A 41,199-nucleotide genomic window follows, 5' to 3' on the forward strand; every position below is an offset into this window, starting at 1 on the left:
AGAAAGTTGGCCGTCATCATGCACCGCATGTGGGCTGACAACACCGAGTTCCGTCATGGGAAAATGGAGGGAATTGCATGACCTGATACCCCTTCCTGAAGCCAAAGACGGGATCGTCCCTCACCGGACGAGGTCAGTGGATGACGCCGAAAAAGCTCACTGCGCAACTTGAAGCGCGAGACTAAGCGGGGCGCTCCACGTCCAATCCGACACATGCATGCAGCGGTCCAACTGAACCGGGCCATCAATGACTGCGTAGAGAAGTGTGACCCGGATGAGAGACAATGATCCCGAAGAGCGGGAATAAAACGATGAAATGAACTTGACCTAAACGCCCGATTAGAGAAGTGAGTTCACATAGGGAGCAACCACCGCCTGTGGAACACCACAATACTGAATATAGCGATCCTGATGCATATCAGGATCATAGACGTCAGCAAAAATCTGCGGAAACTGCGTGCATTCTGGCTGAACCGGGGGATTTTCGCGATAGGAGTGCGACAACGGATCGTCGAAAATGATGCCAAGATATAAGCTGTTCAGGATGTAATAGCGTGCTTTGGTTCTATGTATCGGTCCGTCATAGTCATTGCGCGGGGTTCTTGGCGCATCCTTAGCAAAGCGTTCCCGTTCCGCTTTTAATGTTTCAACGGTCTGCGGTACGCTGGCCAATGCTTCCAATCTTGCATCGACAAACCGCTCTGCCCTGATCAACGCACAGCGTTTTTCGATATCTTTTACCGGATTTATGCTGAAATTCCAGACCACTGCAAAGATGGGAAGTGCTAAAAAGATAACAATCGCCAGCCATGTTTTACGATGGCGCAGCCACGCAAGCCATGTCATCAGAGCCCAAAAGACGAACAACAGACCAAATGATAACAACATGATTGGGCCGTAGATAATCGCTCCGACCTCGCCCTGCCCTTGCCCGCCATACAAAGTAAATGCCCAAACATACCCAAAGAAAAGCGCCAGCGCCAAGCAGATAAAAATTGCTATGCGCAGTATCATGAATGAAATCCAATTCGATCAAACAATATTATATCTGTGTATTTTCGGGATAGTTTATATGCAGATGATACGCCAAAGTATACCACATTGATCTAAAAGTCTGCGGCAGGCGTGGCCCGCCGCAGATTGATTATTTCAGAACAAATGCAGCGATCTTTTCGATGGATTGTTGGTGCACTTCGCTGCGAATGGATCCTTGGGGATCATTGCAAACAGGGTCGTCCTTTTCTTCGATCAGAATTGCCGCGCCCTCAGGTTTACACAGCCCTAGAAAGCTGAAGTGATTGGCCTGCGTTACAGTCTGACGGGTGCCATTAGGCAGGTTTGCCATCAGATTGCTGCCTGTTGGACCAACATCGGTGGCCTTCCACAACAGACCCGGACCACCAAGGCTTAGCACCATGATCGGCAGTGTCATAGTGGCGGCGGTCTGTGGTGCGATGGCGTATGTCATGCCTGGATCGACCGCTATGGCTGCTGTCAGGCGCGGGTCGGACATATCATTGGTCCAGCTTTCCGGCAGATTGTCGAAATCGACACCGCCTTTTTTGAAAAACACACAGTCTTCGGCATCAGGTAAGCGGGCGCAGTAATCGCGATAAAGGTCCCGTTCAAGGCGGGCGCCAGCAAGGGTCAGAACGGTCGTTCCGCCCAGTGAAAACCCGACACTGACGATCCGGCTTTGATCAATCTTTGGGCCAAACGTCGGGTCGGCCAGAATGTGATCAAGAGCTTCGCTGATATCAGCGGCGCGATCATCCAAAAGAATGGACCGACGAGGAGAGGAGTCGCCCGATGTACTGCCCGGATGATTGACGGCCAGCACCATGATCCCGCGATTGGCCAGTTCCGAGGAAAGCCAGCCAAGACCATCCATGTTGCCGCCTGACCCGTGCGAGAGCAGGACTAAGGGGTAAGACCCCTCTTTGACCGCTGCGCCGACATAAGCCGAGGTGCCTTGGAAAACAGCATTGTCGCCAATCAGACCGCGATAGGTCGGCGTTCCAACAGGATACCAGATTGATCCAGCAATGGGTCGCGTGCGGTGTTCTGCATCTATGGTCAGTTGATCATAGCCTGCAAAATCCTGTGCCTGCGCGGCAGTTCCAGCCAAAGTGACAGCCACGGTTAAAAGCAGTTTCCTCATAACGCGTTCCTTTTTTCTGCGTTGAAATCTGCTTTCCATTTGCGAGGTTTGGCGAATATCTGCGTCCTGAAACCGGTTTTAGGTCGATCAAAACCGGTTTTGGGTCCATTGAACGGGCCAAATACGAGGTTTTTGCAAATGATTGCCTTACCGATACCCTTGATCATGTCGCTGTTGCTGGCGTTCTTATTCCTAAGGGCCCTGATGGCACGCCGCAAATCCTGGCTGTTTCTAAGCCTGCTGGCGGCAAGTGCCTGGCAGGGTTTGGTGATTTCTATGGTCCAGCATTACGGGGTTGAGACGTTCCGCTGGATCGCGCCTGTGACCGCTGTGATCATACCACCGCTGGCCTGGGTAACCTTTCGGGCGACGGCAGTGCGGGCTTTTGATCCGGCCCGCGATGCGCTGCATCTTTTGCCTGTGGGTTTCACCGTTTTTTGCGTTGTATTTGAACCGGTTGCGCTGGATATTGTTGTGCCGGGGGTTTTCCTGATCTACGGGCTGGCGATCCTGATGGCCTTGCGCGCAGGGTCGGATGGGCTGCCGATGATGCGGCTTGAAACAGGCGATCTGCCCCGGCGGATCTGGGCTGGCATTGCGCTGGCATTGATCCTGTCAGCCTTCAGCGATGGATTGATCGCCATGACACAGATGATGGACGCAGGATGGTTGCGCCCGTGGATCATCAGTGTGTTTTCATCATTGTCTTTGGGGATTATTGGCATGCTTAGCCTGTCGCAAAGCCTGACCACTGATGCACCCGAGTCGGCGCCCGACATAAGCCCGCAAGATGTGCAACGCGACAGCGATGTGATGGCGCGACTAAAGCACCTGATGACATCCGAACAGCTTTTTCTGGACCCCGACCTGACGTTGGTGCGGCTGTCCAAACGGTTGCGGGTGCCTGCGAAACAAGTATCTGCCGCGATCAATCGGGCCACGGGGCAGAATGTGTCGCGCTATGTGAATGAATTTCGAATCCGATATGCCTGCGACCGTTTGAAAGCGGATGAGCCTGTTACGCTTGCAATGCTGAACAGTGGCTTCAATACCAAGTCCAACTTCAATCGCGAATTTTTGCGCGTGATGGGCTGCGCACCCAGTGTCTGGATTTCTGAAAACAGACCCCCATGATCAGATACCACATACATTTTTTATATCTGATGTGATCTGCCCAGACGTCCCCCATTTCATGACCGGTATAGCCCGCATAGTAGTCTGAATGTCTTTGGGTACATCATTCGTCCAACGTATACCCTGCCCGCTGATCAGGTCCAACTGACAACTGCCATTGTTGTCAAGATCAAGCGTGTCACGATACGTATATACGTACCGCGTGACCACATACCTTCCGTCGTCATACCCAAGTTCCAGTGAGATACTCCAACGAATGCGGTGGATTGCTTCGTTCAGGGACACGACCAAAATCGATCCGTCTTCAAGTCGTTCCAGAAATGGCTTTTGTTCCATGAACTGGCCGACCCAGGCAATATTCCGCGCTATTATATCAGGCTGGCCAGCCGATTGGATTTTCAGATCGGCACTATCCGAGTTTTCATCATAAAGAAGTGTAATGTCTTCAACTATGCCGTCCTCGTTCAAATCCGATTGAACCATAAGCAGCATATCTTGCGCCTGTGCTTGCCATACGCTCAATCCAATAATCATAGGAATCAGAATGCGGTATGACACCTTAATCTTTCCTTGTGCTGATGAATGGTTTCGACTTGTATCAGTATATGACAACAGCCCTTATCACACACCCCGATTGTCTTGGTCACATCACGCCCCTTGGTCATGTCGAACAGGTGGCGCGGCTTGAATATGTTTTGCGCGCGCTGGACGATCTGGATCTGCAGCGCGAAAAGGCGCCTTTGGTGGCCGATGATGATATAATTCGTGTGCATCCCGCCGGACATCTGCATGCGCTGCGCGAAGCGGCCCCTGATAAGGGATCAGTGGCGCTGGATCCTGACACCTATATGTCGCCGGGAACGCTTGATGCGGTCTTTCGGGCGGCGGGGGCCTGTGTAAAGGCCGTTGATATGGTGATGAACGGCGATGTGGCGAATGCGTTTTGCGCTGTGCGTCCGCCCGGTCATCATGCGGAAAAGCAGACGCCGATGGGGTTTTGTCTGTTGGGCAACATTGCGATTGCCGCCAAATATGCGCTGGATCATCACCGGTTGGCGCGGGTGGCGATTGTGGATTTTGACGTACACCACGGCAACGGCACACAAGATTTGCTGGAAGCCGATAAGCGTGTTTTCTTTGCATCGACCCATCAGATGCCGCTGTATCCCGGTACAGGTCACACCCATGAAACCGGCGCGCATAACAACGTGCTAAACATCCCGCTAAGGGCAGGCGAAGGATCATCGGCGTTTCGAAAAGTGATACAGCAACAGGTTTTCCGCGCGATTGATCGCTTTTCTCCGCAACTTCTGCTGATTTCGGCTGGATTTGATGCACATGCAGATGATCCATTGGCGGGGCTGAACCTGGTCGAGGATGACTTTGACTGGGTTACACGGGGTTTGTGTGATCTGGCCGATAAACATTGTGGGGGTCGTGTGGTCTCGACTTTAGAAGGCGGCTATGATTTGGACGCTTTGGCGGCCAGTGCGGCTGCACACGTGAAAGTTTTGATGGAGCGAGGCGCATGAGTGAAAAACAAGTCAGCGAGATGAGCTTTGAAGAAGCCATGGCCGAGCTGGAACGTGTCGTCGGTCAACTGGAAGGCGGCGACGTGCCGCTGGAACAGTCGATCACGCTTTACGAACGCGGGGCCGAGCTGAAAAAGCATTGCGAGGCCAAGCTGAAGGCGGCTGAGGAAAAGGTGGCCAAAATCACTCTGGATGAAACGGGTAAACCCACCGGGACGGCGCCGCTTGATGGGGTATAGACTCGACGGTCAGCCCTTTGACCCGATTGGGTTTGATCCCCACCCCTTTGATGAGGCGCTGGAGATAACATCGCTGTTTGTCCCCGGCTGGATTGCAGAGCAGTTCAAGAATCAAGATGGCCCTGTTGCAGATGCGATGCGCTATGCGCTTGACGGCGGTAAATGCCTGCGTGCCTATCTGGTGTACGAAGGCGGGCGGCTGCATGGTATTCCTCATGGCAAATCGTTGCCTGCCGCCAAGGCCATTGAATGCATCCATGCCTACAGTCTGATCCACGATGATCTGCCCTGCATGGATGACGATGGCATACGGCGTGGCAAACCGACGGTTCACAAGAAATGGGACGAGGCCACGGCCGTTCTGGCCGGAGATGCCCTTCAATCGCTGGCTTTTGAGTGTCTCGGTCAGCTGAAATATCCCGCCGATCACGTGATGGACTTGGTTGTCAGTCTTGCGAAAGCCGCAGGAATTGCGGGGATGGTCGGGGGGCAAGCCGCCGATATCGCGGCTGAAACGGCCAAAGCCGCCCTGACACTGGAACAGATCACCGACCTGCAAGCTCGGAAAACCGGTGCGCTGATTTCATGGGCGGCGCAGGCCGGACCGATCCTTGCGGGTGATGACCCCACCGCACTGCGGCAGTATGCGCAGGCGCTTGGCCTTGCCTTTCAAATCGCCGACGACATCTTGGATGTTGAGGGCGATGCGGCAACCGCCGGAAAACGCTTGCAAAAAGACGCAGACGCCGGAAAGGCCACATTCGTTTCGCTTTTAGGGCTGCAGGGTGCAAAGGCCCGCGCGCTGGAACTGGTGGAACAGGCCGAAGCGGCGCTTGACCCTTACGGCGACAACGCCGCTCCGTTGAAAGAGGCCGCTCGCTTTGTTATCTCGCGCGACAAATAACGCGCCATTGGAAGGCAATATTATGGGACACAAACCGAATACTCCGCTGTTGGACAAAGTACACAGCCCTGCCGATATGAAGGGCTTCAGCGATTCTGAGTTGCGGCAACTGGCAAATGAGGTTCGGTCTGAAACGATCAGCGCGGTGTCGGTCACAGGCGGGCATCTGGGCGCAGGTCTGGGTGTGGTCGAACTGACGGTGGCCCTGCACGCTGTCTTCGATGCCCCCAAGGACCGGATCATCTGGGACGTCAGCCATCAGTGCTATCCCCATAAAATCTTGACCGGACGGCGTGATCGCATCCGCACCCTGCGCCAAAAGGATGGGCTGAGCGGGTTTACCAAACGGTCGGAAAGCCCCTATGACCCGTTCGGCGCCGCGCATAGCTCGACCTCGATCTCGGCCGCGCTTGGCTTTGCCGTGGCCCGCGATCTGGGCGGTGCGCCCGAACATGGGATTGGCGATTGCATCGCAGTGATCGGTGACGGCGCGATGAGCGCGGGTATGGCGTACGAGGCGATGAACAACGCAGGCCACCTGAAAAAGCGGCTGATCGTGATCCTGAACGATAATGAAATGAGCATCGCGCCCCCCGTCGGCGCCATGTCCAGCTATCTTAGCCGGCTTTACGCCGGCGCCCCGTTTCAGGAACTGAAGGCCGCCGCCAAGGGTGCTGTCAGCCTGCTGCCCGAACCCCTGCAGGAAGGGGCGCGGCGGGCCAAGGATATGCTGAAACATATGACCGTGGGCGGGACCTTGTTTGAAGAACTGGGCTTTTCCTATCTTGGCCCCATCGACGGGCACGACATGGAACAGCTTCTGGCCGTCTTGCGCACGGTCAAGGATCGCGCCACCGGGCCGATCCTGATCCACGCCATCACGAAAAAGGGCAAAGGTTATGCCCCGGCCGAGGCCGCGCGTGATAAGGGGCACGGTGTCAGCAAATTCGACGTGGTGACGGGCGAACAGAAAAAGGCGGCCTCAAACGCGCCCAGCTATACAAAGGTGTTCGCCGAGGCGCTCATCAAACAGGCCGAAAAAGACGACAAGGTCTGCGCCGTGACCGCGGCCATGCCAGACGGCACAGGCCTGAAACTGTTCGCCGAACGCTATCCGAGCCGTTGCTTTGATGTAGGCATTGCCGAACAGCACGGTGTGACATTCTCGGCCGGTCTGGCGGCGGGCGGCATGAAGCCATTTGCGGCGATCTATTCGACCTTCCTGCAGCGCGGGTATGATCAGGTGGTGCATGATGTGGCGATCCAACGATTGCCTGTGCGCTTTGCGATTGACCGCGCTGGGCTAGTGGGCGCTGATGGCGCAACGCACGCGGGCGCTTTTGATGTGGCCTATCTGGCCAATCTGCCGGGTTTTGTGGTCATGGCCGCCGCGGATGAGGCCGAATTGACCCGTATGGTCGCCACCGCCGTGGCCCATGACGACGGCCCGATCGCATTCCGCTTTCCGCGCGGTGAAGGCACCGGCGTCGAGATGCCAGAGGACCCGCAACCACTGGAAATAGGCAAAGGCCGCATCATTCAGGACGGCAGCCGCGTGGCCCTTCTGTCTTTTGGTGCCCGTTTGCAAGAGGTCCAGAAAGCCGCCGAAAATCTGGCCGCCAAGGGGATCAACCCCACCATTGCCGACGCCCGTTTCGCCAAGCCTCTGGACCGCGAGTTGATGCTGCAACTGGCCGCGAATCATGAGGCGCTGATCACGATCGAGGAAGGCGCCATCGGCGGCTTCGGCAGCCACGTTGCGCAGCTGCTGGCCGAAGAACAGGTGTTCGATACCGGCCTGAAATACCGGTCCATGGTTCTGCCTGATACCTTTATCGATCAGGCAGGCCCGCGGGATATGTATGCGGTCGCCAAGCTGAATGCCGAAGATATCGAAGCCAAAGTGCTGGACACCCTGGGTGTCGCGCAGTTGGACAGTAAAAGGGCTTAACTGGCGTAGCGTCACTCAGATTTGGTTTTGCGCCAGGGCGCATATCGCTTATTCAAAACCGATGAACGATATCAGACGCTCAAAACCCATCCTATACTACCGCTGGCTCGTCTTTCTGCTGGCGGCTGGATACTCACTTTATATGATGTTTTTCAGCAGCTATGCGCAGCTTGGCGGGCCGTTTCGGTTTTTGACGATCTGGGCATTACTGGCGTCATTTTTCTGTGCATCCCGCATGATCGCCGTTATGGAAGACAGGTCAGATATGCGCTGGGATGCAATGGTGACGATCACCGCTGTGCTGAACGGAATGGTGGTGTTTTTGTACTGGCGGCTTTATTTTATTGATCCGGCACTGGTGAACAGCGATGAACCCGTCTGGTGGCGGGAATACTATCTGCATCTGCTTGGCCCGATGCTGCAATGGATCGACGCCCTGTTCATCCACCGGGGCAATCGCCGCCCCCTTTGGGCCGCTGTCGGGATTGCGGTTGTTATCAGCCTGTATGTTGCATGGATCGAAGGTATCGTTCAGCGCCTTAGCAATTTTCCGGCAGGCAGCGTGACCAGTGGCCTGCCGTATCCGTTTTTGAACGATATGACATTCACAGAACGGCTGACCTTTTATGTCAGCAATTTCATGATAGCGCTGATCCTACTGACGATTGTGGTGATTTTGGCCGCGTTACTGAACCACCTTTTACCTCGCCGGCCTCAAGCAACGCCTTAAGACCGCTGCGATAGTCGGGGTATTTCAGCTTTACGCCCAATTCATCCTTAATTCTTTCGTTCAGCACCCGTTTATTTTCGGCATAAAAACTGCGCGCCATAGGCGACAGATCCGCTTCGTCAAACGCAACAACGGGCGGGATGGGCAAGCCCAAAATCTCGGCGGCATAGGCGATGACGTCCTGGGGTGGGGCGGCTTCGTCATCGCAAACGTTATAGATCGCACCTGGATTTGGCGCATTGATCGAAGCCTGCAGAACCTGCGCGATGTCATCCACATGGATGCGGCTGAACACCTGCTTGCCCTTTATGATCCGCCGTGCGTTGCCAGACATCACCTTTTGGAACGGTCCGCGGCCGGGACCATAGATGCCTGCCAGACGAAAGATATGCAGCGGCAGATCGGGAATGGATTGCCAGTCGGCCTCGGCCTGCATGCGCTGTTTGCCGCGTTCGGTTGTCGGGGCAAGGTCTGTTGTTTCATCGACCCATTCGCCATCGTGGTCGCCATAAACACCGGTCGTCGACAGATAGCCAACCCAGGTCAGTTGTGGTGCGATTGCGATGATTTCATTTTTCAGCTTGCGCAAGGTCGGATCACCATCCGCATCTGGGCCTGCCGAAATCAGGATATGGGATGCCTGCGCAAGCGCGGGCTGCAGATCACCGTCGGGCCACAGAACCGGGTTCAGTTCATCAAGCTCAAACTGTTCAGCTTTTTGTTTGGACCGAGTCGTGGCAAAGATGCTCCAACCCTGTTTTTTCAATCCCTTGCCCAAAGCCTGGGCTGAATAACCATGGCCGAACGACAATAGCGTCTTTTCGCGTACCGTATTTTCGATGGGCAAAACCGATCCATCGGGCACGCTTGGCACCCAGACATAGCCATTTTTGCTCATAATGTGGCATTCGCGCAGACCGTGGGGTCTATCGGACGGGTCCTGTAAAACAGTCGCGCCCATTTCAGCCGCCATTTTCGCAGCCACGTCAGGATCAATACCGAAAAGGCGAATCTCTGCGCCTGCACCACGCGGTGCAGATTCAGGCAGAATGCCCAGCAATGGATGTGCGCCATATGCGCCATCTGAATGGACTTGCAAGATATCACCATCGTGGATCAGAATTGCAAAATCAGTACTGATCCTATGGGCTTTCAACCCGAATAGTTTTGTCAGAAAATCGACTTCTTCGTTGACGTCCCTGACCAGTATATTCAGCCCAACGCCCCGCAGGGAGCGCCCAAAAACCGAAGGGCTGACCGTTTCATAATCCATAACTATATTACCTATTTCCGTATCAATGACCGGTAAAGCCAGATCAGCTTGAACACCGTCTTATTGCGTGTCAACTTGAGCCATGACAGTTGAATTTCAAACTTGGCCACAATCCGCCGCCCGCCTGATCGCTGTGGCGGGCGGTCGTGCACCTGCTGACTTAGTTATTAAGGGCGGTACGTGGGTCAATGTCCATACGCGCGAGCTGTTGCCAAATAGCGACATTGCGATCGCCGATGGCCGCTTTGCGTACTGCGGGCCGGACGCGTCACATTGCATTGGCGATGCCACACAGGTGATTCACGCCGATGGCCGCTATATGATTCCCGGTTTGTGTGACGCGCATATGCATATCGAATCGGGTATGTTGACCCCGGCCGAGTTCGCCCGCGCGGTCATTCCCCACGGCACGACGACCATGTTCACCGACCCGCATGAGATCGCGAATGTGTTGGGTCTGCGCGGCGTACGGCTGATGCATGACGAAGCACTTTTACAACCCATCAACATTTTCACCCAGATGCCGTCCTGCGCGCCCTCGGCCCCGGGGCTGGAAACGACGGGCCATGAAATCACCCCCGATGATGTGGCCGAAGCCATGGTCTGGCCCGGCATCGTCGGTCTGGGCGAGATGATGAATTTCCCTGGCGTGATCCACGGTGATGCCAAGATGCTGGCCGAGATCGCCGCAACTCAGGAGGCCGGAAAAACCGTGGGTGGTCACTATGCCAGCCCCGATCTTGGCCCCGATTTTCACGCCTACGCCGCCGGCGGTCCGGCGGATGATCACGAAGGCACGTCTGAGGCCGACGCGATGGCCCGCGTCCGTCAGGGGATGCGCGCCATGATGCGCCTTGGCAGCGCCTGGTATGACGTCGAAAGTCAGATCACCGCTGTAACTGAAAAGGGTCTGGATTCCCGCAGTTTCATCCTGTGCACCGATGACTGCCATTCGGGCACATTGGTCAATGACGGGCATATGAACCGTGTGGTCCGGCACGCAATTGACTGTGGTTGTAACCCCGTCGTCGCGCTGCAGATGGCCACGATCAACACCGCGACCCACTTCGGCCTGGAACGAGATCTGGGGTCCATCGCCCCCGGCAGGCGGGCCGATCTGATCCTGACCTCTGATCTGAAAACGCTGCCAATTGAACAGGTCATTGCGCGCGGCGTAACTGTGGCCGAACATGGCCAGATCTCTGTCGATTGTCCGCATCTGGCGTGGCCCGATGATGCGCGCAGCACTGTTCATCTGGGCAAAGATCTGCAGGCGGATGATTTCAACATCCCTGCCCCCGACGGCGCAAACACCGTCACCGCGAAAGTGATCGGCGTCGTTGAAAATCAGGCCCCCACCAAAGCATTGACTGCTGAACTCAGCGTGGAAGACGGGCTGGTCGAACTGGATGAGGCCGCCGATATCTGCCAGATCGCCCTGGTTGAGCGCCACCGCGGCACGGGTCAGGTCATCAACGGCTTTGTATCGGGTTTTGGCTATCGGGGGCCTATGGCCATCGCTTCAACCGTGGCGCATGACAGTCACCATATGATCGTCGTTGGCACCAGCCGCGATGACATGGCCCGCGCGGCGAACCGCCTGGGCGAGGTTGGCGGCGGCATCACCGTTTGGCAGAATGGTCAGGAACTGGCGCTTGTGGAATTGCCCATCGCCGGTCTGATGTCAGACGCCCCCGCCACCGAGGTTGCCGCCAAGGCCGATCAGATGGTGGCGGCCATGCGTGCTTGCGGGTGCACGCTGAATAACGCCTATATGCAGCATTCCCTGCTTGCACTTGTTGTCATCCCAGAGTTACGCATCTCTGATCTTGGATTGGTCGATGTCACCAAATTCGAAATCACAGATCTGTTTGAAAAGGCCCCCGCATGAACGTCAGCGACCCGAACCTGCCCGTTGTCACCCCTGACTGTCCGGGGCCGGAAATCTTTCACGATGCTAACAAAGCCGCCGACCGCCTGATCGAGCTTTATCAGATATCGACCCGCTTCCTGTGTGATCGCTTCACCGAAAGCGTGGGCGGCAGCAAACCGGCGTCGCGCTATCGGGCGTTTTATCCCGAAATCCGCATCACAACGACCAGCTTCGCCCAGGTCGACAGCCGTCTTAGCTTTGGCCATGTCGCAGCCCCCGGCGTCTATTCCACGACCGTGACACGCCCCGATCTGTTCCGCCATTACCTGACCCAGCAAATCGGACTGATCCTGGACAATCATAAAGTGGGCGTTGAAATCGGCGCCTCGCTCACACCGATCCCCGTGCATTTCGCCGTGGCCAATGACGCCAACGTGCAGGTCCCACAGGAAGGCGCAATGGCCTTTACCCTGCGCGATGTCTTCGACGTGCCTGATCTGTCGACCACCAACGACGATATTGTAAACGGCTATGGCTTCACACACGAAGACGGCTCAGGCCCCTTGGCGCCTTTTACCGCGCAGCGGGTGGATTATTCACTGGCCCGTCTGGCGCATTATACCGCCACCGCCGCCGAACATTTCCAGAACCACGTGCTGTTCACCAACTATCAGTTCTATGTCGAAGAATTCGAAGCATACGCCCGCCAGATGCTGTCCGATCCGAACAGCGGCTACACCAGCTTCGTGGGCCCCGGTAACGATGAGATTACCGATGGCGTCACCGCCATGTCACCGCCCGCCAAGATGCCGCAGATGCCGACCTATCACCTCAAGCGCGCTGGTCAGGCGGGGATTACTCTGGTCAATATCGGCGTCGGGCCATCGAACGCGAAAACCGCAACCGACCACATCGCCGTTCTGCGCCCCCATGCCTGGCTGATGGTCGGCCACTGCGCGGGGCTGCGCAACAGCCAGTCCCTGGGGGATTTCGTTCTGGCCCACGCTTACCTGCGCGAAGATCACGTGCTGGATGACGATCTGCCCGTCTGGGTGCCGATTCCGGCGCTGGCCGAAATCCAGATCGCGCTGGAAACGGCGGTCGAACAGGTGACCGAGCTTGAGGGCTTTGACCTGAAACGTCTGATGCGCACCGGCACAGTCGCCACGATCGACAACCGCAACTGGGAACTGCGCGACCAATCCGGACCCGTGCAGCGCCTGTCCCAATCCCGCGCCATCGCGCTGGACATGGAAAGCGCAACCATCGCGGCCAACGGCTTTCGGTTCCGTGTACCTTACGGCACGTTGCTGTGCGTCTCTGACAAACCCCTGCACGGAGAGCTGAAACTGCCCGGGATGGCCTCGGACTTCTATAAGACTCAGGTCGCGCGCCACCTGATGATCGGCATCCGGGCGATGGAACATCTGCGCGAAATGCCCCTTGAAAGGTTGCATTCTCGTAAGCTGCGCAGCTTTGAAGAGACCGCATTCCTGTAAATCGCGTCAAAAATGCCGCACAATATAGGGATTTTTACATGTCTGCCCCCTACTACACATTGTGTCGCACCGCGATATTCCGTTAAATGCGCCCAATGAGGCCCAACATAATAGGGCGGTATAAGGAGACCTGACAATATGGCAAAACCCATGACAAAGACACAGCTGGTTGCTGCACTGGCTGAACATATGGACGCAGACAAAAAAACAGCGGGCGCAGCACTTGATGCGATCACAGGTTTGATCACGAAAGAAGTATCCGGCGGCGGTGCCGTTACTCTTCCAGGTGTTGGCAAAATTTATTGCCGTGAACGCCCAGAGCGTATGGTTCGCAACCCAGCCACGGGTGAGCAAATCAAGAAAGACGCTGACAAGGTTGTCAAAATGACAATTGCAAAAGCGCTGAAAGACAGTGTGAACAGCTAATCCTTCGGGACAAGCTATCTGGATATTAAAAGGGTCGCTTTTTGCGGCCCTTTTCATTTTTGCGGTAGACTGAAACGTAATTTGTTTCAGTTGCGGATGACGGCCATCCGTGAAGAAGGCCATCAGGACTGATGAACGGTTAAGCCGCGTAGCGCGCGCTATTGTTGCTGCGTCTAGCAGGTTTGCGTCTGCGCGATGGACCCCGTTTCTTCGGGGCGGCCTTTGTATCGACTTCCCACGCTTTACCGCTGGCAACCGGAATGGTCAGCGACATGATCTTTTGAATAGATTTCAATTCTGACATCTGATCCGATGAACACAGGCTGACCGCCTTACCCGACGCCCCCGCCCGCGCAGTACGACCGATACGGTGAACATAGTTTTCAGCCACGTTCGGAAGATCAAAGTTATAGACATAGCCCACGCCCGGAATATCAATTCCCCGCGCCGCCACATCTGTTGCCACCAACACGCGGATTTTACCAGAACGCAATTCCTTGATTGCGCGGTCCCGCTGGCCCTGACTTTTATTGCCGTGAATAGACCCCGCAGCAAAACCAGCCTTATCAAGCTGTTTCATTAACCGTTCAGCACCGTGTTTTGTACGCGCGAACACCAATGAAACCTCATCTTTATGGGCATCCAGCAATTCAATCAGTAAGCTGACTTTGGCAGCTTGGGCCACAAAATGAACAGACTGCGTGATCTTGTCGGCCACTTTACCAGCCGGGGCAACTTCTACCCGAACCGGTTTATTCAGAAATGTCTGTGAAAGGTCTGCCATTTGTTTTGGCATGGTTGCCGAAAACAGCATAGTTTGACGTTCAGCCGGCAAAAGTGTCGAAATCCGGCGTAATGCGTGAATAAAGCCCAAATCCAGCATTTGGTCTGCTTCGTCCAAAACCAGAAAGCGGGTGTCATTCAGCGTCAATGCCTTGCGATCCAGCAAATCGATCAGTCGCCCGGGTGTGGCAATCAGCAAATCTGTCCCGCGCGCCAAGCGCTGGATTTGTGCGTTGATTGACGTGCCGCCAACAACCAAACCGACTTTCAGGTGCGATCCTTTGGTCCAATCCCGCAAGCTGTCCGAGATTTGTTTTGCCAATTCCCGAGTAGGTGCCAAAACAAGCCCGCGTACCGTTTTGGGGCCCGCTGTGCTGCCGTCAGTCGACAGCGTATGAATCAACGGCAAGCCAAAAGCGGCAGTTTTGCCAGTTCCGGTTTGCGCAAGGCCCATAACGTCCCGGCCATTCATCGCATGCGGAATGGCCTGGCTTTGAATCGGGGTCGGCTTCTGAATACCGTTTTCAGCAAGCTTAGCAATAAGGCGAGGCGCAAGGCCCAGCATTTCAAAATCCATTCGGATTTCCTTTCGTTGGGCCAATCGGCCCATAAAAATATCTGATGAAGGTGCCATTTGTTCCAGGCGACCAACGTCAGGGTTACGCTTCAAACTAACGGTCAACCGAATTGTCGACACGTCGCTTGTAACGTTGCAACCCTGCGTGATGTGGGAAACTATAGGTCAGCGAAGGTTTTGAACCATTTCAAACGGCTCACCTGCTCACGCGGCAGAACTCATTCACTGTGCCGCATATCTGTGTTTATCGTCTCGCTGTCAAGGCGGCTATGCAAATACTTTGCGTTAGATGCGATGAAGAACATACGCGGCTTTGCTTAGCGATTTGCATTATATCTAGACCGAATAGCCTAAGCAGCTTTGTGTTCAATATCAGTATTATCCACTGCCATACCGCTTACGATAAAGTTCGACAACGCAGCCGCCAATTTTTCAGCTTCGTGAACAAGCTGCTGAGTGGCCGCAGATGTTTCTTCGGCCATCGCCGCATTTTGCTGTGTGACAATATCCAAGTTACCCGAAGCAACTTTTACGGTTTGAATACTGTTTGCGTTTTGCTTGGCAGATCCGTTTACTTCATTCACCAAAGATGTCGCATCTTCAACCAGATCGACCATATTTTTCAATGCCTCACCTGTTGAAGTCACAAGGTCTGAGCCAGTTTTGACCTGCTGTGTGCTGCGGGAAATCAAATCTCTGATCTTTTTCGCAGCTTCGCCCGCGCGCTGCGCAAGGCCGCGAACCTCGGATGCGACAACGGCAAATCCGCGACCGGCATCCCCTGCGCGCGCAGCTTCAACACCGGCGTTCAAAGCAAGAAGGTTTGTTTGAAACGCGATGTCATCGATAACGGAAGTAATCGCTGAAATCTGGTCCGAAGATGCGCGGATTTCTGACATCGCAGATACAGCATCGGTAATAAGGTCATTACTTTGAACAAAGCCGTCGTGGGTTTCTTTCATGACTTTGCTGACTTTTTCAGTGGACGTCGATGTGAATTCGGTACTTGCCGTTAACTCATCAATTGATCCCGCAGTATCGGCCAATGAATGTGACTGTTGCTCCGTGCGCAATGACAGTTGATTTATCGCAGCCGAGATTTCAGTTGCCGTCGATGAAACTGTGATTGCGTTTTTGTTGATCGCTTCAATGCTGTTTTCCAGCTGCACGACCGCTGCGTTAAAATCTTTGCGCAATGTATCGTATTCACCGGGGAAGCTTTCTGTGATGCGGCAGGTCAGATCCCCATGCGCAAGCAGTGACAAACCTTCGGCCAAGGCCCCAACAACAGTGGATTGCACTTCCATGCGATCGCGTTGTTCAGCTTCGGCCTTTTCACGACGCTCGTCTTCAAGTTTACGTTGCTTTTCCTGATCGGCCTGCCGTTTGATCAGATCAGCCTTATCTTTTTCAATCCGTTGTTGTTCTTCCAGTGCAAGCTGTTTGCGCATCGCTTCTTGTTCTGCACGCGCGAGTGCTTCTTCCTGTTCCAGGCGGTTTTTCTCAATCATATTTTCGCGGAATTCTTCAATTGCCAGGCCAAGTTTTCCCAACTCGTCGGCGCGCTTGGCAGTCGTGATATCAAACTCTGTTTCACCCGCCCGCAACTTTGTAATATCGGCAATAAGAAGAGACATCGGCTTGGTCACAGCGTTTGCGGAAAAGAAAACCAATGTACCAATTCCGCAAAACACAAAAACCCCAATAACCAAAGCCATGATATTGGCAGCACGTGTCTGTTGGATGATGTGGGATTTGGAAAGGCCCAGTACATAATTCCCGACAAAGTCCCCATCGGCATTCAGAAGCGGTACGCGCTTTAAAAGAGTGTCGCCGTAAATCGCAGATGCAAATAGATCCTCGTTTGCAAGCAGATCAGAAATACGGTCCGGCCAAATATCATCGCTGATATCTTCCAGCTGATGTTCTGCGAATACGTCACCGTCAGTATAGACTTTGGCAAAGAGAAAGCTTTGCATATCTTCAAGGCCAACCAGAACTTTTTCTGCGGGGGCGGTTTCGTAATCCCAGACAGCTTTTGCCAATGATGGGGCTGCAAATGTTTCTGCAAAAAGGGCTTCTGTTTCAAAAGCCTCTTGCATTTTGCTGCTATAGCGCTGCGACCAGAAAACTGTATAGGCGACATTGAATATGAAAAACGCAACAAGTAAAGGGATTAACAGTTTTTGTTTTACTGACAGACGCTTGAACCAGCTATGCATTCGTTTTCTCCATTTACCGTCCAACTGCGACTCGCAGCTTGTTTGCGGTAATGACTAAATTGAATGATCTTAATGGCACGTGAACATCTTAGGTTTTTCTAAAGTGTTCATTTTTTGTTCTAAGTACAAATTAATCAACGAAGCTCAGGTCAGAATTTAAATCTTTGTTCAATTTTTGATGCCAAGAGCGATGCATCTGAAAAATTCACAGGACCGCTTAAAATGAAAACGCGCTTTACGACTGTCATTGTCACGACCTTGGCACTGTTTGGACTTCCGGCAACGGCTGCAGATGTGAAATTAACCATTCCGGAACACCCAATGTCAGCATACATCGTTGATATCGTGTCGCAGTCTCTGGAAGCGCAGGGGCACACTGCTGAAATTACAGTAGATGCAAAATCCACGGAAAACCGCATTGAGGCGATGATCACTAAAGGTGAAAAGAACATGGCCACCTTCAAGTTGTCGCGGGGAACGGTTGAAAACGCAGTGGTCGTACCGGTGGGTCTGACCGGCGGCCTGCTAGGCAAGCGGGTCTTTTTTGTTCGACCCGGTGAACAGGATGCATTTGCGAACATCAAAACAGTCAAAGACTTGCAAGAATCCGGTTTAATGGGCGGGTTCGGCGAAAACTGGTTTGACGTCAACATCTGGAAAGCAAATGATCTGGATGTGACCATTGCGACTGGTAAATGGCAAAAAATATATCGGATGCTGGCTGAAGGTAACCGCAATATTGATTATTTTTCCCGCGGCATTATGGAAATTGCAGTAGAGGCGCCACTGCACCCTGATCTGGCCGTCGAGCCAAATTTGATTGTCAGCTATGATGGTGACTTCAACCTTTATCTTTCCCCCGCCAATAAAGACGATGCTGGCGTATTGGGACAGGCTTTGAACGCCGCCATTGAAAGCGGTCTGCGCGAACAGTTGGTCCGCCAATACTTCCCTGTGGTTTTTGATCCTGATGGATTAAACATGGACGGGCGGCACGAAATCAAGCTGAATATGCCAAGCTGATTTAGTTATATTTGAATGGCTAGAAAGGCGTTTTAGGGCGCCTTTTTTAATGAAATGACATCATCGCAGAACAGCAGTTCAACCCATCGCCTTTACTTTCTGAGGAACTGTAACCATACCAATTGGACCGAATTGGCCCAAGGATCCCAAATGGACATTCGCGCCCTTTTGATGGGTCTGGCTTTCGCATTGATGTGGTCATCAGCCTTTACATCCGCGCGGATTATCGTAAGCGAGGCACCACCACTTTCGGCATTAGCACTGCGGTTTCTAATTTCAGGATTAATTGCGGTAGCTATCGCACACGCCGTGGGACAAAATTGGCAGCTGACCAGAGGACAATGGCTGGCCACAATTGTTTTCGGAATTTGCCAGAATGCACTTTATCTGGGTCTGAATTTTGTCGCGATGCAAACGATAGAGGCATCGCTTGCAGCTATTATCGCGTCCACCATGCCACTTCTTGTTGCGATGGTTGGTTGGATAATTTTCCGCGAAAAAATGCCGCCAGTTGGAATTATCGGTTTATTTGCCGGTGTTGCTGGTGTTGTTTTGATTATGGGCGCACGTCTACAGGGTGATGTCCATCTTTTCGGCATCATGCTTTGTTTTATTGGCGTGGTGTCATTAACTTTGGCAACGTTGGCAGTACGTGGTGCTTCATCTGGTGGAAATATCTTGATGATTGTTGGGCTACAGATGCTGATCGGAAGCGTCTGTCTTGCCATACCGGCCGTGTCATTTGAGACTGTGAATATTGATCTTAGCTGGCGCCTAATCGCCGCTTTCACCTACACAACATTCATTCCGGGTCTGGCGGCAACAATCGTCTGGTTTCAATTGGTCAGACGCATTGGCGCTGTCAAAGCCGCCACATTCCACTTTCTAAATCCCTTTTTAGGCGTGGCGATTGCAGCTGTGTTTCTGAATGAAAGCCTTCGCTGGCTTGATATTTTGGGTGTTGCAATCATTGCCGGCGGCATTCTGGCTGTGCAGCTTTCGAAACAAACGTCCGCGCGACAGTAATCAGCCCAAAATCAGCTATTGCAAAACCAAGGGTGGAATCTGCCCAATCGTGAATGGCCCCACTTTGGCTGTTCCGTTGGTTATTGTCAGCGGTACAATCAGACCACGATCCCGACCCGCTTCTTCCATTGCTTCGCGCAATTCTGCACGATCAACCGTTCCGGTTTCAGGCATTAGCATCAGCGTGCGTCGCCAGTCAGGTAAGGTGACCTGGATTGATCCATTGGGCCGCCCGGCCGCATCAACCGTGACATCGCCCTGGGCCTGAAATTGCAAAGCACCCCATTCGATTTGAGCATTTCGAATATTGATATTGGTTAATTTCGGAGAATTTGATCGCAAAGTATTACCCTGCCATGGTCTATCCAATATCAGAACAGTATCAACAGTTGCAGCACTGATCGTTGCCGGCAATCCGATGCGACCTGCATCCGAAACAGTTTGAGATGGCAATCGCAAATCCGATGTTTTGATTGTGACAAGATATTCGGAATTTCCCTGATCTGTCACAGATGTACCTGCGCTTTGCAGAATATTGCGCAAGACATCATCTTCGATCAGTGCCAAAGCATCTTCTGTCAGCCGGGCTTGGTTTGTTGACGTCTGGCTGACAGACTGGAAAACAATACCCTTATTTGCGCCGGTGCCCGCCCCTGTCGCTGAAAGTGAATCGCGGCTTTGGGATGGTGATGTGAAAAAAGTGCTTTTATCCCGCCCCTGGCTTGCACCCGTTTCGGACAATGATTGCGCTTTAATCGGGGTTGCCAACTGAAAAACCGCAAGTGCCACAGCTGTTACAAAATGGTATTTCATGACGTGCTCCAACCGATTACCTAGACAAGTCGTAGCCTATTCCATGAGAATCACACAAGTAAAACTATACCGTCTTTTGCGTTTATAATGCCACAATCCTAATGGTCATGGAAAATTGTACGCAGCGTCATAGAATCGGGCACTTCCTTGAAAACGATAAAGGAATCGCATTAATTAGGGAATTTGAAAAAACACCTATAAGTTGATTTGTTTAGATTTTGTTTACCATTAAGTGCAAAACCCGTTACAAAAGTGGCACGGATGTCCAAAGAGTGCCCAATTTTGGTCAAAGCAAACGCTTATGAGTTAATAGATTGGGCTGATAAGAGTGTTTGATGTTACTTTGAGACTTTCTGGGATTCGCTCAGGCTTTGGTAGTATGTGTCAGCTTTGGTATGGCTAACGGGTGTTAAGATATGGACGACGCAAAGGATAAACCAGTATTGTCGCAAGAAGCGAAACAGGCAGAGCTTTTTAAAAAGCTTGGCATGATTGAAACCGTTGCGAATGGTGCAGGTGTTTGCGTTTGCATGAAGAAAAAGGAAGAGCCAACTCAGTTGCTGGCGAATGCAGCATGGGCACTTTCAAAGCAAGACACTTATGATCTGGCTGAAGAAGATGCTTTGGTGCATTTTTCTGGCACTGAAGACTATGATCATATTGCGGTTGTTCTTGATCCAGAGGCACGGGCTTCTTTTTCGGATCAGATTATGACAGATTTAACTTACAGGGCTATTGAGATCGTTGGCTTAATTCAAACACCGGCTCATAATTTACCTGATGAACATGAGACGAGCACTGGGGCTATGCAATAATCGAAGGCCTTAACACTGTATCTGTTAAGGTTTTGGTATGGGGGAATAAAAAAGTATGACAGTTACGTCACAAACAAACGGTGCACAGGGTGAGTGCATTCCAGCAAACAGACGGCTTCTTCCACTGGGGTTGAATAGCCTGAAACCGCTGAATTACGCATTCGACGAAACAGCGAAAGCTGTGCAGCAACTGGCAGATGTATGCGACAAGCGCACCGCTGCACGTGCTATGGCACTGAAAAAAAAGCTGGATGAATTCGAACCAAGTGTCACGCTGGTTGGCCAGGTCAAAGCGGGTAAAACTGCACTGACGAATGTACTTGTCGGATCCCCGGGGCTTTTGCCATCGGATGTGAACCCATGGACATCCGTTGTGACCACGCTTCATATCAATCCAAAGCATCAATCCGCCAAAACCAAAGCATTGTTCGATTTTTTCGCCAAGGATGAGTGGGATAAACTGGTCGTCACGGGTGGTCGATTGGGTGAACTGGCCGAACGCGCCGGCGCAGATGACGAAATGCGTCAAATTCAGGAACAGATTGCAGAAATGCAAGCCAAGACAAAAAAGCGTCTGGGTGATGATTTTGAAGAGCTTTTGGGCCAACAGCACAGATACGACTATTACGACTCTGAGTTAGTCGAAAGATATGTCTGTCTGGGCGAAGAAGAATCTGATGACGTTCAGGAACCCGGCTCACGAGGACATTATGCAGACGTCACAAAATCAGCTGAGCTGTTTGTAGATCTGCCAGAATTCCCCGGCACCTTGTGTTTGCGCGATACCCCCGGCGTAAACGATACATTTATGGTGCGCGAACAGATCACGATCCGCAGTGTACGCGATTCTGAGATTTGTGTGGTTGTTCTGTCAGCCCACCAGGCTTTGACAACGATGGATATGGCATTGATCCGCCTGATTTCGAACCTCGAAAAACGTCAGGTTATCCTGTTCGTGAACCGGATTGACGAACTTCCAAACCCTGCCCTTCAGGTGCCTGAGATTGAACACAGCATTCGTGCGACACTGAAATCCCACAATGCACCAGATGATTGTTCGATTATTTTCGGCAGCGCAAAATGGGCCGAAGCAGCGCTGACAAATTCAATTTCATCACTGCCCGATGAAAGCCGTGATGCGCTGATCGAATGGGCACAAGCTGCAGAAGACTTTGCAGCAGATGATGTTGAGGCACACACTTGGTATCTTTCAGGTGTTCCTGCGCTGATGGACTCGGTCTACGAACGTGTTCGTGAAGGCAGCGGCCAACGGACGCTTGAGAAAGTGCGCAAGCGTGCGCTTAACCTTGCAAACCAGGCGCGCGCTGCGACATCGACCACACAAATGCGGTTTAGTTTGTCCGGCCCAGTGAATGTTGACAAAAGACAATTGAAAGCATCTTTGCAAGCATTGACGGACTCGTATGAGACACGTGTTCAGAAAGTACTTGATGAGTTGCACGATGGCCTGATGGCACGGCTGGAAAAAGCCGAAGCAAATTTTGTCAAGCGTGCAACCGACGCGTTGATCAGCCATTTGCAAAAGAACGGTGAACATGGGTCATGGCAATATAAACCTGATGGGCTTCGATTGCTTTTGCGTGCGGGCTATTTGAACTTTTCAAACTCAGCCAGCAAAAATGCGTCGGCCGTTTATGCATCGGCCGCATCGGACATTGAAAAGATATATGTGGAAAGCTTTGGCGTTGAATTGGAAGGGTTTCATATTGAACCCCCCGTGCCCCCACGCGTTCCACCACCTGTTGTACTGGGCAAAACGATCGCACTTGATTTGCAAAGCACATGGTGGCGCAAATGGTGGCAAAAGCGCAAAGGTTTTGAAGCGTTTGCTGCAGATTATGCACGTCTGATCCAGTCAGAGTCGGGCGCAATCATTCAGGAACTCAAGGAAACGCAGGTAAATGAGGTTCTGGAGAAAATCCGCAGTACTTTACGTGAGTTCATTGCCGAACAAAATGAAACTTTGATCAAACTTGCGGAAAATCCTGAAAACGCGGATCAAATACAGCAAGGTGCTGAAGGCGCAAACCTTGAAGATACACAAGGAGCCCTTGGCGATGTTCTAATACGATTGGAGCGTGTCGCAGCTTAGGATTTTGTGTTTTAAGGTTTGGTGTTTAAGGGGGAACGAGTGATGACAGGAAGCAATTCGACTATACGCACGGTCAGCGCGGCCCAAATGGAACGTTTGGCACGGTGGGCTGAAAAGAAGCCTGCGATCGCTCTTATGGGGGAATTCAGCGCTGGCAAATCCACACTGTTGAACCTGTTGATCGGCAAATCTGTCTTACCGACACAGATCACCGCGACCCAATTGCCGCCAATCTGGATGCGTTATGGCGAAGGTGAGCCGTACCGCATGGACATTTATGGCAACAGACGTTCTGTTGATCTAAACGATATCAGCACGATCCCTGTCAAAAAAACCCGTTTCATCCGCGTCTATAGCAAGGCTGAATTTCTAAAGCGCTGCGATCTGATTGACACGCCTGGCATCTCGGACCCGAATATTCCCGCAGAAGTTTGGATGCATGCTGTTGGGTATGCGAACGCGATTTTGTGGTGCACTCATGCGACGCAAGCCTGGCGCGAAAGCGAACGCAGTGCTTGGGTTTCACTTCCGGACCGGTTGAAAGACAAAAGTCTACTTTTGGTGACCCGCTCTGATAAACTTGCGACGGATATTGATCGCCAGAAAGTGGATGCCCGGCTTGAACGCGAAGCAGCCCCATTGTTTCGCAGCAGGCATTTCATGTCTTTGCTGGAAGCCATTCATGCCCGCGATACCGGTGATACTGGCGACGCTTGGAGACAGAGTGGCGGCAAAGAATTCATGGCCGCCCTTGATGGCGTAATCACGGATATCACCGCTGAACGTGGAAATATGCTGTTTCGGTACAAATCCAACGGATCAAATGTTCAGAACTTCCCAGGTGTTGTTCAACCTAATCGTCCAGTTCGAGACAGTGGATCAAGAGTACCGTCGTTTGCACCTGTCCGCCCCGCTCGTCCAATTGGAAAAAGTCCCGAAGAACGTCGCGAAAGACTGCCCGCCGCCGAGGCAGATAACATTCGAGAACAACTTGGTATTGAAGAGAAAATTGAACAGCCACAACAGCCCGATATTGCGACTGTGCCGACCATTACACCCGTTCAAAACGATATTCCCGAAGATGTACCCGCGCCGAAAAGTAGCCTGAATGCTCTTCGTGATGCATTTTCTGCGCCTCAACCAGAGCCTGAGATTGTTCCGGAGCAAGCAGATGATATTCGTGAAGAATTAGGCGATGATGTTGCATCATCTGATATTCAGTCTGAAAACAACATCCCTTCTATCACACCAAGAAATACTTTTTCTTTCTTGCAGCCGGATTCTGAACCAGAAGATCAAATAGGAGCGACCGAGACGACTGATGAAGAGGTGATCGAGGAGACCTCTGCGCCAGAACCTGAAATTCAACCAGAACCCGTCGCGCCTGTCTCATCTTTTCAGTATATGGATGCGCCAGCTGCAGATGAGATGAAAGAGGAACCGATTGCAGAAGTTGCGGCCTTTAATCATCCTGTCACAGATGATGCGGATGATTTCCGGCCCGATGAAAGCTTGGCTGACGAACTTATTTCAAATGCAGAGGAACTTAGCGTTGCTGATAGCAGCAGTGTTATAGAAGAGTTTGCTTCGCCTGATATTTCAACACCCACCTCCGTTGAAGACACTGAAGCTGTCGAAGAATACATTGAGGAAGAGGTTGCTGAGCATCCACTAGCCGTTGAACCTGACGTTCTTGAAGAAACAGAAAAATATGAAGTCGCAGAGGAAGATGAGCAAATACCTTCTGAGGTTTGGGCCGAAATTGTCGCGCGGGGTAACATAGAAACTGTACCCCAGGTATTAGCCGCCATTCAGGAACTGCTTGACCGGGTTGACCCAGAAATACCTGATACAGGTAGCAACACGACACCCGAAGGTGACGAAGCATCAAAAGATGGCGCGCCGTTGCCCGGAGGTTGGAGTCGTCTGGCTTAGCTTAAAAAAGACGAAAATCTTGTTTTATATTACACAGCATGACATAGCGGTTCTCATCACTTTTTGATTTGATGGGGACCCTTTAGAATATGTCTCTCGAACAAGCGCTTCAAACTTCTATGGCACATATCCCGGATTGCCTTGCAGCTGGGTACATGGACTTAGAAATGGGTATTCTGCTGGCTGAAAGCATGTATCCCGAAATGGCACAAGATGTTTTCGATATGCTAGCCTCGGCGACGGTCGATATGCTTCTTGGGCAAGAATTTACATCAATTGAAACGGCTTTTGCAGATAGTAACGACACCTCGTATTTTCAGGAATTTATATTACTTGGCACTGATTATCTAAGTGTGTTCATGCGCACGGCGCAGTATCCAAACCATGTTGTTTTCTATGTTTGCGACAAACAGGCCAACGCTGGTATGGTTTTAACCAAGTCGCGTATGAATATTGACAGCGTTGCCGCTGCAGTCTGACGTTAATCCTATTACATATTGGATGCTAACATATGTCTCTAAGCCGCTCGATTACACAAATATTGGATCAGGTTCGAAAGACGGCCACACTACGTGAGGACGAAGGGCGCGTTTTACCAGCTTTTGATCCAGATGAACGACTAAAAGCAATTACGACTGAAATCGGGGAAACCCTTTTACCAAGGGCGCTTTGCTTTCAGATCGGAGAAAATTCGCAGCTTTTTATAGATGCGGGCAGTCGCAGATTGTTAAAAGTTATAGACCTGAATCCACAAGTTTTCCTGCGTGAAGGCGATACACTGTTTTCAGGACGTGATGATAGCCATCACGATGAACAATTGGAATCGCTGGCGCATATGTTATCGCTTTTTGCCCACCAGGACGGCGAATTAAAGGTGTTTTCAACGCCCCCTCAGGATCTTTATGGCGCGGACGAGGTTGGATATACATCAGATGAAATCGAAAAAATTTGCGCCAAACTGGATATTTCATCCGAAGATATAGAACGGGCATTATCGCAGGCGGCTGCATCTGTGACAGAACGACCTGATACTGAACCAAAGAAAGAACAGCCTGCATCTGGTAACGCTCCGGAGGATATCAGAAGCTTTTTCAAGACAGTTTGCCAATTCGGGCATAGCTGTCTGCTTATATCACCTCAAAAACAACTTGTTGATCAAAAACAAGATCCCCAGAATATTCAACTTGATGCGCTGACACAGGAAATAGGATTCATGCTGGAAAAGTGGCTGACAGATACGTCAAGTGTCATGTCAGGCCAGCGTTTGATTGTCATGCGCTCGCAAGCGGCAGATGGTGCATCGGTTGCATTTTTCATGAACGCAGGTTTCAGCGTTGTTGCCCATTTCAACAATAAAGATCTGGGTCGTGCCCTGGCTGCATGGAACAGCGTTACGGACTAGGTAGAATTCAGTAGTTTCGCCCATCTCAAAATATGAACAATTTGAATTGGTAACTCCGCCTTCACACACCTGACGTTAAGAAGAACGCCGGGTGAACATGAGGTGTGAGATGTCTGAACGTTCCAACAGACCGATTATAATCAAGCGTAAAAAGGTTATCGCGGGTGGCGGTCATCACGGCGGCGCGTGGAAGGTTGCATATGCTGATTTTGTGACTGCCATGATGGCGTTTTTCATGTTGATGTGGCTTTTGAATGCCACCACCGAAAGTCAGCGCAAGGGATTGGCCGATTACTTTTCACCCACCATCCCGATCACACGTACATCCGGCGGCGGCAGTGGTGCTTTTGGTGGAGAAAATGCTTTTTCTGATGAAATGTCTGCCCGTAATGTAAACCAAGCAAACGCCAGTCAGCTTGTTGAAGGGCTACAGGTGCTGACAAACACAGGTATCGACAGCGCTGACACAAGCGAAGAACAAGAGAATCAGAGGCTGGAAGCTCTGCAAGAAGCTCTTTTAGGTAGCGGCGGCGAAAGTTTTATTCCAGATGAGCTGATGCGCCATGTCACAACCCGACTGACGGATGAAGGACTTGTTGTAGAACTTTTCGCGACAGAGGATGAGCCTTTGTTTTTAGGCCGTGATAACCAACCTTCAGATCTGATGATCGCACTTATCGAAATGATTTCTGATGTCTTTTCTGTTGTCGAAAACAATATCGCCATCGAAGGGCATAGTCGCACAAAACCTATTGTTTTGTTGGAAAATCCAATTTGGGAAACCACTATGGATCGCGCAGGGCGTGTACGTCAGATTATGGAAAGCTCAGGCTTTGATGCGGTGCGGTTGAAACGACTGATTGGAAATGCTGATCGCGAACCGATTACGGAAGATAGGATGTCTGTCCGAAATGACCGGATAGAGATTATCCTTTTGCGCCAAGGCAAATAACAATCCTGCAAATTTTATCTGTTAGCATCATGTTAAGCACCAGTGCGCTAGGTGTTGGGCAATATATGTCGATGCAGCAGAAAGGCGCAAAATGACGATTTCTTCCTCGCTTAACGCAGGTGTTTCAGGATTGGCAGCCAATGCCAGCCGTTTGGCAACAATTTCTGATAATATCGCCAACTCTTCAACATTCGGCTATAAACGGGCCATAACTGACTTTCATTCGATGGTTATTTCAGAAGGATCCGGCACTTATTCCGCCGGTGGTGTCCGTGTCACAACAAGCCGTCTGATTGATGAACGTGGGCCGTTGGTATCGACGAACAACCCGACCGATCTTTCTGTGCGTGGGCGCGGCATGTTGCCTGTTACGACAACGGCGGATGTCAACGTCAACAATGGCGAACAGGAAATGATGCTGACGACCACAGGATCCTTTCGCACAGATCAGGATGGTGTCTTAAGAACCGAATCTGGCCTTGTTTTGATGGGCTGGCCCGCAAATGCTGATGGAACAATTCCCAGTTATCCCCGCGATACGGATGATGGCTTGGAACCTATTCAGATTAACGTCAATCAATTTGGCGGTGAGCCAACAACGCGCATGTCTTTAGGTGTGAACCTTCCTGCAACAGATACTGAATTCGGTTCTGACGGAGATTCTCAGCAATTGTCGATTGAATATTTCGATAACCTTGGAACGTCGCAAAGTCTTTCCGTTGCGTTCACTCCGACTGTTCCAGCAGCTGCGGGTGCATCGAATGAATGGACAATGGTCGTGCGTGATTCGGCTAGTGGCAATTCTATCGTCGGTGAATATACACTTACATTTAACGACAACCGCACAGATGGAGGTACTATTGCCTCTGTCACATCAAATCCGGCAGCAGGGGGTGGCACATATGATCCTGCAACTGGTGCATTTCAGGTCAATGTTCTTGGCGGACCGATTGACATATCAATCGGAACACCTGGCGATAGTAGCGGAATTACTCAACTTTCTGATAATTTTGCGCCAGTTTCGATTCTGAAAGACGGATCACCTGTTGGTAACATGACATCGGTTGAAGTCGACGAAAACGGATATGTGCGAGCGTTCTTTGATACCGGAATTTCGCGTACAATTTATCAAATTCCTCTGGTCGACATGCCAAACCCGAATGGCTTGGTGCCACTGGATGATCAAACCTATTCGGTGTCACCAGAAAGTGGGTCGTATTTCCTTTGGGATGCAGGTGATGGCCCTACAGGCGATATTCTTAGCTTTTCACGCGAAGAATCGACAACTGACGTAGCTGGTGAGTTGACAAACCTGATCCAGACACAGCGTGCATATTCATCCAACGCGAAGGTTATTCAGACCGTTGACGAGATGCTTCAGGAAACTACCAACATCAAACGCTAAGTCTGATCTGATGTCTAAATAACGGAGTCAAACCCATGTCGATTACCAGCGCACTTTCTAATGCTGTCTCAGGGCTGAATGCAACGTCGCGCGCGGCAGAAATCGTCTCGTCGAATGTCGCCAATGCGATGACCGAAGGATATGGTAAACGCGAAATATCGTTATCATCCAGAACGACGGGCAACATGGGCGGCGTTCAAGTCAACGCTGAACAGCGCATGGTAGACAAGGGTTTGATATCCGACCGCAGGCTTTCACAAGCAGAATTGGGATATTCTGCCACGCAGGCCGATTTTTTAAATGGCTTAGAAAAAACTATCGGCGTACCCGGCGAACCCGGATCGCTGACAGATACCTATGCAAGGTTTGAAGCGTCATTGCTGGCCGCATCAAGTCAACCAGACAGCAATGCGCGGCTTTCAAATGTTTTTGAGGCCGCCGATGATGTTGTAAACAGTCTAAATGGCCTGAACGACGCTGTGCAATTGGCGCGTGTTGAAGCCGACGCTGCAATATCAAAAGATGTCGACCGCCTGAATACGACCCTTCAGCAAGTTGCGGATCTAAATTCTCAGATTCAAAGACATACGATTTCTGGTCTACCAACCTCGGCACTGCTGGACGAACGCCAAAAGGCTGTGGACAGCATTGCTGAAATCGTTCCGATCAAGGAATTACCGCGCGATAACAATCAGGTTGCCCTTATTACGACCGGTGGTGCGCAGCTTGTCGATGGCGTTGCTGCACAAATTGAGTTTAGCCCAACGCCAACAATTGTTGCGGGCATGACAGTCGAAGCTGGCTCGGTGGGGCGCTTGGTTTTGAATGGTCGAGAAATTGACGGCCTATCAGGTTCACTTCGCGGCGGCAGTCTGGCTGCAAATTTTTCGATCCGCGATGACTTGGCCGTAACGGCACAAAATCAAGTTGATGCACTTGCTCAGGATCTGATCGAGCGGTTTCAGGATCCTAATGTTGATCCAACAATTGGCGCCGCGGGTCTTGGTTTGTTTACGGATAGATCCGTATCCTTTGATCCAATGAATACCGACGGCATAGCAGAACGCATTACTGTGAATGCTGCTGTAGATCCATCACAAGGCGGCGACATTACACGGCTAAGGGATGGTGTGGGCGCAACGACTGCAGGACCCAGTGGCGATGGAACGCAATTGATTTCGTATCACGACGCCTTGATTGCATCACGATCATCTTCTTCATCAGCACTGACGACTTCCTCAAGATCAGCAAGTGGATTTGTCAGTGAAATGCTGTCGTCAATCTCGACCCAAAGACAATACACAGAGGCCGACCAAAGTTTCGCCGCAAGCCGCACCAACAGTCTGCGTGATCTGGAAATCGCAAGCGGTGTAAATACGGACGAAGAAATGCAGAAATTGCTTTTGATTGAACAGAATTATGCAGCAAATGCACGTGTTATTCAAACCATCGACGAACTTATGCAACAATTGATAAGGCTTTAAAAAATGAGTTTCACAGCAGTAAGTGACTTGTCACAAAGTCTTCAGAATCGTCGATATAATTCGCAGATTAAGTCAGATCTGAACCGCTTGGCCCAGGAATTAACCAGTGGTAAACAAACTGACATTGCAAAAGCTGTTGGCGGAGATTTTCGCCCCTTGGCCGGTATCGAAACATCGCTGACAAGTCTGGACGCTTACAAGCTGATCACAACCGAGGCCCAACAATATACTGCAACGATGCAGCAAAGCCTTGAGGTTGTTCAAACTCTATCAGAAGATATGTCATCAACTTTGCTGACCTCTACTGATTTCACAACACAATCGTCAGTTCGTGCCGCAGCCCGCGAGGCAGAAGGTAAATTTGAAAGCGTTGTGTCAGCGATCAACATATCCTCAAGCGCGGGCGCGATATTTGCAGGTGCTGAAACGGCAGGCACTGCATTGGCGGATGCAGATACGATTTTATCAGATATACGCACAGCAATTGCTGGCGAAACAACAATCGCGGGTATTAAAACGGCAATCGATGATTGGTTCGATACCACCGGTGGTGGGTTTGAAACAAATGCCTATCTTGGATCAGCGACTGCACGGTCAGACTTCAAAGTGAACAAGGCCGAAACTGTAGGGATAGATGTCAAAGCAGATGCTTCCGAAATTCGGTCTGTTCTAAAAGGCTTGGCTTTGGCGGCCTTGGCCGATGACGGAATTCCCTTGGATCAACCTGACAACAACAGCGACTTACTGGATCTATCCAGATCAGAGTTGTTATCGGCAACCTCGGGTCTGGTTGGATTACGGGCCGAAATCGGTTCAGCGGAAGAAAGAATTGAAACAGCGGCTGTCAGAAACCAGGCTGAAACCGCATCCCTGCAATTGGCGCGTAACAATTTGATTGCGGCAGACCCTTACGACACAGCAACTGAAATTCAAAATCTGCAAACTCAACTTGAAACTTTATATGCTGTAACAGCGCGTCTATCGCAACTGTCACTGGTGGATTACCTAAGATGATCCGTATTCTTGGGGTAATATTCGCAGTTTTTATCTGTACCAATATGGCATTTGCGGGTCCAATTCGGATTAAAGATCTTGTCGAATTTGACGGCGTTCGTGGCAATGATCTGGTGGGCTATGGATTGGTTGTTGGTCTGAACGGAACCGGTGACGGTATTCGTAATGCCCCATTTACCGAAGAAATTATGGCTAATATTTTGGAACGCCTGGGCGTCAACGTGACTGGTGAACAGTTTCGGCCCAAGAACGTGGCCGCTGTATTCGTGACAGCCGAACTACCGCCTTTTTCACGCGCGGGTTCGCAGATTGACATCACCGTTTCTGCTATCGGGGATGCTAAAAGTCTTTTGGGCGGCACCTTGATCATGACGCCTTTGAATGCCGCTGATGGTCAGATTTACGCAGTGGCACAAGGTACAATCATCGCGGGCGGCGTATCGGCCGAAGGTGATGGTGCTAGCGTGGTGCAAGGCGTGCCAACAGCTGGTGTTATCCCATCCGGTGCGCGGGTCGAACGCGAAGTGGATTTTGACTTTGCAAGCCTGACAGAAATCAGAATGGCCCTTCGTACCCCCGACTTTACAACGGCCGGGCGTATTGAACAGGCTGTGAATGCTGCATTTGGGCGACCAGTGGCCAGAATGCTGGATGCCGGCACTGTCCAACTTGATATAAACGCAACACGCTTACCATCGGCGGCACACGCGTTGGGTCAGGTCGAAAATATTCTGGTTGAACCGGAACGAAAAGCAAAGGTTGTCGTTGATCAACGTTCTGGCACAATCGTCATGGGCGAAGATGTCCGGATTTCACGCGTTGCCGTTTCACAGGGCAATCTGACACTTCGTATTCAAGAAGAACCCATTGTTGTGCAGCCAAACCCATTTGCAGAAGGACAAACAGTGGTTGTTCCGCGAACAACTGCAGAAATCGAAGAAGAACCAGGGATTGGGTTGGCGGAAATTTCGGGTGGCACATCGCTCTCAGAAGTGATCGCAGGTCTGAATGCCTTAGGTGTCGCACCCCGCGATATGATCGATATTCTGAAAAGCATAAAAGCCGCTGGTGCACTGCATGCAGAATTCATCGTAAGATAGATTGCAATAAAACTCCCGATCAAAGGGTCCAACTTTAAACAGATTTACCCTTTGATCATCGTCGGCTAAGAAGCGCTGAAATCAATAAGCGAGGCCGACATGTCCGGACACGGTAACCCCATTCCAATGACCGCCAGCAAGTCAGGGGGCCTTAAGGGTACAGCACATATACCTGGGGACAAATCAATCTCGCACAGGTCGCTTATCCTTGGTGCGTTGGCTGTGGGTGAAACACGGATTACCGGGCTTCTTGAAGGTGAAGATGTGTTGGACACCGCCAGAGCAATGCGTGCCTTTGGTGCAGACATTACAGATCACGGTGATGGAAAGTGGTCCGTTCATGGTGTGGGTGTCGGCGGATTTGCAGAACCTGAAGCTGTTATTGATTGTGGAAATTCCGGTACAGGTGTCCGGCTGATCATGGGGGCGATGGCAACATCACCGATCACAACGACATTCACAGGTGATGCAAGTTTGCGGTCCCGGCCCATGGGGCGCATTACGGATCCAGTTTCCTTATTTGGCGCGCGATCTTATGGCCGCACGGGTGGTCGATTGCCCATGACGATCGTCGGCGCTGATAATCCAATCCCGGTCCATTATCGGGTACCCATGCCCTCGGCCCAGGTCAAATCGGCAGTTTTACTGGCCGGGCTGAACGCACCGGGCCAAACCGTAGTGATCGAGCAAGAGGCGACACGCGATCACACAGAAAGAATGCTGACCGGTTTTGGTGCGGAATTAAACGTTGAAAATACAAAAGACGGACGCGTCATCACGTTGACCGGGCAACCAGAATTACGGCCACAAACGATAACAGTACCCCGCGATCCAAGCTCAGCCGCTTTTCCTGTTTGCGCGGCACTTATCGTAGAAGGTTCAGATATATTGGTGCCCAATATCGGCCTTAACCCCACACGCGCCGGATTGTTTACCACTTTGCGCGATATGGGCGCAGATTTAACATATGAAAACGAACGTGAAGAAGGCGGCGAACCAACAGCCGATCTGCGCGTAAAATTTTCGCCCAATATGAAGGGCATCGAAGTGCCGCCAGGCCGAGCAGCCAGCATGATTGATGAATATCCGATCCTGTCGGTCGTGGCATCTTTTGCGGAAGGCACCACCACAATGAAGGGCGTCAAAGAACTGCGCGTCAAGGAAAGTGATCGAATTGATGCCATGGCCCGCGGGCTTGAAGCCTGTGGTGTCAAGATTGAAGAAGACGAAGATATGATGATCGTGCATGGCATGGGTGTGGGTGGTGTTCCCGGTGGTGTAACCTGCGAAAGCCGTATGGATCATCGCATCGCTATGAGTTTTATGTGTCTCGGAATGGCTACGCAAAAGCCTGTCAGCATAGATGATGGCGGACCGATTGCAACGTCATTTCCAATCTTTGAACCCCTTATGACAGAACTGGGCGCGCAAATTATCAGGACGACCCCATGACAAATGGCAGCTGTCTGTGTGGAAAAATTACGTATAAAGTCAGCGGTTCTTTGCGGCCAGTCGTCGCGTGCCACTGCCAACAGTGTCGCAAAACCAGCGGACACCATGTCGCGGCAACGTCTGCTTTGCGCGAAGATATTAAAATTCAGGGAAATGTAAGCTGGTATGCATCATCATCCGATGCACGACGCGGGTTTTGTGGAACCTGTGGATCGCAATTATTTTGGGATGGACCAGGATCGCATCTTTCAATTTTTGCAGGCACACTTGACACACCGACACATCTGAAATTGGCGGGCCATATCTTTTGTACGGATAAAGGGGATTATTACGATCTGACCGATAATCTGCCATGTGCAGATGCTGATGATCCCAAATTGACTACACAGGTTAAAGATTAAAGCATATATTATCCATGCGGCTGTTTTTTGCATAAGAAAATATATGCTAGGTTTGGGCGTTGATATCGATCCGACTAATTTCAGAATTTCCAGAGGATTCCGTGAGCTTTATCGTAGCAATTGATGGCCCTGCGGCCGCCGGCAAAGGCACCATCAGCAAAGTTGTGGCGCGGCATTTTGGCTTTGTGCATTTAGACACAGGGTTGCTGTACCGGGCGGTGGGGCTGAAAATGTTGGATGGGACAGATGCAATATCAGCCGCCAAGGCCCTGGGCGCAACAGATCTGGACGCAGATGGTTTGCGCACACCCGAAGTTGCGCAGGCCGCATCTAAAGTGGCGGTCATCCCTGATGTCCGTACAGCATTGGTCGATTTTCAACGCAGTTTCGCGCAACATAGCAATGGTGCCGTATTGGACGGGCGCGACATCGGCACAGTGATTTGCCCCGATGCAGACATCAAATTGTTCATAACAGCCAGTCCTGAAGTACGTGCAAGTCGTCGTTTTGCTGAACTAACGGCAAGTGGACATGACACAACCCCTGATCAGGTTTTGGCAGACGTCAAAGCCCGTGACGCCCGCGACAGTCAGCGTGACGTGGCACCTTTGAAGCCTGCTGCAGATGCGGTCTTGATAGATACGTCAGATATGTCTATAGAAGCAGCCGTCGAAGCGGCGATAACAGCCGTACAGCACAAACGAGAGCAGGGTCGGTAAATACCGGCCCTATTGTTGTTTTGGTGAAACCGTTTCGACCAATGGAAATCCCAAGACCGGCGGAGACAACCGCACGGCCCGAAAAATGTAAACGTAAGGAAACTGAAAGCTACATGGCGAACACATCAATGGAGGAATTCGAAGCCCTCCTGCAAGAAAGCTTCGAGATTGACACGCCCGACGAAGGGTCTGTTGTCAAAGGCAAGGTTATCGCAATTGAAGCGGGACAAGCCATCATTGACGTCGGCTATAAAATGGAAGGCCGCGTTGATCTAAAAGAATTCGCAAACCCTGGGGAAGCTCCTGAAATCGCTGTTGGCGATGAAGTTGAAGTGTTTCTGCGTCAGGTCGAAAACTCCAAAGGTGAAGCGGTCATCAGCCGTGAAATGGCCCGCCGCGAAGAAGCCTGGGATCGTCTGGAAAAAGCCTATGCCGACGAAGAACGCGTCGAAGGTGCGATCTTTGGTCGTGTCAAAGGCGGCTTTACGGTTGATCTGGGCGGCGCTGTTGCGTTTCTGCCAGGCAGCCAGGTTGATGTGCGTCCCGTACGCGACGCCGGCCCGTTGATGAACATGAAGCAACCTTTCCAGATCCTGAAAATGGACCGCCGTCGTGGCAACATCGTTGTATCACGCCGCGCAATTCTGGAAGAAAGCCGTGCCGAACAGCGCGCTGAAGTTATCGGCAAACTCGCCGAAGGCGATTCGGTTGACGGTGTCGTCAAGAACATCACTGAATACGGTGCGTTCGTTGATCTGGGCGGTGTTGACGGTCTGTTGCATGTGACTGACATGGCATGGCGCCGTGTGAACCACCCCTCTGAAATCCTGACGATCGGTGAAACGATCAATGTTCAGGTCATCAAGATCAACAAGGAAACCCACCGCATCAGTCTTGGGATGAAGCAGCTGCAAGAAGATCCATGGGATCTGGTTGCAGCGAAGTATCCACTGGAATCAGTGCATATGGGTCGTGTGACCAACATCACCGATTACGGCGCGTTTGTTGAACTTGAGCCCGGCGTTGAAGGTCTGGTTCACGTATCAGAAATGTCTTGGACCAAGAAAAACGTTCACCCTGGTAAAATCGTATCGACCAGCCAGGAAGTCGAAGTCATGGTTCTGGAAATTGATGGCACCAAGCGTCGCGTTTCCCTTGGTCTGAAACAGACCATGCGCAACCCATGGGAAGTCTTTGCAGAAACGCACCCTGTTGGTACCGAAGTTGAAGGCGAAGTTAAGAACATCACCGAATTCGGTCTGTTCATTGGCCTTGATGGCGATATCGACGGCATGGTTCATCTGTCAGATCTTACATGGGAAGGCCGCGGCGAAGATGTGATCGGCGATTATCGCAAAGGTGACACGGTTCAGGCTGCTGTGACCGAAGTGGATGTTGAAAAAGAACGCATCTCACTTTCTGTCAAAGCGCTTGGTAAAGACCCGTTTGCCGATGCCGTTGGTGGCGTGAAGCGCGGATCGATTATCACGGTTGAAGTGACCGCGATCGAAGATGGTGGTGTTGAGGTCGAATACGAAGGTATGAAGTCCTTTATCCGTCGTTCTGATCTGTCACGTGATCGTGCTGAACAACGCCCAGAGCGGTTCCAGGTCGGCGATAAAGTTGACGTGCGCGTCACCAACATCGACCAGAAAACACGCAAATTGGGTCTGTCAATCAAGGCACGTGAAATTGCTGAAGAAAAAGAAGCCGTTCAGCAGTACGGATCTTCGGATTCTGGTGCGTCCTTGGGCGATATCCTGGGTGCGGCTTTGAAAACCGACGACTAAGACAGACTGAAATAAAATTCTGAAAACGGCCTCGTATTTGATATGAGGCCGTTTTTTGTTTCCGAATCAAATGCTTCTGCCGCAGCGCGGCGATCATTTACCAAGCAGAAAAAACACGCCAATTTCCGCTCAAATGTGACTTTGTCACCAAAATTGTCGTTTATTGATCGAAAAAACTTTGCGGAAGTGGTGCCCCCATGGTTTCTTGAACGAAAGTTTTTGCCTATAGTCATAAGATGATATTAGCCCGGGTCGCGGGCACATTTGTACCGCCGGGGGGATAGTAACTATGATTAGATCTGAACTGATCCAAAAGATCGCTGATGAAAATCCACATCTTTATCAAAGGGATGTGGAAAAAATCGTAAACACTATTTTCGATGAAATAATTGACGCTATGTCTCATGGTGATCGCGTTGAACTGCGCGGCTTTGGTGCATTTTCGGTCAAAAAGCGGGATGCGCGGACAGGCCGAAACCCACGCACAGGCGCGTCTGTTGATGTAGAAGAAAAGCACGTTCCGTTTTTTAAGACGGGTAAACTGTTGCGGGACCGCCTGAACGGAGAATAGCTGCTAATGCGCTATATTCGATACCTGATTATTGCTTCGATTGCGATATGCCTGATCGTTGTTGCATTGGCCAATCGTAACGCCGTGACATTGCGATTGCTGCCCGAAGATTTGGCCGCACTCACAGGCTATACTTTTTCGATCAGCTTGCCGCTTTTTGTAGTGATATTTGCAGGAATCGCAGTTGGCATACTGCTTGGTTTTGTCTGGGAATGGATGCGTGAACACAAACACCGTTCCGAGGCCAGCCAAAAGGGTCGCGAAGTAAGCAAGCTGAAACGTGAAGTCAAACGGCTAAAGGGCGAAAAGCACGAAGGCAAAGACGAAGTTCTGGCCCTGCTTGAGGATCACAGCTAGGCAGGATATGCCTGCCTTATGTCTGATACCAAAGTTAAAATCTGCGGCCTGACGCGCACAAGTGACATTGCGGCTGTTGTAGACGCCGGTGCGACCTATGCGGGTTTTGTGTTTTTCCCCAAATCCCCACGCAATATTTCAATGGCAAAAGCAAAAGAATTGGCACTGAATGTGCCCACTGGCATCGCGAAGGTGGCGCTTGTCGTTGATCCGACTAATACCGTCTTGGACCAAATACTATCAGATATTGCCATCGATATATTGCAGTTACATGGCCATGAAAGCCCGCAACGGGTTGCTGATATCCGTGAAAAATATGGGCTTCCCGTTATGAAAGCTATTGGTGTAGCGAATGAAAGCGATCTGCCGCAGTTGCAAGATTATGCGCAAGTCGCCGACCAACTTCTTGTGGATGCCAAGCCTTCGGAACAGTCCGATCTGCCTGGTGGAAACGGATTGGCGTTTGACTGGCGTCTGATTGCGGATCGGCGCTGGCCCGTACCCTGGATGCTAGCAGGGGGGCTGACAGCGGGCAATGTGGCCGAAGCCATTCGGTTGACCGGCGCACAACAAGTTGACGTATCATCGGGCGTTGAAAGTGCACCAGGTGTGAAAGACGCCCAGTTGATACAGCACTTTGTCACAGCGGCAAAAGCCAAATGATCGTCACATTCCGCCCAGCCATTCGCGATGACGTGCCAACCATCGTGGCGATGTTGCAAGATGATAGTCTGGGTAAAGACCGAGAAATTGATGATTTAGCCATCTACTTCGCGGCGTTTGATCAAATGCAAACAGAACAAGCCAATATGATCATTGTTGGCGAAGAAAATGGGACGATCATCGCGACATATCAGCTGGTTTTTATATCTGGGCTGTCCTTACGGGCCAGTAAGCGGGCTCAAATCGAAAGTGTTCGCGTCGCCAGTCATTTGCGCGGCCAAGGCATTGGGGGTCAACTGATGGCCGATGCCGAAACCCGTGCACGCGATGCCGGGTGCAGCCTGTTTCAGTTAACCACCAACAAAACCCGCGACAAAGCACGCGCGTTCTATGATCGACTTGGGTTTACCCCTTCGCATATTGGGTTTAAACGCAATCTGTCTGACTTAAAGGAACGCTGACATGGCCAATGATCTTTTCAACAGTTTCATGAATGCCCCTGATGAAAAGGGCCGTTTTGGAAAGTTCGGTGGGCGATTTGTCAGTGAAACTTTGATGCCGCTGATCCTTAGCCTTGAGGCCGAGTATGAAAAAGCCAAAACAGATGACAGTTTTTGGGCCGAAATGGATGATCTGTGGAAGCATTATGTTGGTCGCCCAAGCCCGCTTTATTTCGCTGAGCGCCTGACCGATCACTGCGGCGGTGCCAAGATTTATATGAAGCGGGACGAATTGAACCATACCGGCGCGCATAAGATCAACAACGTTCTGGGTCAGATTCTTTTGGCCCGTCGCATGGGTAAAACACGCATTATCGCAGAAACCGGTGCAGGGCAGCATGGGGTTGCGACCGCAACTGTTTGCGCGCGTTTTGGGTTGAAATGCATCGTCTATATGGGTGCCCATGATGTGGAACGTCAGGCCCCCAACGTATTTCGGATGAAGCTTTTGGGCGCAGACGTCATTCCCGTCACCAGCGGTCGCGGCACCCTGAAAGACGCCATGAATGATGCGTTGCGCGATTGGGTAACCAACGTCCGCGATACTTTTTATTGCATCGGCACGGTGGCCGGGCCCCACCCTTATCCGGCGATGGTTCGTGATTTCCAATCCATCATTGGCAAAGAGGCCAAAGAACAGCTGATGGAACAAGAAGGCCGTTTGCCCGATACTCTGATCGCAGCCATCGGTGGTGGGTCGAACGCGATGGGCCTGTTTTACCCTTTTCTGAACGACAAAGACGTCAATATCATCGGGGTTGAAGCTGGTGGTAAGGGCGTCAATGAAAAGATGGAACATTGCGCCAGCCTGACCGGTGGTCGTCCAGGTGTTCTGCATGGGAACCGTACCTATCTGCTGCAAGACGATGATGGGCAAATTTTGGAAGGGTTCAGCATTTCCGCCGGTCTGGATTATCCCGGTATTGGCCCGGAACATTCTTGGCTGCACGACATCGGGCGGGCGCAATATGTGGCGATCACCGATAAAGAGGCCTTAGCCGCGTTCCAGCTGTGCTGCCAAACCGAAGGTATCATTCCTGCGCTCGAACCCAGCCACGCACTGGCGCATGTAACTAAAATCGCGCCTGATCTGCCCAAAGACCACATTATCATCATGAATATGTGTGGACGTGGTGACAAAGATATCTTCACCGTCGCCAAGGCGCTTGGGGTCGATATCTAAGGTAATAGCGTTGGCGCTATCTTAAATCCTGCAAATTGGATCGTGACTGATTGTGCCATGGCATCCAACCAGCTGGTAATCCGCCAGGATAGCCCATGCGGCTGTGCAATTGGTTTACGTATTTTTCTGAATACACTGCAGACCCGAAGCGCGGGTATTTGACGACACTTACCGCAAAAACAAATGAAACACTTGCAGCCCCGAACAGCATTACAATTCCAGACAAAAACCCGCGCAAGCGCAGAAGATAGCTGCCGATGAATAACAGAACGGTCCATACGATCAGAGCGATCAATCCTAAAAAAGGTGGCCCTTTCCAAGGCTGCGCTTCTGTGACGAACGTAATCGTCTTGTTGCCAATGCCTGATCCTTGCGGTGAAGATAAAAACGCGCCGGGGGCAATATGGTAAACTGCGATCAAACAGATGATGCTGGCTGCACCGCCCCAAAGAAAGGCCGATAGGATACGTAAAAAACTTTGCTTAACGGGTGGTTTTTCAGCCGGAATTTCTGTTTCACCAGACGTACCAATCACAGCGTCATAGTATGCATCTTTTGGCGCAAATTGATAATGGATCGTTGTTAGACCCACACCAATTGCACAGGCAATGATATTGGTGAAAGGAAAGATCAGTTCAGGGACACGAATTCCCATCACTGCATATATATCGATGCCTTCGAGACGAAACAGAATTAAATCTGCAAGCCCCCATAAAAAGAAGAATGCACCAAGTATTCTAAGCATATGCCCTCTAATTAATTTGCTTCATTTTCAAATACTTAAAAATTTCTCCAACTTTTTTTGGAATAAATGTCAAAGCATCCCGTTTGCATAAGTGAACCGTACAAAACGCGGTTTTGCAAATTAAAAGGATATCGAGATGAAAACTTTTGCTGCACTGACAACAGCCGCACTCTTAATGACGACCACTGCATATGGAAACGTTCTGCCACAAGGGCTGAACGGTATAGAAGGTGAAAATGCCAGCATGCTTCAGCCTGCAGGTTTCATGCGTGATCTGCGCGATGATCTGAAAGAGGCGTTTAGCAATAACCGTGATGAAGACGATGATGATGAAGTGGGCGATGATGACGACGATGACGATGACGATGACGATGACGATGACGATGACGATGACGATGACGATGACGATGACGATGACGATGACGATGACGA

At 51.3% G+C, this 41,199-nt stretch carries 39 protein-coding genes; 31 read left to right on the forward strand and 8 right to left on the reverse strand.

Going from position 1 to position 41,199, the window contains the following annotated elements:
• Positions 1 to 339 precede the first annotated feature (339 nt).
• Together HRQ87_RS17950 and HRQ87_RS17955 are read right to left on the reverse strand one after the other, a co-directional pair.
• Entirely contained in the window at positions 340 to 1,014 is a 675-nt protein-coding gene (locus HRQ87_RS17950) for a hypothetical protein (RefSeq protein ID WP_174139824.1), read from the reverse strand.
• Between the two features lie 130 nt (positions 1,015 to 1,144).
• Positions 1,145 to 2,161, reverse strand: coding sequence for an alpha/beta hydrolase family protein (locus tag HRQ87_RS17955; RefSeq protein WP_174139825.1), 1,017 nt, complete (start codon positions 2,159 to 2,161; stop codon positions 1,145 to 1,147).
• Positions 2,162 to 2,299: 138 nt separating this feature from the next.
• Here HRQ87_RS17955 and HRQ87_RS17960 point away from each other — a divergent pair, with 138 nt between their 5' ends.
• Positions 2,300 to 3,295, forward strand: a complete 996-nt coding sequence (locus HRQ87_RS17960; RefSeq protein ID WP_174139826.1) for a helix-turn-helix domain-containing protein — start codon at positions 2,300 to 2,302, stop codon at positions 3,293 to 3,295.
• Here the strand turns inward: HRQ87_RS17960 and HRQ87_RS17965 are convergent, their stop codons facing one another.
• Positions 3,296 to 3,853, reverse strand: a complete 558-nt coding sequence (locus tag HRQ87_RS17965) for a hypothetical protein (RefSeq protein ID WP_174139827.1) — start codon at positions 3,851 to 3,853, stop codon at positions 3,296 to 3,298.
• Positions 3,854 to 3,900: 47 nt separating this feature from the next.
• On the opposite strand from HRQ87_RS17965, the gene HRQ87_RS17970 reads away from it, so the two are divergent.
• From HRQ87_RS17970 to HRQ87_RS17990, 5 genes are all read left to right on the forward strand, one after another.
• Positions 3,901 to 4,827 (forward strand): histone deacetylase family protein, encoded by a 927-nt coding sequence (locus HRQ87_RS17970; RefSeq protein WP_174139828.1) that lies wholly within the window; start codon positions 3,901 to 3,903, stop codon positions 4,825 to 4,827.
• A complete protein-coding gene (locus tag HRQ87_RS17975; protein WP_174139829.1) occupies positions 4,824 to 5,066 on the forward strand; it encodes an exodeoxyribonuclease VII small subunit in 243 nt (80 codons plus the stop codon). The genes HRQ87_RS17970 and HRQ87_RS17975 overlap by 4 nt, the downstream gene beginning before the upstream one ends.
• Positions 5,056 to 5,970: a polyprenyl synthetase family protein gene (locus HRQ87_RS17980; protein ID WP_174139830.1), complete on the forward strand. Its 915-nt coding sequence runs from the start codon at positions 5,056 to 5,058 to the stop codon at positions 5,968 to 5,970. The genes HRQ87_RS17975 and HRQ87_RS17980 overlap by 11 nt, the downstream gene beginning before the upstream one ends.
• Before the next feature lie 22 nt (positions 5,971 to 5,992).
• Positions 5,993 to 7,921, forward strand: a complete 1,929-nt coding sequence (dxs, locus tag HRQ87_RS17985) for a 1-deoxy-D-xylulose-5-phosphate synthase (protein ID WP_174139831.1) — start codon at positions 5,993 to 5,995, stop codon at positions 7,919 to 7,921.
• Positions 7,922 to 7,982: 61 nt separating this feature from the next.
• Positions 7,983 to 8,651, forward strand: a complete 669-nt coding sequence (locus HRQ87_RS17990) for an androgen-induced gene 1 family protein (protein WP_174139832.1) — start codon at positions 7,983 to 7,985, stop codon at positions 8,649 to 8,651.
• On the opposite strand, the gene HRQ87_RS17995 is transcribed toward HRQ87_RS17990, so the two are convergent.
• The gene (locus tag HRQ87_RS17995) at positions 8,560 to 9,492 is read right to left on the reverse strand and encodes a Rossmann-fold NAD(P)-binding domain-containing protein (RefSeq protein ID WP_174139859.1); all 933 of its coding nucleotides are present in this window, start codon (positions 9,490 to 9,492) and stop codon (positions 8,560 to 8,562) included. The two genes, HRQ87_RS17990 and HRQ87_RS17995, sit on opposite strands and share 92 nt — an antisense overlap.
• Positions 9,493 to 10,006: 514 nt before the next feature.
• On the opposite strand from HRQ87_RS17995, the gene ade reads away from it, so the two are divergent.
• The 3 genes from ade (at position 10,007) to HRQ87_RS18015 (ending at position 13,722) form a co-directional block, all read left to right on the forward strand.
• Complete coding sequence (gene ade, locus HRQ87_RS18005; protein WP_174139833.1) at positions 10,007 to 11,815, forward strand: adenine deaminase; 1,809 nt, start codon at positions 10,007 to 10,009, stop codon at positions 11,813 to 11,815.
• Complete coding sequence (locus HRQ87_RS18010; RefSeq protein ID WP_174139834.1) at positions 11,812 to 13,296, forward strand: AMP nucleosidase; 1,485 nt, start codon at positions 11,812 to 11,814, stop codon at positions 13,294 to 13,296. The genes ade and HRQ87_RS18010 overlap by 4 nt, the downstream gene beginning before the upstream one ends.
• Before the next feature lie 138 nt (positions 13,297 to 13,434).
• Entirely contained in the window at positions 13,435 to 13,722 is a 288-nt protein-coding gene (locus tag HRQ87_RS18015; protein ID WP_174139835.1) for an HU family DNA-binding protein, read from the forward strand.
• Positions 13,723 to 13,861: 139 nt separating this feature from the next.
• Here the strand turns inward: HRQ87_RS18015 and HRQ87_RS18020 are convergent, their stop codons facing one another.
• Both HRQ87_RS18020 and HRQ87_RS18025 read right to left on the reverse strand, forming a co-directional pair.
• Positions 13,862 to 15,082, reverse strand: coding sequence for a DEAD/DEAH box helicase (locus tag HRQ87_RS18020; protein ID WP_174139836.1), 1,221 nt, complete (start codon positions 15,080 to 15,082; stop codon positions 13,862 to 13,864).
• Between the two features lie 350 nt (positions 15,083 to 15,432).
• Positions 15,433 to 17,304, reverse strand: a complete 1,872-nt coding sequence (locus HRQ87_RS18025; RefSeq protein ID WP_174139837.1) for a methyl-accepting chemotaxis protein — start codon at positions 17,302 to 17,304, stop codon at positions 15,433 to 15,435.
• Between the two features lie 222 nt (positions 17,305 to 17,526).
• On the opposite strand from HRQ87_RS18025, the gene HRQ87_RS18030 reads away from it, so the two are divergent.
• Together HRQ87_RS18030 and HRQ87_RS18035 are read left to right on the forward strand one after the other, a co-directional pair.
• Positions 17,527 to 18,327: a hypothetical protein gene (locus HRQ87_RS18030; protein ID WP_174139838.1), complete on the forward strand. Its 801-nt coding sequence runs from the start codon at positions 17,527 to 17,529 to the stop codon at positions 18,325 to 18,327.
• Positions 18,328 to 18,477: 150 nt separating this feature from the next.
• The gene (locus tag HRQ87_RS18035; RefSeq protein ID WP_174139839.1) at positions 18,478 to 19,353 is read left to right on the forward strand and encodes a DMT family transporter; all 876 of its coding nucleotides are present in this window, start codon (positions 18,478 to 18,480) and stop codon (positions 19,351 to 19,353) included.
• 15 nt (positions 19,354 to 19,368) lie between these two features.
• Here the strand turns inward: HRQ87_RS18035 and HRQ87_RS18040 are convergent, their stop codons facing one another.
• Entirely contained in the window at positions 19,369 to 20,166 is a 798-nt protein-coding gene (locus tag HRQ87_RS18040; protein ID WP_174139840.1) for a DUF2125 domain-containing protein, read from the reverse strand.
• Positions 20,167 to 20,582: 416 nt separating this feature from the next.
• Between HRQ87_RS18040 and HRQ87_RS18045 the strand changes: the two genes are divergently transcribed.
• From HRQ87_RS18045 to trpB, 19 genes are all read left to right on the forward strand, one after another.
• Entirely contained in the window at positions 20,583 to 20,981 is a 399-nt protein-coding gene (locus tag HRQ87_RS18045; protein WP_174139841.1) for a hypothetical protein, read from the forward strand.
• 55 nt (positions 20,982 to 21,036) lie between these two features.
• Entirely contained in the window at positions 21,037 to 23,094 is a 2,058-nt protein-coding gene (locus HRQ87_RS18050) for a dynamin family protein (protein ID WP_174139842.1), read from the forward strand.
• A 42-nt stretch (positions 23,095 to 23,136) separates the two neighbouring features.
• Positions 23,137 to 25,029 (forward strand): dynamin family protein, encoded by a 1,893-nt coding sequence (locus tag HRQ87_RS18055; RefSeq protein ID WP_174139843.1) that lies wholly within the window; start codon positions 23,137 to 23,139, stop codon positions 25,027 to 25,029.
• A gap of 155 nt (positions 25,030 to 25,184) precedes the next feature.
• On the forward strand, positions 25,185 to 25,508 hold the full coding sequence (locus tag HRQ87_RS18060) for a hypothetical protein (protein ID WP_174139844.1): 324 nt from the start codon (positions 25,185 to 25,187) through the stop codon (positions 25,506 to 25,508).
• Between the two features lie 32 nt (positions 25,509 to 25,540).
• The gene (locus HRQ87_RS18065) at positions 25,541 to 26,431 is read left to right on the forward strand and encodes a hypothetical protein (protein ID WP_174139845.1); all 891 of its coding nucleotides are present in this window, start codon (positions 25,541 to 25,543) and stop codon (positions 26,429 to 26,431) included.
• A 109-nt stretch (positions 26,432 to 26,540) separates the two neighbouring features.
• A complete protein-coding gene (locus HRQ87_RS18070; RefSeq protein ID WP_174139846.1) occupies positions 26,541 to 27,383 on the forward strand; it encodes a flagellar motor protein MotB in 843 nt (280 codons plus the stop codon).
• A gap of 91 nt (positions 27,384 to 27,474) precedes the next feature.
• Positions 27,475 to 28,788, forward strand: a complete 1,314-nt coding sequence (locus HRQ87_RS18075) for a flagellar hook protein FlgE (RefSeq protein WP_174139847.1) — start codon at positions 27,475 to 27,477, stop codon at positions 28,786 to 28,788.
• Positions 28,789 to 28,823: 35 nt separating this feature from the next.
• Positions 28,824 to 30,272 carry a flagellar hook-associated protein FlgK gene (gene flgK / locus HRQ87_RS18080; protein ID WP_174139848.1) on the forward strand — a complete coding sequence of 483 codons (1,449 nt, stop codon included), beginning with the start codon at positions 28,824 to 28,826 and terminating at the stop codon, positions 30,270 to 30,272.
• Between the two features lie 3 nt (positions 30,273 to 30,275).
• Positions 30,276 to 31,286 (forward strand): flagellin, encoded by a 1,011-nt coding sequence (locus HRQ87_RS18085; RefSeq protein WP_174139849.1) that lies wholly within the window; start codon positions 30,276 to 30,278, stop codon positions 31,284 to 31,286.
• Complete coding sequence (locus HRQ87_RS18090; RefSeq protein WP_174139850.1) at positions 31,283 to 32,386, forward strand: flagellar basal body P-ring protein FlgI; 1,104 nt, start codon at positions 31,283 to 31,285, stop codon at positions 32,384 to 32,386. The genes HRQ87_RS18085 and HRQ87_RS18090 overlap by 4 nt, the downstream gene beginning before the upstream one ends.
• A 99-nt stretch (positions 32,387 to 32,485) precedes the next feature.
• Entirely contained in the window at positions 32,486 to 33,838 is a 1,353-nt protein-coding gene (gene aroA, locus HRQ87_RS18095) for a 3-phosphoshikimate 1-carboxyvinyltransferase (RefSeq protein ID WP_174139851.1), read from the forward strand.
• Complete coding sequence (locus HRQ87_RS18100; RefSeq protein ID WP_174139852.1) at positions 33,835 to 34,239, forward strand: GFA family protein; 405 nt, start codon at positions 33,835 to 33,837, stop codon at positions 34,237 to 34,239. Before aroA ends, HRQ87_RS18100 begins: the two co-directional genes overlap by 4 nt.
• 101 nt (positions 34,240 to 34,340) lie before the next feature.
• Positions 34,341 to 34,958: a (d)CMP kinase gene (gene cmk / locus HRQ87_RS18105; protein ID WP_174139853.1), complete on the forward strand. Its 618-nt coding sequence runs from the start codon at positions 34,341 to 34,343 to the stop codon at positions 34,956 to 34,958.
• A gap of 41 nt (positions 34,959 to 34,999) precedes the next feature.
• Positions 35,000 to 36,748: a 30S ribosomal protein S1 gene (gene rpsA / locus HRQ87_RS18110; RefSeq protein ID WP_281356692.1), complete on the forward strand. Its 1,749-nt coding sequence runs from the start codon at positions 35,000 to 35,002 to the stop codon at positions 36,746 to 36,748.
• 289 nt (positions 36,749 to 37,037) lie between these two features.
• Positions 37,038 to 37,319, forward strand: a complete 282-nt coding sequence (gene ihfB / locus HRQ87_RS18115; protein ID WP_174139854.1) for an integration host factor subunit beta — start codon at positions 37,038 to 37,040, stop codon at positions 37,317 to 37,319.
• A 6-nt stretch (positions 37,320 to 37,325) separates the two neighbouring features.
• Positions 37,326 to 37,676, forward strand: a complete 351-nt coding sequence (locus tag HRQ87_RS18120) for a lipopolysaccharide assembly protein LapA domain-containing protein (protein WP_174139855.1) — start codon at positions 37,326 to 37,328, stop codon at positions 37,674 to 37,676.
• 18 nt (positions 37,677 to 37,694) lie between these two features.
• Positions 37,695 to 38,339, forward strand: coding sequence for a phosphoribosylanthranilate isomerase (locus tag HRQ87_RS18125; protein WP_174139856.1), 645 nt, complete (start codon positions 37,695 to 37,697; stop codon positions 38,337 to 38,339).
• A complete protein-coding gene (locus HRQ87_RS18130; RefSeq protein WP_174139861.1) occupies positions 38,339 to 38,800 on the forward strand; it encodes a GNAT family N-acetyltransferase in 462 nt (153 codons plus the stop codon). Before HRQ87_RS18125 ends, HRQ87_RS18130 begins: the two co-directional genes overlap by 1 nt.
• A 1-nt stretch (position 38,801) precedes the next feature.
• Positions 38,802 to 40,022 (forward strand): tryptophan synthase subunit beta, encoded by a 1,221-nt coding sequence (trpB, locus tag HRQ87_RS18135; protein ID WP_174139857.1) that lies wholly within the window; start codon positions 38,802 to 38,804, stop codon positions 40,020 to 40,022.
• Positions 40,023 to 40,038: 16 nt separating this feature from the next.
• On the opposite strand, the gene HRQ87_RS18140 is transcribed toward trpB, so the two are convergent.
• Entirely contained in the window at positions 40,039 to 40,767 is a 729-nt protein-coding gene (locus tag HRQ87_RS18140) for a hypothetical protein (RefSeq protein ID WP_174139858.1), read from the reverse strand.
• Positions 40,768 to 40,903: 136 nt separating this feature from the next.
• Between HRQ87_RS18140 and HRQ87_RS18145 the strand changes: the two genes are divergently transcribed.
• The coding region (locus HRQ87_RS18145; protein ID WP_217430497.1) for a hypothetical protein at positions 40,904 to 41,199 on the forward strand (296 nt) is incomplete at its 3' end.

Origin of the sequence: Parasulfitobacter algicola, from assembly GCF_013315265.1 — a bacterium.
In the GTDB taxonomy this organism is placed as follows: domain Bacteria; phylum Pseudomonadota; class Alphaproteobacteria; order Rhodobacterales; family Rhodobacteraceae; genus Parasulfitobacter; species Parasulfitobacter algicola.

Bases quoted from the DNA above. Each gene is read 5' to 3' on its own strand.
- HRQ87_RS17950 (WP_174139824.1), bottom strand. From the start codon at position 1,014: ATGATACTGCGCATAGCAATTTTTATCTGCTTGGCGCTGGCGCTTTTC.
- HRQ87_RS17955 (WP_174139825.1), bottom strand. From the start codon at position 2,161: ATGAGGAAACTGCTTTTAACCGTGGCTGTCACTTTGGCTGGAACTGCC.
- HRQ87_RS17960 (WP_174139826.1), top strand. From the start codon at position 2,300: ATGATTGCCTTACCGATACCCTTGATCATGTCGCTGTTGCTGGCGTTC.
- HRQ87_RS17970 (WP_174139828.1), top strand. From the start codon at position 3,901: ATGACAACAGCCCTTATCACACACCCCGATTGTCTTGGTCACATCACG.
- HRQ87_RS17975 (WP_174139829.1), top strand. From the start codon at position 4,824: ATGAGTGAAAAACAAGTCAGCGAGATGAGCTTTGAAGAAGCCATGGCC.
- HRQ87_RS17980 (WP_174139830.1), top strand. From the start codon at position 5,056: ATGGGGTATAGACTCGACGGTCAGCCCTTTGACCCGATTGGGTTTGAT.
- dxs (WP_174139831.1), top strand. From the start codon at position 5,993: ATGGGACACAAACCGAATACTCCGCTGTTGGACAAAGTACACAGCCCT.
- HRQ87_RS17990 (WP_174139832.1), top strand. From the start codon at position 7,983: ATGAACGATATCAGACGCTCAAAACCCATCCTATACTACCGCTGGCTC.
- ade (WP_174139833.1), top strand. From the start codon at position 10,007: ATGACAGTTGAATTTCAAACTTGGCCACAATCCGCCGCCCGCCTGATC.
- HRQ87_RS18010 (WP_174139834.1), top strand. From the start codon at position 11,812: ATGAACGTCAGCGACCCGAACCTGCCCGTTGTCACCCCTGACTGTCCG.
- HRQ87_RS18015 (WP_174139835.1), top strand. From the start codon at position 13,435: ATGGCAAAACCCATGACAAAGACACAGCTGGTTGCTGCACTGGCTGAA.
- HRQ87_RS18020 (WP_174139836.1), bottom strand. From the start codon at position 15,082: ATGGATTTTGAAATGCTGGGCCTTGCGCCTCGCCTTATTGCTAAGCTT.
- HRQ87_RS18025 (WP_174139837.1), bottom strand. From the start codon at position 17,304: ATGCATAGCTGGTTCAAGCGTCTGTCAGTAAAACAAAAACTGTTAATC.
- HRQ87_RS18030 (WP_174139838.1), top strand. From the start codon at position 17,527: ATGAAAACGCGCTTTACGACTGTCATTGTCACGACCTTGGCACTGTTT.
- HRQ87_RS18035 (WP_174139839.1), top strand. From the start codon at position 18,478: ATGGACATTCGCGCCCTTTTGATGGGTCTGGCTTTCGCATTGATGTGG.
- HRQ87_RS18040 (WP_174139840.1), bottom strand. From the start codon at position 20,166: ATGAAATACCATTTTGTAACAGCTGTGGCACTTGCGGTTTTTCAGTTG.
- HRQ87_RS18045 (WP_174139841.1), top strand. From the start codon at position 20,583: ATGGACGACGCAAAGGATAAACCAGTATTGTCGCAAGAAGCGAAACAG.
- HRQ87_RS18050 (WP_174139842.1), top strand. From the start codon at position 21,037: ATGACAGTTACGTCACAAACAAACGGTGCACAGGGTGAGTGCATTCCA.
- HRQ87_RS18055 (WP_174139843.1), top strand. From the start codon at position 23,137: ATGACAGGAAGCAATTCGACTATACGCACGGTCAGCGCGGCCCAAATG.
- HRQ87_RS18060 (WP_174139844.1), top strand. From the start codon at position 25,185: ATGGACTTAGAAATGGGTATTCTGCTGGCTGAAAGCATGTATCCCGAA.
- HRQ87_RS18065 (WP_174139845.1), top strand. From the start codon at position 25,541: ATGTCTCTAAGCCGCTCGATTACACAAATATTGGATCAGGTTCGAAAG.
- HRQ87_RS18070 (WP_174139846.1), top strand. From the start codon at position 26,541: ATGTCTGAACGTTCCAACAGACCGATTATAATCAAGCGTAAAAAGGTT.
- HRQ87_RS18075 (WP_174139847.1), top strand. From the start codon at position 27,475: ATGACGATTTCTTCCTCGCTTAACGCAGGTGTTTCAGGATTGGCAGCC.
- flgK (WP_174139848.1), top strand. From the start codon at position 28,824: ATGTCGATTACCAGCGCACTTTCTAATGCTGTCTCAGGGCTGAATGCA.
- HRQ87_RS18085 (WP_174139849.1), top strand. From the start codon at position 30,276: ATGAGTTTCACAGCAGTAAGTGACTTGTCACAAAGTCTTCAGAATCGT.
- HRQ87_RS18090 (WP_174139850.1), top strand. From the start codon at position 31,283: ATGATCCGTATTCTTGGGGTAATATTCGCAGTTTTTATCTGTACCAAT.
- aroA (WP_174139851.1), top strand. From the start codon at position 32,486: ATGTCCGGACACGGTAACCCCATTCCAATGACCGCCAGCAAGTCAGGG.
- HRQ87_RS18100 (WP_174139852.1), top strand. From the start codon at position 33,835: ATGACAAATGGCAGCTGTCTGTGTGGAAAAATTACGTATAAAGTCAGC.
- rpsA (WP_281356692.1), top strand. From the start codon at position 35,000: ATGGAAATCCCAAGACCGGCGGAGACAACCGCACGGCCCGAAAAATGT.
- ihfB (WP_174139854.1), top strand. From the start codon at position 37,038: ATGATTAGATCTGAACTGATCCAAAAGATCGCTGATGAAAATCCACAT.
- HRQ87_RS18120 (WP_174139855.1), top strand. From the start codon at position 37,326: ATGCGCTATATTCGATACCTGATTATTGCTTCGATTGCGATATGCCTG.
- HRQ87_RS18125 (WP_174139856.1), top strand. From the start codon at position 37,695: ATGTCTGATACCAAAGTTAAAATCTGCGGCCTGACGCGCACAAGTGAC.
- trpB (WP_174139857.1), top strand. From the start codon at position 38,802: ATGGCCAATGATCTTTTCAACAGTTTCATGAATGCCCCTGATGAAAAG.
- HRQ87_RS18140 (WP_174139858.1), bottom strand. From the start codon at position 40,767: ATGCTTAGAATACTTGGTGCATTCTTCTTTTTATGGGGGCTTGCAGAT.